A 57,671-nucleotide genomic window follows, 5' to 3' on the forward strand; every position below is an offset into this window, starting at 1 on the left:
CCGCCGCACGCGAGGGCCGCACCATCGCCCCCCTCATCACCAAACTCAACGACATCCGCCGGCGCAGTCCGGCCCTGCGGCAGCTCAGGGACCTGCACTTCCACCACGCCGACCAGGACGCGGTGATCGCCTACTCGAAGCGGAGTGGATCGAACACGGTTCTGGTGGTCGCCAACCTCGACCCCCACCACACCCAGGAGGCCACGGTCTCGTTGGACATGCCGCAACTCGGCCTGGACTGGCACGAGTCGGTGCCGGTGCGCGACGAGCTCACCGGCGAGACCTACCACTGGGGCAGGGCCAACTATGTGCGTCTCGAGCCGGGCCACCGGCCCGCGCACGTCCTCACCGTCCTGCGACCGTCCACCCCGCAGATCGGAGGGTCACCCACAAAATGATCGTCAATGAACCCGTTCCGGACACCTTCGAAGACACTCCGGCCCAGGACCGGGACCCTGAGTGGTTCAAGCGTGCCGTGTTCTACGAGGTCCTCGTCCGCTCCTTCCAGGACAGCAACGGCGACGGCGTCGGCGACCTGAAGGGCCTGACCGCCAAACTCGACTATCTCCAGTGGCTCGGCGTGGACTGCCTCTGGCTGCCGCCGTTCTTCAAGTCGCCGCTCAGGGACGGCGGCTACGACGTCTCCGACTACGCCGCGGTGCTCCCGGAGTTCGGCGACCTGGCCGACTTCGTGGAGTTCGTCGACGCCGCCCACCAGCGCGGCATGCGCGTGATCATCGACTTCGTCATGAACCACACCAGCGACCAGCACCCGTGGTTCCAGGAGTCCCGCAAGGACCCGGACGGCCCCTACGGCGACTACTACGTGTGGGCCGACGACGACAAGCAGTACCAGGACGCGAGGATCATCTTCGTCGACACGGAGGCGTCCAACTGGACCTACGACCCGGTCCGCAAGCAGTACTACTGGCACCGGTTCTTCTCCCACCAGCCGGACCTCAACTACGAGAACCCGGCCGTCCAGGAGGAGATGATCTCCGCGCTGAAGTTCTGGCTGGACCTCGGCATCGACGGCTTCCGGCTGGACGCGGTGCCGTATCTGTACCAGCAGGAGCGCACCAACTGCGAGAACCTCCCGGCCACGCACGAGTTCCTCAAGCGGGTGCGCAAGGAGATCGACACCCAGTACCCCGACAAGGTGCTGCTGGCGGAGGCGAACCAGTGGCCGGAGGACGTCGTCGACTACTTCGGCGACTACGCCGCCGGCGGCGACGAGTGCCACATGGCCTTCCACTTCCCCGTCATGCCCCGCATCTTCATGGCGGTCCGCAGGGAGAGCCGCTACCCCGTCTCCGAGATCCTGGCCAAGACCCCCGCGATCCCCGCCACCTGTCAGTGGGGCATCTTCCTGCGCAACCACGACGAGCTCACCCTCGAAATGGTCACCGACGAAGAACGCGACTACATGTGGGCCGAATACGCCAAAGACCCCCGCATGCGCGCCAACATCGGCATCCGCCGCCGCCTCGCCACCCTGCTCGACAACGACCGCAACCAGATCGAGCTCTTCACCGCCCTGCTGCTCTCCCTGCCCGGCAGCCCGATCCTCTACTACGGCGACGAGATCGGCATGGGCGACAACATCTGGCTCGGCGACCGCGACGCGGTACGCACCCCCATGCAGTGGACCCCCGACCGCAACGCCGGCTTCTCCTCCTGCGACCCCGGCCGCCTCTACCTGCCCACGATCATGGACCCCGTCTACGGCTACCAGGTCACCAACGTCGAGGCGTCGATGTCCTCGCCCTCGTCGCTGCTGCACTGGACCCGCCGCATGATCGAGATCCGCAAGCAGAACCACGCCTTCGGACTCGGCTCCTACACCGAACTGCCCTCCTCCAACCCCGCCGTCCTCGCCTTCCTGCGCGAGTACGAGGACGACCTGGTCCTGTGCGTCCACAACTTCTCCCGCTTCGCCCAGCCCACGGAGCTGGACCTGAGCGCGTTCCACGGACGGCATCCCGTGGAGCTGTTCGGCGGGGTGCGCTTTCCGGCCATCGGGGAGCTGCCGTACCTGCTGACCCTGGCGGGGCACGGGTTCTACTGGTTCCGGCTGCGCCGGGACGCCGTCGCCTAAACGGGGGCTCACGGTACCCGGGGCGGGGCGGGCGTTTCCTCCGCCCCGCCCGTGGGCACGCGTCAGTCACACCCGACCAGCGATTGGACGCGACGCCATGTCGGACGCCATGTCGCAAGCCGTCACACGCTCCGTCACCACCACCAGCCCCGGCCTGCTCGCGTCACTGGACCCCCTGCTGCGGGAGTGGCTGCCGCGGCAGCGCTGGTTCGCGGGCAAGGGCCGACCGGTGACGGGGTTCTCGCTGGTCGCCGCCACCGAGCTGCTGCCGGGGGACCGGAAGCTGGGCCTGTACCACCTGCTCGTACGCGCCCACCAGCCGCTTTCGCCCGTGCACGGCACGGTCCCGCATCCCGGTGACTGCTACCAGCTGCTGATAGGCGTGCGCGAGGCGCTGCCCCCGCGGCTGGCGCCCGCGCTGATCGGCCACGTGCACGAGGGCCCGCTCGCCGGCCGCACGGTGTACGACGCCCTGTACGACCCCCGGCCCGCCGAGGTGATCCTGGAGGCACTGCGCACCCGGGCCCGCATCGGCGGCCTCCGTTTCGAACGGCGGGACGAGATACGCCCCGACCTGGTCCCCCGCGTGGTCACCGCCGAGCAGTCCAACTCGTCGGTGGTCTACGGCGATACGTTCATCCTGAAACTGCTGCGCCGGGTCCTGCCCGGCGTCAACCCCGACCTGGAACTGCCGCTCGCCCTCGCCCGGGAGGGCTGCTCGCGGGTGCCGCCGCCGACGGCGTGGATGACGGCGGAGCTGGACGGCGAGTCGTATGTGCTCGGAGTGCTCCAGCCCTTCCTGCAGGGCGCCTCGGACGGCTGGGAGCTGGCACTGCGCGAACTGGCCAAGGGCGAGGACTTCAGCGGCGAGGCGCGGGCGCTGGGCCGCGCCACCGCCGAGGTGCACACCGCGCTGGCCCGCGCTCTGCCCACGGTCACCCTCGGCCACATGCAGCTCGAATCCCTGGTGCACGGCATGACCGAGCGCCTGGAGTCGGCCGCACAGGCGGTGCCCGCGCTCGGACCGTACGTCCCGGGACTGCGCTCCGCGTTCGACGCGCTGGCCGATCTGGCGGCCGAGGGCCGGACCTGGACCGCCCAGCGCATCCACGGCGACCTCCACCTCGGGCAGTGCCTCCGCTCCCCCTCGGGACAGTGGTGGCTGATCGACTTCGAGGGCGAGCCGGTGAAACCTCTGGCCGAGCGGCGGATGGCCCAGCCGGTGGTGCGCGACGTCGCCGGGATGCTGCGTTCCTTCGACTACGCGGCGCACTCGGCGGGCGGCCCGCCGGCACCGGAGTGGGCCGAGGCCTGCCGCGCCGCGTACTGCACCGGATACGCCGAGGTCAGCGGCAGTGACCCGCGCACCGACCCGGTCCTGCTGCGCGCCTACGAGACGGACAAGGCGATCTACGAGGTCCTCTACGAGGCAAGGCACCGCCCCGACTGGCTGCCGGTACCGATGTCCGCGGTGCACCGCCTGGCGGCCCCGGACACGACCTGACCCCTTTCCACCGTCTCCCCCAGCTCCCCCGTCCACCGCACCCGACCTGCGCCGAGGAGGATCCGCCCGTGACCCCCCGCACCCCGTCCAGCGGTTCGGACCCGAAGAACCAGCCGACGCCTGCGAAGAAGGCGGCCACGAAGAAGGCAGCCGCGAAGAAGGCCACGGCCGAGAAGGCGGTGGCGAAGAGGACGACGGCCGCCAAGAACACGACGGCGAAGAAGACACCGGCCAAGAAGGCGGTCGCGAAGAAGGAAGTCGCGAAGAAGACGGCGGCGAAGAAGACCACCGCGAAGGCGACCGCCGCGAAGACCGCGGCCGCCGGGGCCGTCGCCAGGAAGACCGCCAAGAAGGCGGCGACGGCGGCGAAGAAGGCCCCGGCCACGAAGACGGCCGCCCGGCCGGCGGTGGCCGGTTCCACGGCACCGGAACCCGTCTCGCCGGAACCCATGCCGCCGGAACTCGCGCCGCCCGACCCCATGGCCGCCAGGAGTCCGGAGGGCGCCGCCCCGGCCGCCGTCGGACCCGGGGACCGGGAGCGGCTGCTCGCGGGGACGCACCACGACCCGCATTCCGTGCTCGGCGCGCACCCGGTGCCCGGCGGGGTCGCCTTCCGGGTGTTCCGGCCGTACGCGCTGGGCGTGACCGTGGTCGCCGGGGAACGGCGGGCCGGGCTGCGGGACGACGGGCAGGGGTTCTTCTCGGGGATGCTGCCGCTGCCGGAGGTGCCCGCGTACCGGCTGGAGGTGGAGTACGCGGGGACGGTGCAGGACACCGAGGACGCCTACGGTTTCCTGCCCACGCTGGGCGAGTTCGATCTGCACCTGATCGGCGAGGGCCGGCACGAGCAGCTCTGGCAGGCGCTCGGGGCCCACCCGATGACCCACCAGGGCGTGCCCGGCACCCGGTTCGCGGTGTGGGCGCCCAACGCCCGGGGTGTGCGCGTCGCCGGTGGCTTCAACTTCTGGGACGGCACCGGGTACCCGATGCGCTCGCTCGGCGCGACGGGCGTGTGGGAGCTGTTCGTGCCCGGGATCGGCGAGGGCGAGTTGTACAAGTTCGAGATCACCCGGCCGGACGGCTCGAAGACGCTGCGCGCCGATCCGCTGGCCCGCCGTACCGAGGTGCCGCCGGCCACGTCGTCCGTCGTGCACGCCTCGCACCACGAGTGGGGCGACGCGGAGTGGATGGCCCGCCGCACCCGGCGCCCGGCCCACGAGGCGCCGTTCTCGGTGTACGAGCTGCATCTTCCCTCCTGGCGGCCCGGACTGACGTACCGGCAACTCGCAGAGCAGCTCCCGGCGTACGTCAAGGACCTCGGCTTCACCCACGTGGAGCTGATGCCGGTCGCCGAGCATCCTTTCGGCGGCTCCTGGGGCTACCAGGTCACCGGCTTCTACGCGCCCACCGCGCGCCTGGGCACCCCGGACGACTTCAAGTTCCTGGTCGACGCCCTGCACCGGGCGGGCATCGGCGTCCTGATGGACTGGGTGCCCGCGCACTTCCCGCGCGACGAGTGGGCCCTGGCCGAGTTCGACGGGCGGCCCCTGTACGAGCACGCGGACCCGCTGCGGGCCGCGCATCCGGACTGGGGCACCCTGGAGTTCGACTTCGGCCGCCGCGAGGTGCGCAACTTCCTCGTCGCCAACGCCCTGTACTGGTGCGAGGAGTTCCACATCGACGGCCTGCGCGTGGACGCGGTCGCCTCCATGCTCTACCTCGACTACTCGCGCGAGCCGGGCCAGTGGACGCCCAACGAGCACGGCGGCCGGGAGAACCTGGACGCGGTGGCCTTCCTCCAGGAGATGAACGCGACCGTGTACCGCAGGGTGCCGGGCGTGGTCACCGTCGCGGAGGAGTCCACGGCCTGGGACGGCGTGACCCGGGCGACCCACCACCGGGGCCCGAGCGGCTTCGGCGGCCTGGGTTTCGGGCTGAAGTGGAACATGGGCTGGATGCACGACTCGCTCCAGTACATGAGCCACGACGCCGTCCACCGCAAGTTCCACCACGGCGAGATGACGTTCTCGATGGTGTACGCCTACAGCGAGAACTACGTGCTGCCGATCTCGCACGACGAGGTGGTGCACGGCAAGCGTTCGCTGGTGTCGAAGATGCCCGGCGACTGGTGGCAGCAGCGGGCGAACCTGCGCTCCTACCTGGGCTTCATGTGGTCCCATCCGGGCAAGCAACTGTTGTTCATGGGCCAGGAGTTCGCACAGGGCTCGGAGTGGTCGGAGACCCGCGGCCCGGACTGGTGGCTGCTCGACCCGAACTACGGCGCCGCGGCCGACCACCGGGGGGTGCTTGACCTGGTCCGCGACCTCAACGCCGTCTACCGGGCCACTCCTGCCCTGTGGACGCGCGACGTCCACCCCGACGGCTTCCAGTGGATCACCGGGGACGCGGCGGACGACAACGTCCTCGCCTTCCTGCGCCACGACACCGACGGCACCCCGCTGCTGGCGGTGTCCCACTTCGCCCCGGTCGTCCGCCCCGACTACCGCATCGGCGTCCCCGACGACGTGCCCGCCTGGCGGGAGGTCCTCAACACCGACGCGGCCCGCTACGGCGGCAGCGACGTCGTCCACCCCGACCCGGTCAAGCCGGAGCCCCAGGGCCGCCACGGCCGACCGGCGAGCATCCGCCTGACGCTGCCACCCCTGGCGACGGTGTGGCTGCGACCGGCGTGAGCACAACCAGCCCGTCCGGCGTGCGAGGACGAGGCCGTCCAGGCCGAAGCGGGGGTCCGGGGGCGGCAGCCCCCGGAACAGCCACCCCTACTCCCCGAACGCCTCCCCCAGAGCCGGAGGCAACGCCTCCGAATACAGCACGCCCAGCCGCTGCGTGGCACGCGTCAACGCCACGTACAGGTCGCTCGTGCCGTAGCGCGCGGGTTCGACCACGAGGACGGAGTCGAACTCCAGGCCCTTGGCCTGGCGCGGGTCGAGGAGGACGACCGCCCGGGTCAGGTCGGGCTCGGCGCCCGCCGTGACCCCGTCGAGCCGGGCGGCCAGCCGCCGGTGCAGTTCGCGCGGGGCGATCACGGCGAGCCGGCCCTCCTCCGGGGTGAGTTCCACGACGGCCTTCTCCACCGCGCCGGGCAGGTCGTCGGTGGCGCGGGCCCAGGGCCGTACGCCCGTGGAGCGGACCGAGCCGGGTGGCTCGAAGCCGGGGTGCTCGGCGCGGACCACGGCCGCCGCCACGTCCATGATCTCGGCCGGGGTGCGGTAGTTGACGCCGAGGCGGGTGTGCTCCCAGCGGTCCTCGACGTACGGCCGGAGGATGTCCGCCCAGGAGCCGACGCCGGCCGCCTCCGCCGTCTGCGCGGGGTCGCCGACCAGGGTCATGGAGCGGGTCGGGCTGCGCCGCATCAGCAGCCGCCACGCCATCGGCGACAGCTCCTGCGCCTCGTCGACGATGATGTGCCCGAACGCCCAGGTGCGGTCGGCGGCCGCGCGCTCGGCGGCGCTGCGGTGGTCGTCCTCCTCCTGGCGTTCGGCGAACCGCTCGGCGTCGATGATGTCGTGCGCGGACAGCACCTCCGAGGCGTCCGGGTCGCCGTCCTCCTTGTCCTCGAACTCGTACGTGCGGGACGCGTACGACACGTCCAGCACGCCCTGGGCGTAGGCGATCCGGGTCTCGCGCTCGTGCTCGGCGCGGGCGCGGGCCAGGCGGTCGTCCTCGCCGAGCAGTTCGGCGGCCTCGTCAAGGAGGGGGACGTCCGCGACTGTCCACGCCCGGGTCACCGGGCGGCGGATCGCGGCCGCGTCCTCGTCGCCGACGTACCCCTCCGGCTCCGCCAGGAAGTCCGCCACCAGCCGCTGCGGGGTCAGCCGCGGCCACAACCGGTCGATCGCCGACCAGACCTCGCGGTTCTCGGCGAGTTCGTCGCGGATCTGGGTGATGTCGCTGGGGTCGAGGACGTTGGAGCCGTCGTAGGGGTCGGTGCCGATGCGTTCGGCGAGCAGGTCGGTGAGCGTGTTGAGGATGTGGCCCTCGAAGTGCTCGCGGGCCGCGTTGTGCGGCAGCTTCGCGGCGCGGGTGCGTTCACGGGCGACGTTCACCAGGCCGTCGTCGAGCATCAGGATCTCGCGGTCGTGCTCGATGGCGATCACCGGATCGGGCAGCGCCTGCCGGTCCTGCACGACGGCGGCGAGCACGTCGGCCATGTCGGCACGGCCCTTCACCGCGGCGGCCTCGGGGGTGTCCGACGCGGTCGCCCTCACACCGGGGAACAGCTCGCCGACGGTCGCCAGGAGCACCCCGGTCTCGCCGAGCGAGGGCAGCACCTCACCGATGTAGCCGAGGAACGCGGGGTTCGGGCCGACGATCAGCACGGCCCGCCGGGCGAGCAGTTCCCGGTGCTCGTAGAGCAGGTAGGCGGCCCGGTGCAGGGCGACCGCGGTCTTGCCGGTGCCCGGGCCGCCCTCGACCACGAGCACGCCGCGGTGCGGCGCGCGGATGATGCGGTCCTGGTCGGCCTGGATGGTCCGCACGATGTCGCCCATCCGGCCGGTGCGCGCGGAGTCGAGCGCGGCGAGCAGCACCGCGTCACCGGTCGGGTCCTCGTGGCCGGTCCGTGTGGTGTCGCCGAGGTCGAGGATCTCGTCGTGCAGGGCGGTGACCCGGCGGCCGTCGGTGGAGATGTGCCGGCGGCGGCGCAGGCCCATCGGGGTGTGGCCGGTGGCCAGGTAGAAGGGGCGGGCGACGTCGGCGCGCCAGTCGATGAGGATCGGCGTGCGCTCGGCGTCGTCGGCGCGCAGGCCGATGCGGCCGATGTGGTGGCTGTCGCCGCCGGTGAGATCGATCCGGCCGAAGCAGAGCGAGCCGTCCACGGCGTTCAGCGCGGCCAGCAGCCCCGACCGCTCGGCGACGAGGATGTCCCGCTCCAGCCGGGCCTGCATGGGCGTGTCGCCCTGCGCGAGCGCGTCCGCGACGGAGGTCTCGGTGTCACCGCGCAGCGCGTCCACGCGGGCGTACAGTCCGTCGGTGAATTCCTGCTCCTGCCGCAATTCACCGTCTGGAAATTCGGTGTTTGACAATTCAGCTCCCGCCCGGATATACTCTGCTCAGTGAACTTCTTCGCGGCCCGATAAATACCAAGTCGCGAATCACCGAATATACGCAGAGAAATCCCCCGGGCGCAATTGCCCGGGGGATTTCTCATTCTCCGGCCCGCTGTCACGGCCCGTCCGGCGGGTCCCTTCCGGCAGGTCACAGCACGTCGGACAGCTCCTCCAGCAGCCGCCGCTTGGGGCGTGCGCCCACCATGGACTTCACGGGTTCGCCGGCGCGGAAGACCATGAAGGTCGGCATCGACAGCACCTTGTACGCGTTCGTCGTGTCCGGGCTGGTGTCCACGTCGAGCTGGACCACCTTCAGCCGCTCGCCCTGCTCGGCGGCCAGTGCGCTGAGCACGGGCCCCATCTGCCGGCACGGCGGACACCAGTCGGCGGTGAACTCCACCAGCACCGGCCGGTCCGCGCCGAGCACCTCCGCCGCGAAGTCCGCGTCCGTCACCTCCGCCACTCCATCTGCCCTGATCACCGCTGCTGCCCTCCCAGCTCGCACCTCGGCTCCGGACCGCCCGGAACCCCCGCGTCGGCGGCCAGTGCCTCCCGCGCCTTCTCGGCCCTCACGAGCTGCGCGCCGACCTGCTCCCGCACAGCCCGCAGCTCGCCGATCAGCGCGTCGAGCTGGTCCAGCTTGCGCCGGTAGACGCCGAGGGAGGCCGGACATGAATCGCCCTCGGGGTGCCCGGCCCGCAGACACTCCACGAACGGCCGGGTCTCCTCCAGCTCGAATCCGAAGTCCCGCAGCGTCCTGATCTGCGTGAGCAGCCGCAGGTCGCGCTCGTCGTAGGAGCGGTGACCCTGCGCGTCCCGTCGCGCGGGCAGCAGCCCCCGCGACTCGTAGTACCGCAGCGCCCGCGTCGTGGTCCCGGCCCGCTCGGCCAGCTCGCCGATTCGCATGCGTACGAACGTACGCCCTGACGCCGACGTCAAGGCAACGGCCGAGCGCCGGACGTCGCTCAGGCCATCACGCCGGCCGACTCCTCCACTTCGAGCAGGGAGGCGCTGCGGCGTTCCTCGTCGAAGGCCCGGCGTCCGCCGCGCAGGCCGAACAGGCGCTTGGCGAAGGCGATGTAGAGGACGGCGACGATGTTGAGGACCAGTGTGGTGATCTTGACCGCGCTGATGTGCTCGGTGAGCTCGTAGATCTCCAGCGGGAGGAAGGCTGCGGTGGCGACCACCGTCAGGTATTCCGCCCAGCGCTTGGCGTACCACAGGCCGACCGCCTCGATCAGTTCGACCAGCGCGTAGGCGAGCAGGACGCAGGCCACCAGGAGCAGGGTCGAATGCCGGTAGCCGAAGGTCTTCTGGACGGTGCCGATGACGGGTGAGTGGTCGAGGTCGTAGTGGAAGTACCGGAAGACGGGACGGAAGACGTCCAGGTACTCGTCGAACAGGCGGCGTACCGCGTCCTGGCTGTTGCTGAACTTCCACACGGCCACGGCGACCAGCACGATGAACACCCCGCGCACGGCCCGCTCGAACGCGAGGAATCGCAGGATGAACAGGTCTCGCAGCACCTTGCCGCGCGGCACCAGCGGGGCGTCGCCGGCCGGTCCCGAGCCGTGCGGCTCGCCGAGCGCGAAGTCGCCGCAGCGCAGGCAGCGCCAGACGTCACCCAGCGCGGTCCGCGCGTGCAGCCGGATCCGCAGCCTCGGGTCGTCCGGTGCGTAGGTCACATGCCCCTTGCGCGCGCAGGTGCGCCGGTCCCAGTCGATCGCCATCCCGTGGTTTGCCTCTCCGTACCTGCCCTGTGCCTGCGGACGGTGCCGCGCCGATCGGCGCGGCACCGTCCGGCACGGCACGCTAGTCCATCGCAGTAAGAGACGGCTGCCAGGAGCTTTCAGTTCACAGGGCGTCGTGGCATGGGACGAACCGGTCAGCGCCGGGTCAGCGCCAGCACACTCAGAGCGAACATCAGGACACCCAGGGGGAGATGGACCGACGGGACGTGCGCGATGCCGAGCACGACCTGGACCGAGGCGAGCACGAGGAAACCCGACGCGTGCCGGATGGGCCGGGGCGAGCCGCCGCCCGGCTTCCACGCCAGTACCGCCGCGAGCACGTACAGCATCGCCGCCCCGTACATCACACGGGCTCCGACACCGTGCAGCGTCTCTCCGTAGGACGAGGTCAGCAGCAGTCCGGCGGAGACCGCCTGGAAGAAGATGGTCAGGGTCTGCACCGCGATCGTGATCTGCAGGAACGAGAAGCCGCGCCGTGCGTTCGCCGTCACCTGAGTGGCCACGCCACACCCCTTTTCCGCCCTTCGGGCAGTAGGTCTATAAGGTCTCAACAGCTCGACGACGCGGGCCTGCGAAAGGTAAGGCGAGGGGGCGGCCGGAGGCATGGGGACTGTCGGGAACAGCACGGACGGCATGGCCGGCGAGCGGCGCCACCTGATCAATGTCGCTTACCGGTTGCTCGGCTCGGCGTCCGAGGCCGAGGACGCCGTGCAGGATGCCTACGCACGCTGGTACGGGCTGCCACGAAGCCGGCGGGAGGAGATCCTGTCCCCCGGCGCCTGGCTGACGACGGTGACCGGCCGCATCTGCCTGGACCTGCTCGGCTCGGCGCGAGCCCGCCGCGAACGCTATGTCGGCGCGTGGCTGCCCGAGCCGCTGCCCGACCGCACCGAGTGGGACCACGCGGACGGCTCCGACCCCGCCGACCAGATCGTCCTGGACGAGTCGGTGGTCATGGCCTTCCTCGTCGTCCTGGAGTCGATGACGCCCGCCGAGCGGGTTGCGTTCGTCCTGCACGACGTCTTCCGGTACCCGTTCGCCGAGATCGCCGATGTTCTCGGCCGGACCCCTGCGGCCTGCAAGCAGTTGGCGGCGTCCGCCCGACGACGGGTGGGCGTCACGCGCGCTCCGGTCACGGCGACCGGCCGGGCCGACGTGGTGAGGCATGTCAAAGAGGCATGGGAGACCAAGGACATCGCAGCCCTCGTCGGTCTCCTCGACCCGGCCGCCGTGATGACCGCCGACGGCGGCGGCGTGGTCGGCACCGTCCTGCGTCCGGTCGAGGGCGGCGAGCGCATCGCCGGGTACATGGTCGCCATCGCCGACATGGCTCCGGGGCTCGAACTCCTGGAGCGGTCGGTCAACGGTGTGCCGGGCCTGGTGGCCCGGCGTGCCGGCGTCGTCATGACCGTCGCCTCGTTCGACGTCTCCGACGGGCGTGTCACCCGGATCTGGGTGGTCCGCAACCCGGAGAAGCTGCGGCCGTGGGCGCGGGAGGGATAGCGCCGCGGCGGAGCGTGCGGAGGGGCCGGGACGGGGGTGGCCGGCCCCGCCCGAGCGCCACGCGAAGACGTCGCTCGCACGGGACCGGTCCCGGCGTCAGACCCGGGCCGTCGACTTCACACCGCCGCCCGCCGGCTCCTTCGCCTCCTCGGCCGGCTGCTCGTCGCGGGCGGCGCCGCGCGGCAGCAGCAAGGCCACGGCGAGGGTGCCCACGCCCAGGATCACAGCGCCGACCAGGCTGGTGTGGGCCACCGCGTCGGAGAAGGCCGAGCCGACCGCCTCCTTCATCCGCTGGGCGCCCTCGGCGAGCCCTCCGGCCTGCGCCTTGAGCTGCGCGGCCTGCTGCGGGTCGGTCGCGTGGGCGGCCTGAGCCGCGAGCTTCTGCGCCTTCTCCCCGATGCCCTGGGCGACGGCGTATCCGGCGCCGACCGAGTCCTGCGCGGTGGACAACGCGCCCGCCGGGAGCCCGCTGCCCGCGGTGGCGTCGGAGAGGTGCTGGGCGTACGAGGTGGACAGCAGGGAGCCGAGGATCGCGATGCCGAGCGAGCCGCCCAGCTCCAGGGAGGTGTCGTTCACGGCGCCGCCGACGCCCAGCTCGGACTCCGGGAAGGCGCCCATGATGGCGTCGGTGCAGGGCGAGAGGGCGAGCCCGATCGCCAGGCCCAGGATCACCAGGGGTGCCACGAGGTCGCCGTAGCCGGACGAGCCGTCCACCCGGGTCAGCAGCGCCAGGGCCGCGGTGCCGCCGACCATGCCCGCGGTCACCGTCCACTTCATGCCGACGCGCGGGGTGAGGTACCCGGTCAGCGCCGAGCCGGCGAAGACGGCGCCGGCCAGCGGCAGCATGCGCAGCCCGGTTGCCAGGGCGTCGTAGCCGAGGACGAACTGGAGGTGCTGGGTGAGGTAGTAGAAGGCGCCGAAGACGGCCAGGAAGAACAGGGCGACGGCCAGGTTGGAGCCGGCGAAGCGGCGCTGCGTGAAGCGCCGTACGTCGAGGACCGGGCGTGGGTGGCGCAGCTCCCACAGGACGAAGGCCACCAGGCTCACGCCCGCGACCGCGGCCGCGGTGACCGCCTTGGCGTCCCAGCCGAAGTGCGGACCCTCGATGATCATGTAGACCAGCGAGCCGATCCACACCACCGACAGCAGCCCGCCGACGTAGTCGATCCGGCCGTGCCGCGCCGCCCTGGAGGGCGGTACGAGGACGAAGGTGCCGACCAGGGCGACGGCGGCGACCGGCACGTTGATCAGGAAGGTCGAGGACCAGCCGTGGTCCTGGAGCAGCGCGCCGGCGACGAGGGGACCGGCGGCGATGGCGAGGCCGGCGGTGGCCGTCCACAGGGTGATCGCCTTGGCGCGCTCGGCCCGCGGGAAGGTCGCGGCCAGCAGGGACAGGGTGGCCGGCATGATCAGCGCGGCGCCCACGCCCATCACGGCGCGGGCCGCGATGACGGCCGCCGCGCTGTCGGCGAAGTAACCGAGGACGGCGCCGCCGCCGAACACGACGAGTCCGAGGGCGAGCGCGCCGCGCCGGCTGTACTTGTCGCCGATCGCGCCGAGCAGCAGCATCAGCGCCGCGTACGGGACGGTGTAGCCGTCGATGACCCACTGGAGGTCGGCGCTGGACAGGCCGAGGTCCCGGGTCATGTCGGGCGCGGCGACCGTGAGCGCGGTGTTCGCCATCACGATGATCAGCAGGCTCAGGCAGAGCACGAGGAGCGCCCACCAGCGCCGTGCGTAGGGGCGGTCCATCCTTTCGGCCGGTTCGTTCATGACGAGTCGCATGGGCAGGAGTCGCCTTCCTTGGTCTACTTGCACAGCAGAGTGCAATTGCACAACGATGTGCAATGTACGACCCTTGCACAGTGCTGTGCAAGTCAGGAGAGGGCAGAATGTCAGCCATGACCACGGGTAGCACCAGTCGCGCCGACGTGAACCGGCGCCGGATCCTCGACGTCGCCCTCGCGGAGCTGCTGCGCGACCCCGACGCGTCCATGGACCAGATCGCGCGCGCGGCCGGTGTCGTACGGCGCACGGTGTACGGCCACTTCCCCAGCCGGGAGGCGCTGATCAGCACGCTCGTCGACGAGGCGGTGCTCGCGCTCGCCACCGCGCACGCGGCGGGCCGGGACGGCGTCGCGGACCCGGCGGAGGCCGTGGCGCGGTCGGTGCTGGCGGTCTGGGAGATCGCCGACCGCTACCGGCTGCTGGTCGCGCTCGCCCAGCGCACGGTGAGCATGGAGGGCATCCGCGAACGCCTCACCCCCGTCCGGGAGAGCGCCGCGGGACTTCTCCAACGCGGCCTGGACGAGGGCGTCTTCGCCTCTCCCCTGCCCGCGCCCGCCCTGGCGTACGTGAAGGAGCAGATCCTGTTCGCCCTGATGGAGGCGGTGAACGACGGCCTGCTCGACCCCCGGGAGGCTGGCCGCACGGCCGCGGTGACGGTCCTGACGGCGGCCGGGTTGCCCGCCTCCCTCGCCGCCGCCCTGGTGGCCAGGATCAGCGACTGACGCCCGGGAGCACGCTCGCCGGCTGTCCGCCTCGGAACACGAAGAGACCCCGCGCCCCCTTGAGGGGGTGCGGGGTCTCGGTGTCCTGCCGGAGCGCTACACCTTGGCCAGTTCGCGCTGCTCGGGGCTCCCGGCGCCGTCGTCGCCGTCGGCGTCGTCCAGCAGCGTCTTCTCGTCGAAGGGCAGCTCGCCGGCGAGGACGCGCCGGACGCGGTCCTTGTCGACCTCGCCGGTCCAGGTGCCGATCAGCAGGGTGGCGACCGCGTTGCCCGCGAAGTTGGTCAGGGCGCGGGCCTCGCTCATGAAGCGGTCGATGCCGACGATCAGGCCGACACCGTCGACCAGGGCGGGCTTGTGGGACTGGAGGGCACCGGCGAGGGTGGCCAGTCCGGCACCGGTGACACCGGCGGCGCCCTTGGACGCGATCATCATGAACAGCAGCAGCGTGATCTGCTGGCCGATGGACAGCGGCTGGTCCATCGCGTCGGCGATGAACAGCGAGGCCATGGTCAGGTAGATCATCGTGCCGTCGAGGTTGAAGGAGTAGCCGGTCGGCACGGTGATGCCGACGACCGGACGGCTCACGCCCAGGTGCTCCATCTTGGCGATGAGCCGGGGCAGCGCGGACTCCGACGACGACGTCGACAGGATCAGCAGGAACTCGCGGCCCAGGTACTTCAGCAGGTGGAAGATGTTGACGCCGGCCACCAGCCGGGTCAGCGCGCCCAGCACCACCAGCACGAACAGCAGACAGGTGACGTAGAAGCCGAGCATGATCGCGGCGAGTGCCTTCAGGGCGTCGATGCCGGTCTCGCCGACGACGGCGGCCATGGCGCCGAAGGCGCCGATCGGGGCGGCCCACATGATCATGGCGAGCACGCGGAAGACCAGCCGCTGGATGTGCTCCACCCCGCGCAGGACCGGCTCGCCCTTGCGGCCCATGGCCTGGAGCGCGAACCCGACGAGCAGGGCGACCAGCAGGGTCTGCAGCACCTGGCCCTGGGTGAACGCCGACACGAGCGTGGTCGGGATGATGCCGAGCACGAAGTCGACCGGGCCCTCGCTCCCGGCCTGCGCCTGCGCCTGGCCGACGCCCTTGACCGCCTCCGTCAGGTGCATCCCGCTGCCCGGGTGCACGATGTTGCCGATCACGAGCCCGATGGCCAGCGCGACGAACGACATGGCGAGGAAGTAGCCGAGCGCGAGGCCGCCGACCTTGCCGACCTTCGCGGCCTTGCGCACCGAGCCGACGCCGAGCACGATCGTGCAGAAGATGATCGGCGAGATCATCATCTTGATCAGGTTCACGAAGCCGGTGCCGAGCGGCTTGAGCTCCTTGGCGAAGTCGGGCGCGGCGAACCCGACGGCGACGCCGAGGACGACCGCGGCGATCACCGCTATGTACAGATAGTGGGTACGGTCCCGCTTGGCTGCGGGTGCGGCAGGTGCCGTATCGGCTGCGCTGCTCAAGGCGGCCCTCCTTGACGACGTCATCGGCATCACCGGCGTGCGGCTCACGTCCGGGCATGGGGGAATGCCGCGACTATCTCCCGTCCTGTGAGGGGGGTCACGCTTCCGTTCATTAAGTTCACGCCACATGGTTCACGCCAGAACGAAAGAGGGAGACTTGGCGGCATGCGCATACCCGTCCTCCCCAGACCCCGCAGCCTGGCGGGCCAGCTGTTCGCCATGCAGGCCGTGCTGCTGGCGCTCGTCGTGGCCGGGTACGCGCTGTTCAGCTACCTCAGCGACCGGGGCCAGGCCGAGGAGTCGGCCCGCCGGCAGACCACGGCGGTGGCCCGCTCCATCGCCGACGCCCCCTCGGTCCTGACGGCCATCCGGACCTCCGACCCCTCGTCGGAGCTCCAGCCGTACGCGCTGAGGGTCCAGCAGGACACCGGGGTCGACTTCGTCACGATCATGACCCCGGGTGGCATCCGCTGGACGCACCCGGATCCGGACCAGATCGGGCGGCCCTTCCTCGGCAACATCTCCCGCGCCCAGCGCGGCGAGTCCTTCACCGAGACCTACACCGGCACCCTCGGCCCGTCCGTCCGCGCGGTCACCCCCGTCGAGGAGAACGGCCGCGTGGTCGGCCTGGTCAGCTCCGGCATCAAGGTGGAGGCGATCAGCGAGCGGGTACGGGAACAGGTCATCGCCCTGTTCTCGGTCGCGGCCGGGATCCTCGCGCTCGGCGCGATCGCCACGTACGTCATCAACGCGCGTCTGCGCCGCCACACCCACGGCATGAACGCGGCGGAGCTCAGCCGGATGCACGACTACCACCAGGCCGCCCTGCACGCGGTGCGCGAGGGTCTGCTGATGCTGGACGCACAGCACCGGGTGGCGCTCATCAACGACGGCGGACGCGAACTGCTGGGCGTGGGACGCCAGGAGGACGTGATGGGCCGGTCGGTGGCGGACCTCGGCCTGCCGGCCCCGCTGACCGGCGCGCTGCTGGCGTCCGAACCGCGGGTGGACGAGGTGTACCTGACCGACGCGCGCGTGCTGGTGGTCAACACCTCGCCGGTGTCGGGCGGTCAGCGCCGGGGCACGGTGGTGACCCTGCGGGACGTCACCGAACTCCAGTCGCTGATGGGCGAACTGGACTCGGAGCGCGGCTTCAGCCAGGCGCTGCGCTCCCAGGCGCACGAGGCGGCCAACCGGCTGCACACGGTGGTGTCGCTGATCGAGCTGGGGCGGGCGGAGGAGGCCGTGGAGTTCGCGACGGCGGAGCTGGAACTGGCGCAGGCGCTGACCGACCAGGTGGTCACGGCGGTGAGCGAGCCGGTGCTGGCCGCGCTGCTGCTCGGCAAGGCGGCCCAGGCCAACGAGCGCGGCGTGGAGCTGGTGGTGTCCTCGGACAGCGGCCTGGACGACGGTCTGCTGCCGCGGAGCCTGCCGCCCCGGGATCTGGTGACGATCCTCGGCAACCTCGTCGACAACGCGGTGGACGCGGCGCAGGGCGGCATGCCGGCACGGGTGACGGTCACGGCGTGCGCGGAGGACGGCGAACTGGTGCTGCGGGTCGCGGACAACGGGCCGGGCGTGCACCCGGCCCACACGGACCGGGTGTTCCAGCACGGCTTCTCCACCAAGCCGACGGGCCCGGGCGGGCGGGGACTGGGCCTGGCGCTGGTGCGGCAGGCGGTACGGCGGCACGAGGGGACGCTGACGGTGACGGATGCCGAAGGCGGCGGGGCGGTGTTCGAGGCACGCCTGCCCCTGACCCACGGGACGGAGAACCTCGTGACCGGCAGGGCCGGGTCCTGGGCCGGGCGCGGCCTGCCCGGAGGCGTGGCATGACGGACGGCGGGAGCGGGACGCAGCCCATCCGCGTCCTGGTGGTGGAGGACGACCCGGTCGCGGCCGACGCGCACGTGATGTACGTGGGCCGGGTGCCGGGATTCGTCACGGTCGGCACGGCGCACACGGGCGCCGAGGCCCGGCGGGTCCTGGAGCGCACCCCGGTGGACCTGCTGCTCCTCGACCTCCATCTGCCGGACGTGCACGGCCTGAAGCTGGCCCGGTCGCTGCGGGCGGGCGGCCACCACGCGGACGTGATCGCGGTGACCTCGGCACGGGACCTCGCGGTGGTGCGCGAAGGGGTCTCGCTGGGGGTGGTCCAGTACGTCCTGAAACCGTTCACCTTCGCCACGCTCCGGGACCGGCTCGTGCGGTACGCCGAGTTCCGCGCGGCGGTCGGGGAGGTGGGCGGCCAGGACGAGGTGGACCGCGCGATAGCGACCCTGCGCGCCCCGAGCCCGGCGGCCCTCCCCAAGGGGCTCAGCGCGCCGACACTCCAGCGGGTGACGGACGCGCTGCGCGCGGCGGAGGAAGGGTTCACCGCGGCGGGGGTCGCCGGGACGGTGGGCATCTCCCGGATCACCGCCCGGCGCTATCTGGAGCACCTGGTGGACGCGGGCCGGGCCGTACGCAGCCCGCTGTACGGGCAGGTCGGCAGGCCGGAACTGGTGTACCGGTGGACACGGGAGTCCGGCGGGGAGCGGTAGGGAGCCTCACCCCCCCCCCGCCCGGACCACCGGCTCCCGGAACGCCTGGACCGCTAAAAGACGGACTCCGTCTCGTCCATGCGGTCCTTGGGGACGGTCTTCAGCTCGGTCACCGCCTGGGCCAGCGGGACCATCACGATGTCGGTGCCGCGCAGCGAGGTCATGTGGCCGAACTCACCGCGGTGGGCGGCCTCCACCGCGTGCCAGCCGAAGCGGGTGGCGAGGACGCGGTCGTAGGCGGTCGGCACGCCGCCACGCTGGACGTGGCCGAGGATGACCGGCTTGGCCTCCTTGCCGAGCCGGCTCTCCAGCTCGTACGCCAGCGCCGTGCCGATGCCCTGGAAGCGCTCGTGGCCGAACTTGTCGATCTCGCCCTTGCCGTAGTCCATGCTGCCCTCGACCGGGTGGGCGCCCTCGGCGACGCAGACCACCGCGAACTTCTTGCCGCGGGCGAACCGCTCCTCGACCATCTTCACCAGGTCGGCCGGGTCGAAGGGGCGCTCGGGCAGGCAGATGCCGTGGGCGCCGGCCGCCATGCCGGACTCCAGCGCGATCCAGCCCGCGTGCCGGCCCATGACCTCCACGACCATCACGCGCTGGTGGGACTCGGCCGTGGTCTTCAGCCGGTCCATGGCCTCGGTGGCCACGCCGACGGCCGTGTCGAAGCCGAAGGTGCGGTCGGTGGAGGAGATGTCGTTGTCGATCGTCTTCGGCACGCCCACCACCGGCAGCCCGGCGTCCGACAGCATGCGCGCCGCGGTCAGCGTGCCCTCGCCGCCGATCGGGATCAGCGCGTCGATGCCGAACCGGTGGATCATGTCCGAGGCGTTCTCGCAGGCCTCGCGGAGCCGGTCGCGCTCCAGGCGGGAGGAGCCGAGGATGGTGCCGCCGCGGGCGAGGATGCCGCCCACCGCGTTGAGGTCCAGGGTGCGGTAACGGCCGTCGAGCAGGCCCGCGTAGCCGTCCTCGAAGCCGATGACCTCGTCGCCGTACGCCGTGGCCGCCCGGTGGACGACCGACCGGATCACCGCGTTCAGTCCCGGACAGTCGCCGCCCGCCGTGAGAACTCCGATACGCATGCTGCTGTGTCTCCTGCTCGCTGTTGACACCGGTGATCCCGTCCGATTGTTTCATGTCCGGGGGACGGCCATGGCCTGACGGGCGCCATAGCTACCGGCAGGGGTACTGTCAAGGGGATTCCGCTCACCCCGGTGGGCGTTTTTTGCAGGACGCCATCCCCGGCCGACGAGTGATCCCCCGAGGAAACGGAGAGCCCGCGTGACCCGCAGCGTGTACGTGACCGGTATCGACCGCGGTGACGGCCGGCAGGTCGTCGAGCTGGGAGTCATGGAACTGCTGACACGGCAGGTGGACCGGGTGGGCGTCTTCCGTCCCCTCGTCCACGACGGCCCCGACCGCCTCTTCGAGCTGCTGCGCGCCCGCTACCGGCTCCCCCAGGACCCGGCGACCGTCTACGGCCTGGACTACCAGGAGGCGTCCGCCCTCCAGGCCGAGCAGGGCACGGACGAACTGGTGTCCGCCCTCGTCGACCGCTTCCACCTGGTCGCCCGGGACTACGACGTGGTACTCGTCCTCGGCACCGACTTCGCCGACACCCAGCTCCCGGACGAGTTGTCCCTCAACGCCCGGCTCGCCAACGAGTTCGGGGCCTCCGTCCTGCCGGTCGTGGGCGGCCGCAGACAGAACGCGGAGTCGGTGCTCGCCGAGACCCGCAACGCCTACCGCGCCTACGACGGCCTCGGCTGCGACGTGCTGGCCATGGTCACCAACCGGGTGGCCCGCGAGGACCGCGACGAGATCGCCGAGCGGCTGGCCGGCCGGCTGCCGGTGCCCTGCTGGGTGGTGCCCGACGAGCCGGCCCTGTCCGCACCGACGGTCGCGCAGATCACCCAGGTCCTGGACGGCCGGGTGCTCCTCGGCGACGACTCCGGACTGGCCCGCGACGCCCTGGACTTCGTCTTCGGCGGCGCCATGCTGCCCAACCTCCTCAAGGCGCTGACCCCCGGCTGCCTGGTGGTCACCCCCGGCGACCGCGCCGACCTGGTCATCGGCTCGCTCGCCGCGCACAGCGCCGGCACCCCGCCGATAGCCGGCATGCTGCTCACCCTGAACGAGGCGCCGCGGCAGGAGATCCTCACCCTGGCCGGCCGCCTCGCCCCGGGCACCCCGGTCGTCTCGGTGTCCGGCAACAGCTTCCTCACCGCCGAGCGGCTGTTCTCCCTGGAGGGCAAGCTCAACGCGGCCACCCCGCGCAAGGCGGAGACCGCGCTCGGCCTGTTCGAGCGGTACGTCGACACCGCCGACCTCAGCAAGCGGGTCTCCGCGCCCAGCAGCGACCGGGTCACCCCGATGATGTTCGAGCACCAGCTCCTCGAACAGGCCCGCCGCGACCGGCGCCGGGTCGTGCTGCCGGAGGGCACCGAGGAGCGCGTGCTGCACGCGGCGGAGGTGCTGCTGCGCCGGGGCGTGTGCGACCTGACGCTGCTCGGCCCGGCGGAGGTGATCCGCAAGAAGGCCGCCGACCTGGGCATCGACCTCGGGGACGCGCAGCTCATCGACCCGGCCACCTCCGACCTGCGGGACGCCTTCGCCGAGCGGTACGCGGCGCTGCGCGCCCACAAGGGCGTCACGGTGGAGCTGGCGTACGACGTCGTCTCGGACGTGAACTACTTCGGCACGCTCATGGTGCAGGAGGGCCTGGCCGACGGCATGGTGTCGGGCTCGGTGCACTCCACGGCCGCGACCATCCGGCCCGCGTTCGAGATCATCAAGACCCGCAGCGACGCCTCGATCGTCTCCTCCGTGTTCTTCATGTGCCTGGCCGACAAGGTCCTCGTCTACGGCGACTGCGCGGTCAACCCCGTCCCGGACGCCGAGCAACTGGCCGACATCGCCATCCAGTCGGCGGCCACCGCCGCCCGGTTCGGCGTGGAACCGCGGATCGCCATGCTGTCGTACTCCACCGGCGACTCCGGCTCGGGCGCCGACGTGGACAAGGTGCGCGAGGCGACCGAGCTGGTGCGGCAGCGCCGCCCGGACCTGATGATCGAGGGGCCGATCCAGTACGACGCGGCCGTGGAACCCTCGGTGGCCGCCACCAAGCTGCCCGGCTCGGAGGTGGCGGGGCAGGCCACCGTGCTGATCTTCCCGGACCTGAACACCGGCAACAACACCTACAAGGCCGTGCAGCGTTCGGCCGGCGCGGTCGCGGTCGGCCCGGTCCTCCAGGGCCTGCGCAAGCCGATCAACGACCTGTCCCGCGGCGCCCTGGTGCCGGACATCGTCACCACCGCGGCCATCACGGCGATCCAGGCCCAGTCGTCCGGCAACTGACCCTCCCCCGGCCGCGTCCGCCGGGGCGCCGCCCCGGCGCGCGCGGCCCAAGACCTCCACAACTCCGACCAGAAAGCGCCAGCGCTCGTGACCGCGACCCGCGTCCTCGTCCTCAACTCCGGCTCCTCGTCGCTGAAGTACCAGCTGCTCGACATGCGCGACGCGACCCGGCTCGCCGCCGGCCTGGTGGAGCGCATCGGCGAGCAGACCTCCCGGCTCAAGCACACCTGCCTGGCCACGGGGGCCGGCCGCGAGCAGAGCGGCCCGATCGCCGACCACGACGCCGCGCTGAAGGCGGTCGCGGAGGAACTGGCCCGGGACGGGCTCGGCCTGGACTCCCCCGAACTGGCCGCGATCGGGCACCGGGTGGTGCACGGCGGCATGTTCTTCACCGAGCCCACCGTCATCAACTCCGCCGTGCTCACCGAGATCGAGCGGCTGATCCCGGTGGCACCGCTGCACAACCCGGCCAACCTCACCGGCATCCGCACGGCCATGGCGCTGCGCCCCGACCTGCCGCAGGTCGCCGTCTTCGACACGGCGTTCCACACGACCATGCCGGAGTCCGCGGCCCGCTACGCGATCGACACGAGGACCGCCGACCGGCACCGGGTGCGGCGCTACGGCTTCCACGGCACCTCGCACGCCTACGTCTCCCGGGCGACCGCCGAGCTGCTGGGCAGGGCGCCCGAGGACGTCAACGTCATCGTGCTGCACCTGGGCAACGGCGCGTCGGCCTCGGCGGTCCGTGGCGGCCGGTGCGTGGACACCTCCATGGGGCTCACCCCGCTGGAGGGGCTGGTGATGGGAACGCGTTCCGGTGACCTCGACCCGGCCGTCATCTTCCATTTGCAGCGAGTCGGCGGAATGTCCATGGACGAGGTCGACACTCTCCTCAACAAGAGGAGTGGTTTGTTCGGTCTGTGCGGCGACAACGACATGCGGGAGATTCAGCGCCGGATGGAGGAGGGCGACGACGACGCACGACTCGCGTTCGAGATCTACATCCACCGGCTGAAGAAGTACGTGGGTGCCTATTACGCGGTACTCGGCACGGTGGACGCGGTCGCCTTCACGGCCGGGGTCGGCGAGAACGCGGCCTTTGTGCGCGAGGCCGCCCTCGCGGGCCTGGAGGGCCTGGGCCTGGCGGTGGACCGCGACCGGAACGCCGTACGCGGCGACGAGGCGCGGCTGATCTCGCCCGAGGGCGCGCGGGTCGCCGTGGCCGTGGTTCCCACGGACGAGGAAATGGAGATCGCCACCCAGACTTACGCACTGGTCGGAAAGGACGGCTGAGCACGTCCGCGAAATTCCGGCCGGCACTCGACTGAGCGCCGAGGCGCCCATTTGTATCTTCCATCAGACGGAATATTCCGGAGCGAAACAAACCGATAGGATCGCCCCATGCGCCGTTCGAAAATCGTCTGTACTCTCGGCCCAGCGGTCGACTCCCACGAGATGCTCGTCGCCATGATCGACGCGGGCATGAACGTGGCCCGGTTCAACTTCAGCCACGGAACGCACGCCGAGCACCAGGCACGGTACGACCGGGTCCGCGCCGCGGCCAAGGAGACCGGCCGGGCCATCGCCGTCCTCGCCGACCTCCAGGGCCCGAAGATCCGGCTGGAGACCTTCGCCGAGGGTCCGGTGGAGCTCGAGCGGGGTGACGAGTTCACCATCACCACCGAGGACGTCCCGGGCGACAAGCACATCTGCGGTACGACGTACAAGGGGCTGCCGGCCGACGTCTCGCGCGGCGACCAGGTCCTCATCAACGACGGCAACGTCGAGCTGAAGGTCGTGGACGTCGAGGGCCCGCGGGTGAAGACGATCGTCATCGAGGGCGGCGTCATCTCCGACCACAAGGGCATCAACCTGCCCGGCGCCGCGGTGAACGTGCCCGCGCTGTCCGAGAAGGACGTCGAGGACCTGCGCTTCGCGCTCCGCATGGGCTGCGACATGGTCGCCCTGTCCTTCGTCCGCGACGCCAAGGACGTCTCCGACGTCCACCGGGTCATGGACGAGGAGGGCCGCCGCGTCCCCGTCATCGCCAAGGTGGAGAAGCCGCAGGCGGTGGAGAACATGCAGGACGTCGTGATGGCGTTCGACGGTGTGATGGTCGCCCGCGGCGACCTGGCCGTCGAGTACCCGCTCGAGAAGGTCCCCATGGTGCAGAAGCGCCTGATCGAGCTGTGCCGGCGCAACGCCAAGCCGGTGATCGTGGCGACCCAGATGATGGAGTCGATGATCACCAACTCCCGTCCGACCCGCGCCGAGGCCTCCGACGTGGCCAACGCGATCCTGGACGGGGCCGACGCGGTCATGCTGTCGGCCGAGTCGAGCGTGGGCGCCTACCCGGTCGAGACCGTCAAGACGATGTCGAAGATCGTCAAGGCGGCCGAGGAGGAGCTGCTCGGCAAGGGCCTGCAGCCGCTGGTGCCGGGCAAGAAGCCGCGCACGCAGGGCGGTTCGGTGGCCCGCGCCGCCTGCGAGATCGCCGACTTCCTGGGCGCCAAGGGCCTGGTGGGCTTCACCCAGTCCGGCGACACCGCGCGCCGGCTGTCCCGCTACCGCGCCTGCCAGCCGATCCTGGCCTTCACCACCGACGAGTCCACCCGCAACCAGCTCGCGCTCAGCTGGGGCGTGGAGCCGCACGTGGTGCCGTTCGTCAACAGCACCGACGAGATGGTCGACCTGGTCGACCAGGAGCTGGTGAAGCTCAACCGCTTCGCCCCCGGCGACACGGTCATCATCACCGCCGGCTCGCCCCCCGGCGTCCCCGGCACCACCAACATGGTCCGCGTCCACCACCTGGGCGGCGGCACCCGCGACTGACCGCGCGCACGGCCGCCCGGCCGACCGGCACACGACTGAGGGCGCCCCCTGCGAACAGGGGGCGCCCTCAGCGGTGTTGCGGCTCCCGGACGGGCCCGCGGCCGGTCAGTCGGTGGTGTACAGGTGCATACCGGGGACGTGCAGGTCGCCGCCGAACTGGGCCGCCTGGACCACTTTGACCTTGGTGAAGTAGATCAGCGGGATGTTCAGCGGCGGAGGGCTCTTCGGGCTGAATGTGACCGGGATCAGACCGAACAGGTTGCCGGAGATGCTCTCGGTGTACATCACCGTGTCGCCGTTGCGGATCGTGGACGTGGACCCCTTGGCGGCCTGCACGTGGTAGGTCTTGCCGATCCCGGTGTCCTTCACCGTCTGGTGCAGGTCGCCGATGTCGGTGCCATCCGAAATGACGTACTTCAGCACCTTCTTGACGTGTCCGCTCGCCGTGCGCACCTCCACGACGCCCTGGTAGTCGGCGCCCTTCAGCAGCAGCGAACTGGCGTCCAGGTACCAGGGGTCGTCGGCCAGGAGCACGTCGTTGTCCACGCCGCCCTCGGCGTCGGTGGCGGCCGGGCACTTCTCCGGGTCCGTCGTGGAACTCGCCGACGGGCTCGGCGTGGCCGTCGCCGCGTCGGCCGCCTCTCCGGCCGCCTCCTTGACGTCCTCGACGGTCTTCCCGGCCTCCCCGGCCGTCCCGGACACCGTGCCGGCCGTGTCCTTCACGGTGTCCTTCACGGTGCCCTTGACCGTGTCCTTGACCGTGTCCTTGACCTTGTCGGCGACCTTCCCGGCGGTGTCCTCGACCGGGTCGGAGGCGCCGTCGCCGGCGTCCTTGGTCCCGCTCGCCGAAGGCGTGGCGGAGGCGGACGGCGCGGCCCCGGAGTCCGCGGTGCCCCCGGAGTTCCCGGAGCCTGGCTTGGCGCCGGCGAGGAGGCCTCCGAGCGCGTCCCCGACGGTCCCCAGCAGGCCGCCGCCCCCGGACGCCGAACCGTCCGGCTTGCTCTGCGAGGCGGTGGGGGCCGGCTCGGGCGCGGTCTTGCCGCCGGAGGCCGTGTCCGGCGAGGAGGACGCGTGCGAGGAGCCCTCGTCCTTCTGACCGTTCTGGTCCCCCTGGTCGTTCTGGTCCCCCTGGCCGTCCTCGCCCGCCTGGTCCGTGGCGGACGTGGCCGAGGGGGCCGGCTTCGCGGTGGCGCCCTCGCCGCCCTCGCCGTCCTCAGCGGCGTCACCGGCGCTCGCGGAGGCGGACGGCGTCGGCGAGGCCGAGGCCTCGTCCTGCGAGCCGTCCAGCGCCGCGACACAGTCCTTGTACTCGTCGGCCGTCAGGCTCTTGGCGGACGGCGCCGACGCGTTGTTGTCGGCGACGGCGTGCGTGGACGTGAAGCCCATGCCCATGAGGACCGCCGTCGGCATCGCCGCCATGGCTATCGCCTTGCCGGCCGGCATGTGGAACCTGGTGAACAGCGGCTTCTTGGGTGCCGCGTGGCGCGGCCCGGTTCTCCCACGGGACTCCTCCACTCCCGTCCCGTGAGTCACCTCGTCAGCCGGCACTTCGCCTCCCGTTCGCCCCGTTGGCCGGGCTCGTTCCTGACAGGTCGTTCTCCCCCAGTGCCTCGAAGCCCTGGGAGGGGCCCTCCTTGCTCATCGGGTCCACCACAGGGCTCATCGGGTCCACCACAGACCCGGGCGGTACCGCGCCGTCCTCCGCCGGGCCGGGCGCGGCCTCGGGGGCTCCGCCCCGTACCGGGCCGTCCCGTTCGACGTCCTCCGGCGCGGGCGGCACACCCTCCGCCCACGACACGGCCATCGCGCCGCCGATGAGCGCGAGCAGGAAGCCGAGGACGAAGCCGCCGAAGTTGGACACGGGGATGGACACCAGCGCCAGCAGGATCGCCGCGACACCCGCGAAGACCCTGATGTGCTTCTGGAACCAGAGGCTGATGCCCAGGACGACGAGCAGCACGCCGATGATCAGGGAACCGGCTCCCGCGGTGGTCGCCATCGCCAGCGTCAGATGACCCAACTGGAGGTGGGCATACGGGAAGTACATGATCGGAAGGCCGCCGAGCAGGACGAACAGGCCTGCCCAGAACGGACGTGTGCCCCGCCAGGCGCGGAACTGCAGCCTCCGGCGGGTGAACTGGCCGGCTGCGGCAGGAGTCTCGGCGCTCATGGAAAACAGCTCCCTGGTGCGGCGTTGCTGTGATGAGGGTGGTGCTGGTCGGTGTGGGGGGTGTGTGAAGAGCGGGTGGAAGGTGGAACGGGCGGGGGCGCCGTCGGCTCCCCCGCCCGTCACCGAGTGCCTAGTAGCACTCCTTGGCCTTCGTCGACAACGACATCTTCAGGCCGCTCAGCTCGAAGGTTCCGGCGGTGGTCGCCCACGCCGTCTGCTTCACGTCGATCAGCGTGGCCGTCTCGGCCTGCTGGGCGAACCCGAAGGGGTTGGACAGCTCGTTGCCGCCCTTCATGCCCGGACCCTTGCCGGCGTCCTGGGCCGCAACACCGATGTCGATGTTGTTGAACGTGGCGTCGGCCTGCAGGTCGGCGACGTCGATGTAGATGTTGTGGGCCTTGACCGGGGTCTTGCCGCCGCCGGCCTTGAGGATGAGGCTCACCGAACCGAAGACCGGAACGTTCGGGGTGACCACGGACTGGCAAAGATTCGTGATCTTGGCGTCCCTGAACGCCGAGACCGCGACGGGGTGCACCGTCTCCTTGCCCTCGAGGGTGTACCCCTTGTCGATCGCCCCGTACTGAGAGAACCCCTCACCTTCCAGCCTGTCGGCCGACACCTTGAACGACTGACCCGACACGCTGAACGACGCGGCGAGGGCACCCTGAGCCAGGGCCACGCCTATCGCCGCCGTCGCGGCCACGCTGGGCACCATGACCACAGCGAACCGCTTCCATCTGGTCCCGCCACGCACCTGGGACTCCATAATTCCTCCTTCTCGGACGTACATCTCCTGGCCCGGCTCACCACCGGCCGGCGGCTCGGCCGGGCAGGGATGGGAGAAGTGCTACGTCCTCGGGAAGGAGAGCGCCCGCGCTCGGTGGCGCCAACCGCGCCCGAATCACCGGCGATCACCCCCGAGCGACAACCACTGGTCGCGCCTGACACGCATCACGCACAACCTTGCTGGACAGGCTTCACCAGCCGGCGAAGACCCCCCTGCCCAAAGGGACGGCGCCACTGCCGCCGGCCCTGCTCGGTGGTGACCCAGGCACCCCAGGACCCGGCCGGCTGCCGGGGGTACGGGGATGGACCGAGCGTCGCCGATCGTGGTGCATTCTCGCCGCCCGCACAAGGGGGTTCGTTACTCGCTGGTAACGGCGATATGGCCGGGGTACGACTCACCGGCCCCGAACGGCGACACTCGGTGCTAACAAAGGGGAGAACAAAACGGCGGATGCCCGGACGGAAACGGGCGGAACCACACCGTCGATTTACTGCCAGTAACAGCGGCCGCGTTGACCAAGTTTTGGTAAAGCGCGGCCGCCCTGACGACTCCTCGGCCAATCTTTCACTCGGGCATCACAGGCCGGTGTTTAACGACCGGTCGGCCCGGGAGGGTTGACCCGGATCAGAAAAGCGCCCGCGCCAACGCCCGGCGCGCCCCCGTGACTCGCGGATCCTCGGGCCCGACGACCTCGAAGAGTTCCAGCAGCCTCAGCCGCGCCGCGTCCCGGTCCTCACCGGCGGTGCGCCGCACGGTGTCGATGAGCCGGCCGAAGGCGTCCTCCACATGACCGCCCACCAGATCCAGGTCGGCGGCGACGAACTGCGCCTGCACGTCGGCGGGCTTCTCGGCCGCGTCCTTGCGCACCCGCTGCGGGTCGAGACCCTGCACCCGCTGGAGCAACTCGGCCTGCACCAGGCCGAGTTTGGCCTCGGGGTTGGCCGGGTCGTCGGCCAGTACGTTCTTGTACGCCTGGACCGCGCCGCCCAGGTCGCCGGCGTCCAGCGCCTGCGAGGCCGCGTTCAGCAGCGCGTCGTACGGGCCGACCGGGACCTGAGGGGCCGTCTGCGCGCCCGCCTCGGCGTCCGGGTCGACGGTCAGACCGGTCAGCCCGAACCGCTGCTCGGCGACCTGCACCAGCTGGTCCAGCGTCTGCCGGATCTGCTCCTCGCCCGCCGCTCCCTGGAAAAGGGGCAGGGCCTGACCCGCGACCACCGCGAAGACCGCGGGGATCCCCTGGATGCCGAACTGCTGCATCAGCAACTGGTTGGCGTCGACGTCGATCTTGGCGAGGAGGAAGCGCCCGTTGTACTCGACGGCCAGTCGCTCCAGGACCGGGCTCAGCTGCTTGCAGGGCTGACACCACTCGGCCCAGAAGTCGATGACGACGGGCACCTCTGCCGACCGCTGGAGGACATCGCTCTCGAAAGTGGCCTCGTCGACGTCGATCACGAGATCGGCCGGGGAGACCGCCCCCGCGCCGCCCTCCCTGGCCGCCTTGGCGCGCGCCTGCTCCGCCTTCGCCTTGGCCTCCTGGGCCGCCTTCACCGCGGCGAGGTCGACGACTCCGCTCATGGACATGTTCCGTGGCTGCATGCGCCTATCCTCCCCCGTTCTGCCCGCCTGAGTGAAAACCGCCGGGAAAGCCGTACCGCGCCGGGCGCCCGGTCCCCACCCGGCACCCTGTGGTCATCGCTCGGACGCGGGCTCGCACCCGCGTTTCGCTACGACCCGTAGCGTAATGGCCGCGGGCGCCAGCGCGAAAGCGCGGCCCGGTGATCTCTCTCACGACCGGACAGGAACCACTCGTTTTCGGTCCGGTTATGGTCGGGGGATGCAGAGCCGCACCCCCGCCGCCCGCGCCGGCCGGCCGCGCAGCGCCGCCGCCGACGCGGCGATCCTCGCCGCCACCCGGGCGGCACTGGTGGAGCTGGGCTGGTCCAGGCTCACCCTGGGGGACGTGGCCACCCGGGCCGGGGTCGCGAAGACGACGCTGTACCGCCGCTGGGCGGGCAAGAACGAACTCGTGGTCGACGCCGTCGCCGAACTCTTCGACGAACTCCACCTCCCCGACCGCGGCAGCCTCGCCGCCGACATCGAAGGCGTGGTCCTCCAGTTCGCCGGGATCCTGGCCCGGCCCGAGGCCAGGAGCGGCCTGATGGCCGTGGTCGCCGAGTCGACGCGCGACGAGGCACTCCGCGAACGCATCCGCACCTCGATCGTGGACCGCCAGAAACGCCTGGTCCTGGAGGGCCGCGCCCGCGCCCAGGACCGGGGCGAACTCCCCCCGGAGCCGGACCCGGAGGAGGCCGCCCGCGCGGCCGGCCTGATCTTCGACATCGTCGCGGGCGCCGTGGTGCACCGCACCCTGGTCAGCGCCGAACCGGCGGACGAGGAATGGGTGCGCGGTTTCACCCGGGTCCTTCTGACCGGGCTGGCGGCGAGCGGTTGACGGGGGCGCCGGGACGGAAGCGACCGTCCCGGCGCCGGGCCCTCAGAACCCCGCGGGCTCCGTGTACACGCCCCACTCGTCGCGCAGCACCCCGCAGATCTCGCCCAGCGTGGCCTCGGCGCGCACGGCGTCGAGCATCGGCTCGATCATGTTGGCACCGGACCGCGCGGCCGCCAGCATCGCGTCCAGCGCGGAGCGGACGACGCTCTCGTCCCGCCCGGCCCTGCGCTCCCCGAGCACGCGCACCTGTTCCCGCTCCACCTCGTGGCTGACCCGCAGGATCTCCAGGTCGCCGGTGACCGAGCCGGTGTGGACGTTGACGCCGACGACCCTCTTGTCGCCCTTCTCCAGCGACCGCTGGTACCGGAACGCCGACTCCGCGATCTCTCCGGTGAACCACCCGTCCTCGATGCCCCGCAGGATGCCGGACGTGATCGGCCCGATCGGGTGCTGCCCGTCGGGGTGCGCCCGCAGCCCCCGCTCCTTGATCTGCTCGAAGATCTTCTCGGCGTCGGCCTCGATCCGGTCCGTCAGCTGCTCGATGTACCACGAACCGCCCAGCGGATCGGCGACGTTGGCGACCCCGGTCTCCTCCATCAGCACCTGCTGGGTGCGCAGCGCGATCTCCGCGGCCTGCTCGCTCGGCAGCGCGAGCGTCTCGTCGAGCGCGTTGGTGTGCAGCGAGTTGGTGCCGCCGAGCACCGCCGCGAGCGCCTCGACGGCCGTACGCACGACGTTGTTGTACGGCTGCTGGGCGGTCAGCGAGACCCCGGCGGTCTGCGTGTGGAAGCGCAGCCACTGCGCCTTGTCGGTCCTGGCGCCGTAGACGTCCCGCATCCACCGGGCCCAGATGCGGCGCGCGGCGCGGAACTTGGCGATCTCCTCGAAGAAGTCGAGGTGCGCGTCGAAGAAGAAGGACAGGCCGGGCGCGAAGACGTCGACGTCGAGACCGCGGCTCAGACCCAGCTCGACGTACCCGAAGCCGTCGGCGAGCGTGTACGCCAGCTCCTGCGCGGCCGTCGCCCCGGCCTCGCGGATGTGGTAGCCGGAGACCGACAGCGGCTTGTACGCGGGGATCCTGGCCGCGCAGTGCTCCATCAGGTCGCCGATGAGGCGCAGATGCGGCTCGGGCTGGAAGAGCCACTCCTTCTGCGCGATGTACTCCTTGAAGATGTCCGTCTGCAGCGTGCCGTTGAGAACGGAGGCGTCCACGCCCTGCCGTTCCGCGGCGACCAGGTACATGCAGAAGACGGGGACGGCCGGCCCGCTGATCGTCATCGACGTGGTGACGTCACCGAGCGGGATGTCCTTGAACAGCACCTCCATGTCGGCCGCCGAGTCGATGGCCACGCCGCAGTGGCCGACCTCGCCCAGCGCACGGGGGTCGTCGGAGTCGCGGCCCATGAGCGTCGGCATGTCGAAGGCGACCGAGAGCCCGCCTCCGCCGTTGCCGAGGATCATCTTGTAGCGCTCGTTGGTCTGCTCGGCGTTGCCGAACCCGGCGAACTGCCGGATCGTCCACGTACGCCCCCGGTAGCCGGTCGGGTACAGGCCGCGGGTGAAGGGGTACTCCCCCGGCCAGCCGATCCGCTCGAATCCCTCGTACGTGTCTCCCGGTCGGGGGCCGTACACCGGCTCCACGGGGTCGCCCGAGAGCGTGGTGAAGTCCGCCTCGCGCTTGCGTGCGGCGTCGTACCGGGCCTGCCAGCGGTGGCGGCCCTCCTCAATGGCGTCAGCGTCCATACCCTCGAATTTACTAGGACGTCCAAGTAAATGTCGACGGCTGACCGCCGTACGTGTTCCGTACGGCGGTGGCGCGTGCCTACGCCTCGGCGACCGCGGGGGCCTCGTCCTGCGCGGCGAGCCGGGACTCCAGCTCGCGGCTGACCCTGCGCTCGACGAAGAAGGCGGCGGTCGGGATGGTGCCCGCGAGGAGCACCCACAGCTGCTTGGCGACCGGCCACTTGGCCTTGGAACCCAGGTCGAACGCGAACACGAGGTACACGACGTACAGCCAGCCGTGCGCGATGCCGACGACGCTCGTGAAGCCCGCCGCGCCGTCCATCTTGAACAGGTACTTGGCGATCACGCCGAGAGTCAGCAGGACCAGCAGCACACCGGTGACGTAGGCCATGACCCGGTAGCGGGTCAGCACGCTCTTTTTCATGGGGACGAGCGTAACCACCCGTTCCGGGAGATCTTGCCCCGGGTGGCCGTGACGCGGCGACCCGTGGCCCGGCCCCTCAGTCCTGGGGCCGGCCGTGCACGTCAGTCCTCGTCGAAGTCGTGCGCGGCGATCCGCAGCGGGCGCAGCATCGCGAAGATCTCGCCGCACTCCTCGGCGTCGTAGGCCCCGAGGCCGAACTCCATCGCCATCAGGTCGCGGGTGGCCGAGTCGACGACCTCGCGGCCCTTGTCGGTGATGACGGCGAGCGTGCCGCGCCCGTCGTTGGGGTTGGGGCGCCGGGCGACCAGGCCGGACTTGACCAGCCGGTCCACGGTGTTCGTCACGGACGTGGGGTGCACCATCAGACGCTCGCCGATCTTGGACATCGGCAGTTCGCCGGCCTTGGAGAAGGTGAGCAGCACCAGGGCCTCGTAGCGCGCGAAGGTCAGCCCGTACGGCTTGACCACCGCGTCGACCTCGGCGAGCAGGATCTGGTGGGCGCGCATGATCGAGGTGATCGCGGCCATGGACGGCACGCTTCCCCAGCGCTGCTTCCAGAGCTCGTCGGCACGGGCGATGGGGTCGAAAGGAAGACTGAGGGGCTTCGGCACGTCACCAGACCCTACCCGGCGGTCATATGCGGATCAGCCCCGTCTCAGCCTTCGGTCCGGCGGGCGGCCACCGCCAGCCCCACGCAGCACACCGTCCCCAGGACTCCGGCCCCCGCGACGGTCGCCGTCACTCCGGCGAACTCCGCCGCGACCCCGGCCAGCGCCATGCCCACGCCCTGGATCGTCATGAGTCCGGCGGTCAGCAGGGTCATGGCCCGGCCACGCAGTTCCCCGGGCACCGCCCGCACGAACCACTGGTCGAGGCCGAGCGTGTACGCCGACCCGGCGCCCGAGAGCACCAGCAGGACCAGGGAGACGGCGAGGCCGGGGCGCAGGGCGTAGCCGAGGTAGGGCAGCAGGGTCAGGCAGACCAGCGGCAGGGCGATCCGCTCCCGGACGGCCGGCCGCAGCCGGGAGCCGGCGTACAGCTCGCTCGCGATCGTGCCGACGGGCAGCCCGCACATCAGCAGCCCGAGCCCGACGGAGCCGGCGCCGAGCGCGTCGGCGTACGGGGCCGCCAGGGCCTCCGGCACGACCGCGAACATCGGCGGCACCCAGAACAGCAGGAGCAGTACGCGGACCCGGCGGTCGGCGAGCACCAGCCGGGCACCGCGCAGCGAGTCGCCCACCAGGGCGCCGGGCTGCCCGGTCCGGGCGGGGCGGTGCCGGGTGCCGAGGCGGAGCAGGGCGGCGGAGGCGAGGAAGGTGACGACGGTGATCAGCAGGGCGTGCCGGGGGCTGACCACGGTGAGCAGCAGGCCGCCGAGGCCGAAGCCGGCGAGCAGCGCGCTCTGCGAGACGATTCGCAGCAGGGAGCGGCCGAGGACGAACAGCTCGCCGTCGCCGAGGATGTCCGTGAGGCTGGCCATCCGCGTTCCCTGGAACACCGGTGACACCACGGCGACGGCGCAGCGCAGCGCGAGCAGGACGCCGATGTGGGCTCCGGGCACCACCATCGGCGCCACGCAGGCCGCGCACACCAGGTCGCAGACGACGAGCACGCGGCGGGCCGGGAAGCGGTCGGCGATCCCGCTGAGGAGGGTGCCGCCGATGACGTAGGGCATGAGGCCGAGCGCGAAGGTGAGGGCGCTCATCAGGGGCGAGCCGGTGAGGTCGTAGACGAGGACCGACAGGGCGATCTCGCTGACCATCACGCCGAGCAGGGAGAGGGCGTGGGCGGCGAAGACCGCCCGGAACTCGGGTACGGCGAAGACCCGGGCGTAGCCGGCCGGCGGTTCGGCCATGGGCACCGGGGCGGGCGTGGGTGCGAGTGCGGGCCGGTCCGGGGCCTGCGGGGTCGGGGTGGGCTCGGGAGCTTGCTGCTGCATGGGCGGCAGCGTGCCGGTGGGAGGGGCGGTCGGCGTAGAGTTTCGGCCACTGCCGAATCTTCGCCGTCTGCCGTGTCTTGCCGTGTCTTTCTGGGGGTGCCGTGCCGTTCCGTCTGCACTTCGGCGGTGACGACCTCCTGCGGTGCCGGTTCGCGGTGTCGCCGCTGTGGGAGACGCAGGAGGCGGTGCGGACGCTGCGGCGGCCGGACCGGCACGGGTACCACCCGTACTGGCTGCGCCGCATCCGGGAGGCCGCGCGGGGCCTGGACCTCGCCCCGCTGTGGCTGCTCATGCCCCGGCGCGGGCACAGCCCCGACTTCCTCGGACCGCCGCCGATCGGGCCCGCGGCCGTGTTCGAGGACGAGATCGCCCAGGTGCGGGCGGCGGACCCCGGGGCGGCGAGGGACGACCTGGCGCGGGCGCTCGCCGATACGCCGGGTGCGCTGGAGTCGTCGCGGGGGCGGGCGATGCTCGCCGATCCGGGGCGCGCGGTGCGGGAGCTGGCCGATCTGATGGAAGCCGCGTGGCGTGCGCTGATCGAGCCGGAGTGGCCGCGGCTGCGGGCGCTGCTCGAGGCGGATGTGGCCTTCCACTCGCGGCGGCTGGCCGAGGTGGGCCTGGGGGCGCTGCTGCCGGAGCTGGACCGGCGGCTGTCCTGGGACGGGCGGACGCTGACGATCGACTGGCCGGGCGAGCACGGGCGCGACCTCGACGGGCGGGGGCTGGTGCTGATGCCGAGCGTGTTCTCCTGGCCGGACGTGATCAGCGGCTTCGACCCGCCCTGGCAGCCCACGCTGGTGTATCCGGCGCGGGGGCTCGCGGGCCTGTGGGCGCGGCCGGGCACGGAGGGCGGCGAGCCCCTGGTGCGGCTCCTTGGGCGGGGGCGGGCCGGGGTCCTGGCCGCGCTGAGCGATCCGGCGACGACGACGGCTCTGGCCCACCGGCTGGGTCTTGCCCCGTCGTCGGTGTCGGCGCATCTGACGGTGCTGCGGGACGCGGGCCTGCTCACGTCCCGCCGGTACGGGCACCAGGTGCTGTACGAACGCACACCGCTGGGGATGGCACTGGTCTCGGGCGGATGAGGGCCGCGCGGCGCGGGACGGGTGACTCCCGGACGCGCCGCCGGGTTGCCTACCGCGCCGGCCGGGCGTCCTCGGCGAGGTGCCTCTCGACCCGTTCCACCTTGGCGGTGAGGCCGTCCGTCACGCCGGGTCGGATATCCGCCTTGAGGACCAGGGAGACACGCGGCGCGCGTGCCTCCACCGCGGCGACGGCGCGCTTGACGACGTCCATGACCTGGTCCCACTCCCCCTCCACGGAGGTGAACATCGCGTCGGTGCGGTTGGGCAGGCCGGACTCGCGGACGACCCGGACGGCGTCGGCGACGTACTCCCCCACGTCCTCGCCGACGCCCAGCGGAGTCACGGAAAAGGCGACGATCATGCCTTCACGATCCCTTCGCGGCGGGCACGGGAGGCGATCACCGCGTCCTCGGCCTCGCGCTTGAGCCTGCGCTCGGCGAAGAAGCCGCCGGTGGGCAGGACCGAGAGGACGAAGTAGAGGGCTGCGGTGCCCAGCGGCCACTTGGCGCGGTTCCAGGCGTCGGCCCAGAAGATCACGTACAGGATGAACAGGATGCCGTGGACCGCGCCCATCACGGGCACCGCGTTGAATTCCGTGGTCCGCTTCAGGACCGAGCAGACCAGCAGCAGGAGGAAGGAGACCGCCTCGGGGGCGGAGACCAGGCGGAGGCGGCGGAGGGCGGTGGCGGTCTTGATGTCCACGGGTCACCTTCGATGGGAGACGGACCGGCGGGTCGCTGGGGTGTCGCGGGCCGGCTTGTGAATGCGAGCACAAACGTTCGTCCATTGTGGCAAACCCGGGGGGCGGGTCCGGGCAGGGGGTGGGCGCCGTCGTCCCGTAAGGGGGTGAATCAGGGTCGTTGTCCTCCCGCGAACCCCTGTCGGGCTCCGCCGTCCGCCGCTACCTTCGCTCCGTGGCGATGTTCCGACTTCAAGACAGCAGGGTGCTGGCCGTCGACATGACCGGGGACGCCGTGAAGGCGAAGAACGGCTCGATGGTCGCGTACGACGGGCAGATGGCCTTCAAGAGGCTGACCGGGGGCGGCGAGGGGCTGCGCGGCATGGTGACCCGGCGGCTCACCGGCGAGCAGATGACGGTGATGGAGGTGCGGGGGCAGGGAACGTGCTGGTTCGCGGACCGGGCGGCCGAGATCAATCTGGTCACGCTCCAGGGGGACAAGCTGTACGTCGAGTCGAGCAACCTGCTCGCGACGGACGCGGGGCTGCGCACCGGGACGACGTTCACCGGGCTGCGCGGCGCCTCGCAGGGCAACGGACTGTTCACGACCACGGTCGAGGGGCACGGGCAGGCGGCGATCATGTCGGACGGACCGGCGGTGGTGCTCCGGGTCAGCCCGCAGTACCCGCTGATCGTCGACCCCGGCGCCTATGTCGCGCACCAGGGGAACGTCCGGCAGTCCTTCCAGTCCGGGGTGACCTTCCGCACGTTCCTCGGGGAGGGCGGCGGGGAGGCCTTCCAGATCCGGTTCGAGGGTGACGGGCTGGTGTACGTCCAGCCGAGCGAGCGGAACACGATCGCGGGGGACCTGTGAGATGACCTTCCGGGAGATCAACTCGAAGATGGTCGAGGCGCCGGTCGTGCCCGGCCGGCGCCTGTTCAGTCAGCGCGGCGCGATGCTCGCCTACCGGGGCGACGTGGCGTTCACGCCCAACATCCAGGGCGGTCAGGGCGGTCTGATGTCGATGATCGGGCGCCGGGTCGCGGGCGAGGCGACCCCGCTGATGACCGTGGAGGGCAACGGAACGGTGCTCTTCGGGCACGGCGGCCACCATGTGCACGTGATCGAGATGACGGGCGACACGCTGTACGTGGAGGCGGACCGCCTGCTCGCCTTCGAGGGCACGCTCCAGCAGGGCACGATGTTCATGGGCTCGCAGGGCGGGGTCATGGGCCTGGTGCGGGGCCAGGCGACGGGCCAGGGACTGTTCACGACGACCCTCCAGGGACACGGCTCGGTGGCGGTGATGGCGCACGGCGGCGTCTTCGAGGTGCCGGTCACCCCGCAGCGCCCCGTCCACGTCGACCCGCAGGCCTACGTCGCCCACCACGGCGACATCCGCAACAAGCTGTCCACCGCGCTGGGCTGGCGCGAGATGGTGGGACGCGGCTCCGGCGAGGGCTTCCAGCTGGAGCTGAGCGGCAACGGCACGGTGTACGTCCAGGCCTCGGAGGAGAAGCTGTGAGCGCGTACGGAACGCCCGGCTCGGGGCCGGTGGTCCACGACCCGTCGACCCTGCCGGCCGACGACAACGTGAACCCGTACACCTTCTGCGTGGAGCTCAAGGGGAGCCAGTGGTTCCTGCAGAAGGGGAAGATGATCGCCTACTACGGGTCGATCGGGTTCAACGGCATCGGGCACGGCGCGCTGGACCTGCTGACCCGTACGTCGTTCCATTCGCCTCTGCACGCGAGCGACTGGGTGGTGGCCGAGGGCTCGGGCCGGATGCTGCTCGCCGACCGGGCCTTCGATGTCAACTCCTTCGACCTGGACGACGGCAATCTGACCATTCGCTCCGGCAATCTGCTCGCTTTCCAGCCAAGTCTCGCGCTGAAGCAGTCGATCGTGCCCGGCTTCCTGACCCTCATCGGGACCGGGAAGTTCGTGGCCGCGTCCAACGGGCCGGTGGTGTTCATGGAACCCCCGATCCGGGTGGACCCGCAGGCGCTGGTCGGCTGGGCCGACTGCCCGTCCCCGTGCCATCACTACGACCACGGGTACCTGACCGGCGTACTGGGCGGGCTGCGTTCGATGACGGGCCTCGGGCCGGTCTCCGGGGAGGAGCACCAGTTCGAGTTCGTGGGGGCGGGTACGGTGCTGCTCCAGTCGAGCGAGAGCCTCATGGCCGAACTGGCGGCGGGGGTGCTTCCGGACGAGGCGGGGGTACCCGGAGGGGGAAGGGTGTCCGGAACCCGCGGACAGCAGGCCGGCCAACCGCGCTTTCCCGGACAGCTGGGAGATCTCCAGCGTCGCTTCGGTGTGTGAGCGGTAGTCTGCGGAGTGTGACGTCGAACGCGTGCACGCCGCCACACCACGCTCACTAGTTCGCCTTTCAACTTCTTAGGTAGACTTCATTCATGGAGACCGAGACGGCCACGAGCTGGCTGACGAATGCGGAGCAGTGCGCCTGGCGCACCCACCTGGAGGTCAACAGGCTGTTGACGTACCAGCTCGAAAAGGACCTGCAGCCGTTCGGCCTGACGATGAACGACTACGAGATCCTGGTGAATCTCTCCGAGTCGGAGGACGTGCGGATGCGCATGAGCGACCTCGCGTCCGCCACGCTCCAGTCCAAGAGCCGCCTCTCCCACCAGATCACCCGCATGGAGAACGCGAACCTGGTCCGCCGCGAGAACTGCGAGTCCGACCGCCGGGGCCTCTACGCGGTCCTCACCGACCACGGCATGGAGACCATGCAGAAGGTCGCCCCCCACCATGTGGCGTCCGTCCGCAGGCACTTCATCGACCTGCTCGACCACGAGACCCTGACGGAACTGGACAAGGCCCTGAAGCCGATCGCCGAGCATCTGCGGGGGCAGCGGGGACGTCCCTGATCCTGGCCGGGACGTCCGCGCGGCTCCGGGGTCCCGGAGCCGCGCGGACGGAACGCGCCTAACGGCGCCGCCCCGGTGCGGCGACCAGCGCCGCCGCCACGGAGACCCCTCCCGCCAGCAGGAAGCACACCCCGAGCGGCAGGGCGCCGATCAGCAGTCCCGTCACCAGCGCTCCGCCCGAACCACCGGCGTTCACCGCCGCGTTCACCCACGCCCCGGCCCGCGTCCGGGAGCCTTCCGCCGCCGTCTCGTCGGCCAGCAGGTACGCCGTGGTCAGCGCCGGGGCGATGAACGCGCCCGCGCAGGCCATGACCGCCGTCAGGGCCCACAGGCCGGGCGCGAGGCCCGCCGCGGCGATCACGGGGCCAAGGCCCACCGCGAACCAGGTCAGACGCACACGGGCGGGTGTACGCCAGTCGATCGCCCCGTTGACGAGGCCGCCCACCGCGCTGCCCGCCGAGAGGCCGCCCAGGACCCACGGCACCACGGCCGTGTCGTACGACCTCTCGGCGGCGAACGCCATCACCAGCAGGTCCACTCCGCTGAGCGCCAGGCCGACGCCCGCGGCCACGGCGACCGGCGGCAGAAGGCCGCCGAGTCCGGCGGGGCGGCCGCGGGACTTCTCCCGCCGTGGCGCCGGACGGGCGCCGGTCATCACCGGCGAGGTGACGAAGGCACAGGTGCCGGCGACGATCAGCAGCGCGCTGAGCAGGATGCCGGACGCCGGGGGCGCGAAGCCCACCAGCACGCCGACGAGGACCGGGCCGGAGACGAACAGCAACTCCTCGGCGACGCCGTCCAGGCTGTAGGCACGCAGCAGGAGGCCCCGGTCGGCGACGAGTTCGGACCACAGGGCCCGCATGGTGGGGCCCAGCGGGGGCGCGCAGGCGCCCGCGAGGGCGGCAACCGCGGCGACGGCCGCGGCCGGTGCGCCGGGCCCCCAGGTCAGGAGCGCCAGGGCGCACAGCAGAGCGCCGTAGAGCACCGCCATGGGGAGCAGGGCGCGGCGCCGTCCGTACCGGTCGACGAGGGACGCCCGCAGGGGCATCAGGAAGACCGACGTCGCTCCGAACAGGGACATCACGGCGCCGGACACGGCATACGACCCGGTGGCCCGGGTGACGGACAGCATCACCGAGAGCGACACCATCCCGTAGGACAGGCGTGCCGTCAGGGCGGCGGCGAAGGTGCGGCGCGCGTGCGGGACGCGCAGGACGGCGGCGTACGAGGGCCGCGCGGGCAGGGCGGGGCGCGACGAAGTGGGCGCGGACATGAGTGGTTCCTCACGTGAGGGCAGGGAGACGGGACACCGGAGCGCCGCGTCCGCCGACGGTCGGTCGTCGGTCCGGGACGCGGCGCGGGTGCGCGGTCTATGCCATGAGGAGGAACATGCGGATCAAGTTAGCGATACCCGCCGGGATTGGCCACGGAGTTTCCGGACGAGGCCGGGATCAGCCCTCGGTCAGACCCGTCACCAGTTCGTCCGCCGCCTGGTAGGGGTCCAGTTCGCCGGCGACGATCCTTTCCGCGAGGGTGCTCAGGCGGCGGTCGCCGTGAAGGTCGCCGATCCGTTCGCGCAGGGCCGTGACCGCGATGGTCTCCACCTCGCGGGAGGCGCGGGCGCGGCGGCGCTCGGCCAGGACGCCCCGCTCCTCCATCCAGGCCCGGTGCTTCTCCAGCGCCTCGACGACCTCGTCGATGCCCTCGGAGCGCGCGGCGACCGTCTTGACGATGGGCGGGCGCCAGTCGCCGGGACCGCGGGCCTCGCCGAGGCCCAGCATGTGGTTCAGCTCGCGGGCGGTGGCGTCCGCGCCGTCCCGGTCGGCCTTGTTGACGACGTAGACGTCGCCGATCTCCAGGATGCCGGCCTTCGCCGCCTGGATGCCGTCGCCCATCCCCGGGGCCAGCAGGACGACGGACGTGTCGGCCTGGGAGGCGATCTCCACCTCCGACTGGCCGACGCCGACCGTCTCGACCAGGATCACGTCGCAGCCCGCCGCGTCCAGGACGCGGATCGCCTGCGGGGCGGCCCACGCGAGCCCGCCCAGATGGCCCCGGGTGGCCATGGAGCGGATGTAGACGCCCGGGTCGGAGGCGTGCTCCGACATCCGCACCCGGTCGCCGAGCAGCGCGCCGCCGGAGAACGGCGAGGACGGGTCGACGGCCAGGACGCCCACCCGCCTGCCCTGCTTGCGGTACGCCGTCACCAGCGCGGACGTGGACGTCGACTTGCCCACGCCCGGGGAGCCCGTCAGGCCGACGACGTACGCGTTGCCGGTCAGGGGCGCCAGCGTCCGCATCACCTCCCGCAACTGCGGGGACGCCCCCTCCACCAAGGAGATCAGCCGGGCCACGGCCCTCGGCCGGCCTTCCCTGGCCTGGGCCACCAGAGAGGAGACGTCCTGCATCACAGCTCCGTTCACGTGATCCTCGTACGCGGTCGGCGTGCGAGAGGTCCTACGAATGAGGTCGGTCGGGCGTCGCCCGGCTCAGGCCTTCGGCACCCGGACGATCAGCGCGTCGCCCTGACCGCCGCCGCCGCACAGCGCGGCCGCGCCGACACCGCCGCCGCGCCGCTTCAGCTCCAGCGCCAGGTGCAGCACGAGACGGGCGCCGGACATCCCGATCGGGTGACCCAGGGCGATGGCGCCGCCGTTCACGTTCACCTTTTCCGTGGACACACCGAGGTCCTTCATTGACTGCACGGCCACGGCGGCGAACGCCTCGTTGATCTCGACGAGGTCCAGGTCGGAGACCTCCAGGCCCTCCTTCTTGAGGGCGTGCAGGATGGCGTTGGAGGGCTGGGACTGCAGGGAGTTGTCCGGACCCGCGACATTGCCGTGGGCGCCGATCTCGGCGATCCACTCCAGGCCCAGTTCCTCGGCCTTGGCCCTGCTCATCACCACCACGGCCGCGGCCCCGTCGGAGATCTGCGAGGAGGAGCCGGCGGTGATCGTGCCGTCCTTGGCGAAGGCCGGGCGCAGCTTGGCCAGGCCCTCGGCCGTGGTGTCGCCGCGGATGCCCTCGTCCTTGCTGAACAGGACCGGGTCGCCCTTGCGCTGCGGGATCTCCACCGGGGTGATCTCGGCCTCGAAGACGCCGTTCTTCTGCGCGGCGGCGGCCCGCTGGTGGGACAGGGCGGCGATCTCGTCCTGCTCGGCGCGCCCGATGCCCAGGCGGGTGTTGTGCTTCTCCGTCGACGCGCCCATGGCGATGCCCTCGAAGGAGTCGGTCAGGCCGTCGTGGGCCATCGAGTCCAGCATCTCCACCGAGCCGTACTTGTAGCCCTCGCGGGACTTCGGCAGGAGGTGCGGGGCGTTGGTCATGGACTCCTGGCCGCCGGCCACGACCACGTCGAACTCACCCGCACGGATCAACTGGTCGGCGAGCGCGATGGCGTCCAGGCCCGACAGGCAGACCTTGTTGACCGTGAGCGCGGGGACGCTCATCGGGATGCCCGCCTTGACCGCGGCCTGGCGGGCCGGGATCTGCCCCGCCCCGGCCTGGAGCACCTGGCCCATGATCACATACTGCACCTGGTCGCCGCCGATCCCCGCGCGGTCGAGGGCGGCCTTGATCGCGAAGCCGCCGAGGTCGGCTCCCGAGAAGGACTTCAGCGAGCCCAGCAGCCGCCCCATGGGCGTCCGCGCGCCCGCGACGATCACCGAGCCGGTCGTACCGGAAGTTCCAGAAGACATGAGCTGCGATCCCCTTACCGGCCTGCACGGCCGAGGAGTGAACGAGGGTTTACTTCGAATGTACTGAGCGGTGCTCCGCCGCGTCATCGGGCCGTCGGTGTGATCGCGCGCACGTTGCGTAACCATCCCGGTGGCGCTGCACTGATTCCATGCTGACGCGAATCGACCACATCGGAATCGCCTGCCACGACCTCGACGCCACAGTCGAGTTCTACCGCTCCACGTACGGCTTCGAGGTGTTCCACACCGAGGTCAACGAGGAACAGGGCGTGCGCGAGGCCATGCTCAAGATCAACGAGACCTCCGACGGCGGGGCCTCCTACCTGCAACTCCTCGAACCGATCCGCGAGGACTCCACCGTCGCGAAGTGGCTCGCGAAGAACGGCGAGGGCGTTCATCACATCGCCTTCGGCACGGCGGACGTCGACGCGGACGCGGCCGCCGTGCGCGACAAGGGCGTACGCGTTCTGTACGACGAGCCGCGACGCGGTTCGATGGGGTCGAGGATCACTTTCCTGCACCCGAAGGATTGCCACGGAGTCCTGACAGAACTGGTCACTTCGGCGGCCGTTGAGTCGGTTGAGCACTGACTCCCGTACATAAGGGCCGGTAGGGTTGGGGGCGGTCGTCCTCCCAGCGGGGACGACCCGGTCCTGCCGTCAGGAATGACAGGACCGCCGGGGTCCGTGTTTCGGGGGACGAGCGGCGGGGCACCAGCCCGTGCTCCGCTGTTGATCTGACACCATTTCCCGGGGGCCCCGTTCGGCGGATGGACGGAGCTCGTTTGGACAGGGTTGCGACCAGGGGACGGATGGGACCGCGCAGTGCGGGGCTACGAACGCCAGGAGCGAGAGCCGGCGGCTGACGTCGACCACCTCTCTCGGTTCGAGGCCGAGATGGATCGGCTGAAGACCGAGCGGGAAAAGGCGATCCAGCACGCCGAGGACCTCGGCTACCAGGTCGAGGTGCTGCGCGCCAAGCTTCACGAGGCGCGCCGCACCATCATGACCCGGCCCGCCTACGACGGCGCCGACCTCGGCTACCAGGCCGAGCAGTTGCTGCGCAACGCTCAGATGCAGGCCGACCAGATCCGCGCCGACGCCGAGCGCGAGTTGAGCCAGGCCAGAACGCAGACGCAGCGCATCCTCCAGGAGCACGCGGAGCAGGCCGCGCGTCTTCAGGCCGAGCTGCACACCGAGGCGGTCAACCGGCGCCAGCAGCTCGACCAGGAGCTCGCCGAGCGCCGGCAGACCGTCGAGTCGCACGTCAACGAGAACGTGGCGTGGGCGGAGCAACTGCGCGCCCGTACCGAGCAGCAGGCCAGGCGTCTGCTGGACGAGTCCCGCGCCGAGGCCGAGCAGGCCATGGCCGCGGCCCGCGCGGAGGCCGAACGGGTGGCCGCCGAGGCCCGGCAGCGGCTGCAGGGCGAGGCCGAGGCGGCCCGTGCGGAGGCCGAACAGCTCCTGCGCCGCGCCCGCACCGACGCCGAGCGGCTGCTGAACGCCGCCTCCAGCCAGGCCCAGGAGGCCACCGACCACGCCGAGCAGCTCCGCTCGGCCACCGCCAGCGAGTCGGACGCCGCCCGCCGGCAGGCCGCCGAGCTGAGCCGGTCCGCCGAGCAGCGCATGGCCGACGCCGAGGAGGCGTTGCGCAAGGCGCAGACCGAGGCCGGCAAGCTGGTCACCGAGGCCGAGGACGCCGCGGCCAAGACGCTCGCCGGTGCCGAGGCGGCCAAGGAGCAGCGCACGCGCACCGCCAAGGAGCAGGTCGCCCGGCTGGTGCAGGAGGCCACCAAGGAGGCCGAGGCCACCAAGTCCGAGGCCGAGCAGCTGGTCGCGGACGCCCGCGCCGAGGCGGAGAAGGTCGTCGCGGAGGCCTCCGAGAAGGCCCGCACGATCACCGCCGAGGAGAGCGCCACCCAGCTGTCCAAGGCGGCCAAGACCGCCGAGGACGTGCTGAACAAGGCGGCGGAGGACGCCAGGAGGACCACCAAGGCGGCGTCCGAGGAGGCCGAGCGGGTCCGCAAGGAGGCCGAGGCCGAGGCGGACCGGCTGCGCGCCGAGGCGCACGACCTCGCCGAGCAGCTCAAGGGCGCCGCCAAGGACGACACCAAGGAGTACCGCGCCAAGACGGTCGAACTCCAGGAGGAGGCCCGCCGGCTGCGCGGCGAGGCCGAGCAGCTGCGGGCCGACGCGGTCGCCGAGGGCGAGAGGATCCGCGCCGAGGCCCGCCGCGAGGCCGTGGCGCAGATCGAGGAGGCGGCCAAGTCCGCCGAGGAGCTGCTGGCCAAGGCGAAGGCCGACGCCGACGAGCTGCGCGGCACCGCGCAGAGCGACAGCGAGAAGGTCCGCACCGAGGCCATCGAGCGGGCCACCACCCTGCGCCGGCAGGCCGAGGAGACCCTGGAGCGCACCCGCAAGGAGGCCGAGCGGCACCGCGCCGAGGCCGAGGAGCAGGCCGAGTCGCTCAAGGCGGACGCCGAGCGGGCCGCGCTCGAGCTGCGCGAGGAGACCGAGGAAGCGGTCGCCGCCCGGAAGGCGGAGGCCGCCGAGGAGCTCACCCGGCTGCACACCGAGGCCGAGGAGCGGCTCGCGAAGGCCGAGAAGGCGCTCGGCGAGGCCCGCGAGGAGGCCTCCCGCATCCGCCGTGAGGCGGCGGAGGAGGCCGAGCGGCTGCGCACCGAGGCCGCCGAGCGCATCCGGACGCTGCAACAGCAGGCGGAGACGGAGGCCGAGCGGCTGCGCGACGCGGCCGCCGCCGACGCGGCCGCCTCCCGCGCCGAGGGAGAGGCCGTCGCCGTACGGCTGCGCTCGGAGGCCGCCGCGGAGGCCGAGCGGCTCAAGGCGGAGGCGCAGGACACCGCGGACCGGGTGCGCACGGAGGCGCAGGCCGCCGCGGAACGGCTCGGCGCGGAGGCGTCCGAGACGCTGGCCGCCGCCCAGGAGGAGGCCGCCCGGCGCCGCCGCGAGGCCGAGGAGCTGCTCGGTGCCGCGCGCGCCGAGGCCGACCAGGAGCGGGAGCGGGCCCGCGAGCAGAGCGAGGAGCTGCTGGCCTCGGCGCGCAAGCGGGTGGAGGAGGCGCAGGCCGAGGCCACCCGTCTGGTGGAGGAGGCCGACCGGCGCGCCACCGAGATGGTGTCGGCCGCCGAGCAGCACGCGCAGCAGGTGCGGGACTCCGTCGCCGGGCTGCACGACCAGGCTCAGGAGGAGATCGCCGGGCTGCGTTCGGCCGCCGAGCACGCGGCGGAGCGCACCCGCAGGGAGGCCGAGGAGGAGGCGGACCGGGTCCGCACCGACGCCTACGCCGAGCGGGAGCGGGCGAGCGAGGACGCGGGCCGGCTGCGCAGCGAGGCGCGGGAGGAGACCGAGGCCGCCAAGGTGCTCGCCGAGCGGACCGTGTCCGAGGCGATCACGGAGGCGGAGCGGATCCGCACGGACGTCTCCGAGCACGCCCAGCGGGTGCGCACCGAGGCCTCCGACACCATCGCGCAGGCCGAGCAGGACGCCTCGCGCACCCGCGCGGAGGCCCGTGAGGACGCCAACCGCATCCGGACGGATGCGGCCACCCAGGCGGACACCCTCATCTCCGAGGCACGCTCGGAGGCGGAGCGGCTCCAGACGGAGACGATCGCGGAGGCGGACCAGGTCCGTGCCGAGTCCGTCGCCAAGGCGGAGAAGCTGATCTCGGACGCCACCGGGGACGCGGAGCGGCTGCGCGCCGGCGCCGCCGAGACGGTCGGCGCCGCGCAGGCGCACGCCGAGCGGGTCCGCACGGAGGCCGAGCGGGTCAGGTCGGACGCGCGGGCGGAGGCCGAGCGGACCCTGGACGACGCCCGCCGGGACGCCAACAAGCGGCGCTCGGAGGCCGCCGAGCAGGTCGACACCCTCATCAACGAGACGGCCGCCGAGGCCGACAAGCTGCTCACCGAGGCGCAGGCGAGCGCGGTCAAGACGAAGGCGGACGCCGAGTCCCAGGCCGACACGATGGTGGGCGCGGCCCGCAATGAGGCCGACCGGATCCTGTCCGGGGCGAGGGTCGAGGGCAACTCCACGGTGGAGAAGGCCCGTACGGACGCGGACGGACTGCTCGTCGGCGCCCGCCGGGACGCCACGCAGATCCGCGAGCGCGCGGAGGAGCTGCGCGAGCGCCTGACGACCGAGATCGAGGAGCTGCACGAGCGGGCCCGCCGCGAGGCGGCCGAGACGATGAAGTCGGCGGGCGACCGCTGCGACGCGCTCGTCAAGGCGGCCGAGGAGCAGCTCGCCAGGGCGCAGTCCAAGGCGAAGGAGATCGTCTCGGAGGCCAACTCCGAGGCGGGCAAGGTGCGGATCGCCGCGGTGAAGAAGGCCGAGGGGCTGCTGAAGGAGGCCGAGCAGAAGAAGGCCACGCTCGTGAAGGAGGCCGAGGAACTCAAGGCCGAGGCGGTCCACGAGGCCCGGCGCACGGTCGAGGAGGGCAAGCGGGAGCTGGAGATCCTGGTGCGCCGGCGCGAGGACATCAACACCGAGATCTCCCGGGTGCAGGACGTGCTGGAGGCACTGGAGTCGTTCGAGGCGCCGTCCGGGAAGGACGGTGCGGTGAAGGCTGGAGCGACGGTGGGGGCACCCCGGTCGGGTGGCAAATCGTCAGACGGATAGCCTGGAGGGGGATTCCGGCCTTCTGGGTGGTTTGACCCGTTCTCTTGGCAAGCCTTGGGACGGTCAGCCACCCAAAAGAGGTGTCATTCTCCAGATCAAACACGTATCCGCTCGATGACACACCGCTTCGGCCCCTAGGATTCCACCTATCACCTCACCGGTCTCATTCGGACAGGAACCCCATGAGCGACACTTCCCCCTACGGCTTCGAGCTTGTGCGGCGTGGGTACGACCGCGCTCAGGTGGACGAACGAATCTCCAAGCTCGTCTCCGACCGTGACAGTGCTCTCGCCCGCATCACCGCCCTGGAGAAGCGCATCGAGGAGCTCCACCTCGAGACGCAGAACGCCCAGGCCCAAGTCGGCGACGCCGAACCGTCGTACGCGGGCCTCGGCGCGCGGGTCGAGAAGATCCTCCGCCTCGCCGAGGAGGAGGCCAAGGATCTGCGTGAGGAGGCCCGGCGCGCGTCCGAACAGCACCGCGAACTCGCCGAGTCGGCGGCCCAGCAGGTTCGCAACGACGCCGAGTCCTTCGCCGCGGACCGCAAGTCCAAGGCCGAGGACGAGGGCGTCCGGATCGTCGAGAAGGCCAAGGGCGAGGCCTCCCAGCTGCGCTCCGACGCGCAGAAGGACGCGCAGTCCAAGCGTGAGGAGGCGGACGCCCTCTTCGAGGAGACCCGCGCCAAGGCCGCACAGGCCGCCGCCGACTTCGAGACGAACCTCGCCAAGCGGCGCGAGCAGTCCGAGCGGGACCTGGCCTCCCGTCAGGCCAAGGCCGAGAAGCGGCTGGCGGAGATCGAGCACCGTGCCGAGCAGCTCCGCCTGGAGGCGGAGAAGCTGCGCACCGACGCCGAGCGCCGCGCCCGCCAGACGGTGGAGACGGCCCAGCGCCAGGCCGAGGACATCGTGGCCGACGCCAACGCCAAGGCCGACCGCATCCGTTCGGAATCCGAGCGCGAGCTCGCGGCGCTCACCAACCGCCGCGACTCCATCAACGCGCAGCTGACGAACGTGCGCGAGATGCTGGCGACCCTCACCGGTGCCGCGGTGGCCGCCGCGGCCGCGCCGACCGAGGACGAGCCGATCTCCCGCGGCGTTCCGGCCCAGCAGTCCCGCTGAACGGCGTTCGCCGGGCCCGACCGCGGCTGACATCCGCCGCTGAACGCGAAGCTCTCTGCCCCAGGGGTGGCGGAGAGCTTCGCGGCGTTCTAGCGTGTCTGCCATGATCGAACTGGAGGGGTTGAGCAAGCGGTACGGGGACAAGCTGGCAGTCGACGGCCTCACCTTCACCGTCCGGCCGGGTACCGTCACCGGGTTCCTCGGGCCCAACGGCGCCGGGAAGTCCACGACGATGAGGATGATCCTCGGCCTCGACCGGCCCACCGCCGGGTACGTCCGCATCGACGGCAGGCACTACCAGGAGCTCAAGGATCCGCTGACGTACATCGGCGCCCTGCTGGACGCCAAGGCCATGCACGGCGGGCGCAGCGCCTACAACCACCTGCTGTGCCTCGCCCAGAGCAACGGCATCCCCACCCACCGGGTGAACGAGGTCCTGGACACCGTCGGACTGACCCCGGTGGCGCGGAAGAAGGCGAAGGGCTTCTCGCTCGGCATGAGCCAGCGGCTCGGCATCGCCGGCGCGCTGCTCGGCGACCCGCGGATCCTGATGTTCGACGAGCCGGTCAACGGCCTCGACCCCGAGGGCATCCACTGGATCCGCGGTCTGATGAAGTCCCTCGCCGCCCAGGGCCGTACGGTGTTCGTCTCCTCGCACCTGATGAGCGAGATGGCGCTGACCGCGGACCACCTCGTCGTCATCGGACAGGGCCGACTGCTCGCCGACACCACCATGGCCGACTTCATCGAGCGCAACTCCCGTTCCCACGTGCGGGTCCGCAGCCCGCAGCCCGAGCGTCTGCTCGACGTGCTGCACGAGGCCGGGATCACCGCCGTGCCGGGCGAGGCCGGGCTGCTCCAGGTCGAGGGCGGCAAGGCGGAGCGCATCGGGGAGCTGGCCGCACAGCACCAGGTCGTGCTGCACGAGCTGAGCAGTCAGCAGTCGTCGCTCGAGGAGGCGTTCATGCGGCTGACGGCCGGTGCGGTGGAGTACCACGCGCACACCTCAGAGGCCGCGCCGGAAGGGGCGCCCGCCCAGCCGTCGGGCGCCGACAGTGAGAAGGAGGGCTGAGCGATGGCGGCGACTCAGGTCATCAGGTCCGAGTGGACCAAGATCCGGTCGGTGGCGTCCACGGTGTGGACGCTGTCCCTGACGGCGGTCGTCACGATCGCCCTCGGCATGCTGCTCTCGGCCCTGTCGAAGCACGAGTTCGGCAACATGGACGCGCGGGACCGGGTCTCCTTCGACCCGACGTACGTCAGCTTCGCAGGCATGGGCCTCGGCCAGCTCGCGATGATCGTGTTCGCGGTACTGGTGGTGTCCAACGAGTACAGCACCGGCATGATCCGCACGTCGCTGGCCGCCGTCCCGCAGCGCGGGGCCTTCCTGGCGAGCAAGGTGGCGGTGGCCGCCGGGCTGGCCCTCGTGGTCGGCATGGTCACCAGCTTCGCCTCGTTCTTCCTCGGACAGGCGATGCTCGGCTCGATCGGCACCTCCCTCGGCGAGCCGGGTGTGCTGCGCGCGGTCGTCGGCGGCGGCCTCTACATGACGCTCATCGCGCTGTTCTCCATGGGCGTCACCGTGATGCTGCGCTCGCCGATGCTGTCGCTGGGCATCCTGATGCCGTTCTTCTTCCTGATCTCGAACATCCTGGGCAATGTCTCGGCGACGAAGAAGGTCGGCCGGTTCCTGCCCGACCAGGCCGGCAGTCGCATCATGCAGGTGGTCCCCCGGGTCGGCGACGACACCCCCTACGGTCCCTGGGGCGGCCTCGGGATCATGCTGCTGTGGGTGATCGCGGCGCTCGCGGGAGGGTACGCACTACTGCGGAAGCGGGACGCCTGAGCACGCAGGTTTTTTACTTCCCTTTGGGCGGAACCGTCAGCGCCCGGATATCCTCCTAACCCTTACGGGGGGCATGTGCCCCGCTGAGCTGAACCGTTCGATGGGTGCGGAGCATGATCGAGGCAGTCGGCCTGACCAAGCGCTATGGCGACAAGACCGCCGTGGACAATCTCTCCTTCCATGTGCGGCCGGGTGCCGTCACCGGCTTCCTCGGTCCGAACGGCTCGGGCAAGTCGACGACGATGCGGATGATCCTGGGGCTGGACAACCCCACCTCGGGAATGGTGACGATCGGCGGCCATCCGTACCGCACGCTGCCGAACGCGCCCCGCCAGGTCGGCGCCCTGCTGGACGCGAAGGCGGTGCACGGCGGCCGGTCCGCGCGCAACCACCTGCTGTCCCTGGCGCAGCTTTCCGGCATCCCGGCCCGCCGTGTCGACGAGGTGCTCGGGGTCGTCGGCCTCCAGGACGTGGCGAGGAGACGCTCCAAGGGCTTCTCCCTCGGTATGGGCCAGCGGCTTGGCATCGCCGCCGCGCTGCTCGGCGACCCGCAGGTGCTGCTGTTCGACGAGCCGGTGAACGGTCTCGACCCCGAGGGCATCCTCTGGGTGCGCAATCTGATGAAGTCGCTGGCGGCGGAGGGACGGACTGTGTTCGTCTCCAGTCACCTGATGAGCGAGATGGCGCTGACCGCCGACCACCTCATCGTCATCGGGCGCGGGCAGCTGCTCGCCGACATGAGCGTGACGGACTTCATCTCCGCGAACTCCGCGGACTTCGCGCGGGTCCGCACACCCGACACCGAGCCGCAGCAGCGGGAGAAGCTGACGTCTGCGCTGACCGAGGCGGGCGGGCACGTGCTGCCCGAGCAGGACGGCGCGCTGCGCGTGACCGGGCTGCCGCTGGCGCGCATCAGCGACCTCGCGCACGGGGCGGACGTACGCCTGTGGGAGCTGTCGCCGCACCAGGCCTCGCTGGAGGAGGCGTACATGCGGATGACCCAGGGGGTCGTCGACTACCGCTCCACCATCGACCAGAAGGCCGGACTGATGCAGCCCCTGCCGCCCGGCGCCGAGCCGGCGATGCCGGTGCCCGGTCAGGGCCAGCCCGGCTGGTACGCGCCGCCACCGCCCCAGCCGGGCGGACACCCGTACGCGGGCTCGCAGCCGAACCCGTACGCGGCTCCGGGCTCGGGCCACCCGGGCCCCTACGGCGCCCCGGGCGCGGGCACCGCGAACCCGTACGCGCAGAGCGCCCCGCAGGCCCCGCAGGTACCCGCCCAGCCCGCCGCCGCGCCGCAGGCCCCCGCATCCGCCGACGACTCCGCCAAGCCCGAGGACGACCGATGAGCACGCCGCAGACTCCTGTGCCGCAGGCCGCGCCGCCCGCCTGGGAGGCGGCGGCCGGTTCCACCCACCCCGGCTACACCTCGCCGATACCCGTCGTGCGCACGCACCTCGGGCACGCCATCGCCTCGGAGTGGACGAAGATCAAGTCGGTGCGCTCCACGATGTGGACGCTCGGGGTGTTCATCCTGCTGGTGGTCGGGATCGGACTACTGATCGGCCTGTTCATCTCCAATGCGGCCGGTGAGCTGAACGGCGACGAGAACATGCTGTCGATGGGCTTCTTCGGGCTGCTGCTCGGCAGCATCTGCATCATCACGCTCGGCGTGCTGACCACGGCCTCGGAGTACGGCACCGGCATGATCCGGACCACGATGACGGCGTGCCCAACCCGTGGGCGGGTGCTCACGGCCAAGGCGGTGGTGTTCTTCCTGGTCGCGTTCACGGTGACGCTGGTCTCCACCGGCGTGGTCGGCCTCGCGCAGACGGCCCTGCTGCAGGGCATCGGCGCCCGGCAGCCCACCGGTGCGGAGTGGTTCAAGGCCACCGTCGGCGTCAGCCTCTTCATGGCCCTGCTCGGGCTGATCTCGCTCGTCATCGGCTCGGTGCTGCGGCACTCGGCGGGCGCCATCACGATCATGATCGGTGTCGTGCTCGCCCCGCTGGTGATCGCGCTGTTCATGATCACGCACTCGCTGGAGAAGGTGCGCGAGTTCCTGTTCGAGTACTCGATCCCGAACCAGCTGAGCGTCTTCTACTCCAACTCCCTCACCAGTTCCGGCCCGACCGGATGGGACCCGCTGTGGATCCTGCTGGGCGCGACGGCCGTCGCGTTCGCCGGCGCCTGGGCCCTGCTGCGCACGCGGGACGTGTGAGCGACGGGAACCGCGGCTAGAACCGCGGCGCGTTACGGGACCGCTGCACCCTTGTGGTGCGGCGGTCCTTGGCGTTCCAGCACGCCTTGTGCCAGTGCCGGCGGTCGTCCACGCCCGCGTGCTGGGGCCAGGCCACCACGTGCGGGACGCCGGAGGGGATCAGCTGGTCGCAGCCGGGACAGCGGTACGTCTTGCCCTCGGCGGCGGAGCCCGCGACATGGCGCACGCTGAAGTCCTCGCCCTGCCAGCTCTCGGTGGACTGCCAACCGCCGTAGCGGCCCCCGCCGTCGTCCTCGGCGCTCCGGCCGGACGAGGCGGCGCCTCTTCCACCCTTGGATCGGTTGCGGCGGGGGGACACGGGACACCTCACGAAACTGTGCGGAAGACAGGGACCTTCTCCAGCGTACGCGGCGCCACCGCGGGCATGTGGGGAGAACCAACCACCACAAGTCCCCTTCCCGGACGACCCATTCCGCAGACAATCCGCAAATCTCTTCGCCAGGCCGTGTCCTCGGCACGTGTCCCCCGGTTATGCCGGGTGGGGGAGCTCCGTGTCGGAGCCGAGGAAGCAGGAAAGAGCAATGCGCGTTGGAAGTTTCGTGCTGGCGGCCCAGTTCCCCGGGCAGGGCCAAGGCGAGGCGCTGCACCGGGCGGTCCGCTCCGCGGAGGTCGCCGAGGAGGCCGGTCTCGACGCGGTCTGGCTGGGCGAGCACCACTTCGTCCCGTACGGGACGTGCCCGTCCGCGATCACTCTGGCCGCGCTGCTGCTCGGCCGCACCCGCCGGCTGCGGGTGGGTACAGCGGTCAGCGTGCTGCCCACGGTCCACCCGGTGGCGCTCGGCGAGCAGGCGGCGCTGCTGCACATGACGAGCGGCGGGCGGTTCTCGCTCGGCGTCGGGCGCGGCGGCCCGTGGGTGGACCTGGAAGTGTTCGGCATGGGACTGGAGGCGTACGAGAAGGGGTTCCCCGAGTCGCTCGACCTGCTGACGCGCTGGCTGCGCGAGCCGTCGGTGTCGGCCTCGGGCGAGCGGTTCGCCTTCCGCGAGGTCCCCGTCGTACCGCGCCCGTCGGAGGCGCTGACCCAGGTCCCGGGTCCCGAGGTCGTCGTCGCCTGCACCTCCGCGGCGAGCGTGCGGCTGGCCGCCGAGCGCGGGCTGCCGATGCTGCTGGGGATGCACATCGGGGACGAGGAGAAGGCCGAGATGGTCGCCCACTGGCAGCGGTGCGCGCGGGCGGCCGGCCGGACGGGCGAGGAGATCCGGGGCGCCGCCCATGTATCGGCGGGCGTCTGTCAGATCGCGGACCGGCGCACGGACGCGGTGGAGACCCTGCTGAAGGCGATGCCGGGCTGGCTGAAACAGGGTCTCGACGCCCATGTCACCGTGGACGGACGGGCCCGCGGGATGCGCGATCCGCTGGAGTACACCGAACTGCTCTGCGGGCTGCACCCGGTCGGCACCCCGCGGCTGTGCGCCGACCGGCTCGCGGCCACCACCGAGCGGACCGGCATCTCCCGCTTCGCCCTGTTCACCGAGGGCTCGGGTGATCTGGCGGCGACGGAGGAGAACCTGCGACGGCTCGGCGCCGAGGTACTGCCCGAGCTGCGGTGACCGGGGGCACGACGTGGGAGGCTTGCCGCCCCTGAAGTCCGAGCACTCCCGTGGACGGAGCGGCAAGCATCGACTCACGGCATCAGCAGTCCCGCAGCTCCGGGGACTGGTTGAGGAGCTGGCTGCGCACCGAGGTGAAACGGGCCAGCGTCTCGTCGGCCGAGGCGTCCAGCGGGAACACCGCCACCCGGTGGCAGTTCTGGAAGGCGAGCCGCACGCCGAAGTGCCGCTGAAGCGCGCCGCGCATGGCGTCACTCGCCAGCACACGCAGCAGTTGACCGCGTGCGTACTCGTCCGGCGGGGGCGTCTGGTTGTCGGCGAACTGGCCGCCGTCCACCTTCAGCTGGGCCACCAGGGAGCTGATCATCTCCCACGCGTAGGGCAGGGAGGTCCGGACGCAGTCGACGAAGTCAGCTTCGTCGACCTCGCCTCGCTCGGCCTGTTCGAGTAGGGCCGGTGAGACGTCGAGCGACATGGGTACTCCTCTCGCACCCCCGAACAACAGGGGTTGCCGGACAGATAAGGGGGCACGCGACTCCCAATACGGTGAGTACACGGATCGCGACCTCCCGTTCACTACGGTAGGCACAAGAACGGACGCCCACCAGGCGAATGCATATACAGACCGGGCTAGTTGGGCACACAATCGGCCACAAGTGAACACGGGTGATCCAGGGAAAAATGGGGCGACCCACAGGGAGTCCCGATCCCCGCCCCGCTGGAGGTCCCCGGGCGAATCGCGCGCAGGGCCGTCCGTCCAGTAGCGTTGCCGACCATGCGTCTCGTCATTGCCCGGTGCTCCGTGGACTACGCCGGCCGGCTCACCGCCCATCTGCCGTCAGCGCCCCGTCTGATCCTGGTCAAGGCGGACGGCAGCGTCTCGATCCACGCGGACGACCGCGCCTACAAGCCCCTGAACTGGATGTCCCCGCCCTGCACGCTCAAGGAGGGCACCGGTGACGAGGAAGGCGTCTGGACCGTCGTCAACAAGGCGGGCGAGAAGCTCATCATCACGATGGAGGAGGTCCTGCACGACTCCTCGCACGAACTCGGCGTGGATCCGGGGCTGATCAAGGACGGCGTGGAAGCACACCTCCAGGAGCTGCTCGCCGACCGCATCGAGACGCTCGGCGACGGCTACACGCTGATCCGCCGCGAATACATGACGGCCATCGGCCCGGTCGACATCCTGTGCCGGGACGCCGAGGGACGGACGGTCGCGGTCGAGATCAAGCGGCGCGGCGAGATCGACGGCGTGGAGCAGCTCACCCGCTATCTCGAACTGCTGAACCGCGATCCCCACCTGGCCCCGGTTCGCGGCGTCTTCGCGGCCCAGGAGATCAAGCCGCAGGCCCGCGTCCTCGCCACCGACCGCGGCATCGGCTGCCAGGTACTGGACTACGACGCCCTGCGCGGCATCGAGGACGACAAGCTGCGGCTGTTCTGACAACCGGCCGCGGCCGGTCCGAGGACGGCCGCGGCGCTCTCGTACGACACCGGGGGCCGGGTCCGTATGACACGGACCCGGCCCCCGGTTCTGCGTACGTCAGGCGACCGTCGCGGTGCCGGACGCCGTCGGAGGCGTGCCGCTCTCGGAGGTGTCGGCCGGCGGGGCGGCCGAGAGGCCGGACGCCGGCGACGAGGTGCCGCCCGACGGCTCTCCGGACGTGCCTTCGGGGGGGCTGGTGGTGGCCCCTCCCGAGGAGTCGCCGCTGGGCTCTCCCGAGCTTCCGCCCGTGGGATCGCCGCTTCCTCCGGCGGAGGAGCCGCCGCCACTCGTGGGGCCGCCTCCGCCGCCGCTGGAAGGGCCTCCGCTGTTTCCGCCCGGCGTGCCGCCGCCCGTGCCCCCGGTCTTCCCGCCGTTCGACCCACCCGTCTTCCCGCCGGTGCCGCCGCCCGGGGACCCGGTGGAGTCCGACGGCTTGGGGGTCTTGGACGAGGAGCCCGAGGAGGTGCCGTCGCCGGACGGCGCGAGGCTCTCCGAGGGCTCGGCGCCGCCCGGCGCCGGGTCCTCGGACGTGCCGGAGGCGGTGCCGTGGCCCGGATCCGTCGGCCGGCTGGTCGCCGTGCCGGTGTCGTCTCCTCCGCTGCGGTCCTGCTCCGGGGTGTCGGCGCCGAGGCTGCCGTCGTCCAGGTCCTGGCCGGCGGACGGATTGACGTTGTCGGAGGGGGCGTCGGGACCGTTCTGTGAGGTGGCGCCGAGCGTCACCACGGTGCCGAGGACGGCCGCGAGCAGCGCGCCCGCGCCGGCGGCCACGAGGTTGCGCCGGGCCAGGCCCTTGAGGCCGACGCGGTGCTTGGCCGGGGCGTACGGGCCGGACGGCGAACCGGGGACCGACGCCTTGTAGGTGACCAGCGTGGAGGTGTCCGGGCCGGGCGGCTGGAGCGCCGGGAAGGGCGCGGGCACCCCGCCCGCCGGGGACGCCGACTCCTCGGTGCGGGCGTCGGGCACCTCCTCGCCCGCCGTCGCGCCGAGGCCCACCGCCGTGCCGGAGCGGTCGGCGACCAGGGCGAGGGCGCGGCGCCCGGCGACCGTGCCGCGCTTGTCGGCGAGCGCGCCACGCAGCCCGATGGAGGCCTCCAGCTCGGCACGCGCCCGGTCGAGCTGACCGCCGCAGAGCGCGATGATGCCCAGCTCGTGGTGGAAGTAGGCCTGTTCGGCGACCTCTCCGGCGAGCCGGGAGGCCTCGGTGCCGTAACGCAGCGCCCGTGCCCAGGCGTTCCAGTCGAGGCCCGCCGCGAACGCGGGGGCGGCGGCGCGGGCGAGACGCAGGGCCGTGCTCTCCCCGCCCCCGGCGGACGGCGCGGTGACCGGCACCAGGACGGCCAGCGCGGCGAGCAGGGCGTCCGCCTCGGCGCACACCCGCTCCGGCGCGACCGAGGGATGGCCGGCCCACCAGATGTAGTGGCGGGCCGCGGTGACGGCCTGCTCCTCGGCGTCCTCGCCGTACCCGGCGGCCTCCAACTGGGTCAGCACACCGGCGGCGAGCCGGTGGCGGGGGCCGGCCGGGGTGACCAGGCCGCAGCTCGCCAGCTCGCCGAGCGCGGCGTCGGCGTGGGTGTCGCCGACCAGCGCGGGCAGGTGCGACTGGTGGGGCACCTCGCCGCCGAGCGCGACGGCGAACCGCAGCGTGGCCCGCGCGGAGGCGCTCAGCCGGGAGGCGAGCAGCGGGGCGGGCGCGGCGGCCTCGCCGAGCGAGGGCAGGGGCAGTTCCTCGCCGTCGCCGTCGTCCAGGACGGCGTCCGCGGGCGGCGCGTCCGCGAAGACGCCGAACTCCTCGACGGCGCTGGTACCGGCCCGCAGCTGGTCGTGCTGGCTCAGCAGGGCACCGGCCTGCACGAAGCGCAGCGGCAGGCCCTCGGACTCGAACCAGAGGTCCCCGGCCCAGTTGGCCTCCTCCTCGGTGAGCACACGGCCGACGGCGCGCTCGATGAGTTCGACTCCGCCGGCCCGGTCCAGGCTGCTGAGGGCGACCTCCTCGATCTCCGACTCCGCGGACGGCGCCGGCACGTCCGGGGTCGCGCAGAGCAGGAAGGCGCATTCGGGGGTGGCGTCGATCAGTTCGTCGAGCGCGCCGCCGCCGAGCTCGATGTCGTCCACCATGACGACCGCGCCGATCTCACCGACGTACGCGAGCAGTTCGTCCGGGTCCGGCCGGTAGCGCGGGGCGCTGTGCACGGCGTGGAAGAGGTCGTGCAGCAGGTCGCCCGCGGTGCGGCGGTAGCCGCTGAG

General features: G+C 71.7%; 50 protein-coding genes (1 of these 50 running past the window's edge). 26 read left to right on the top strand and 24 right to left on the bottom strand.

All coding sequences use genetic code 11. From position 1 onward, the window contains the following. The 4 genes from CG719_RS08870 to glgB form a co-directional block, all read left to right on the top strand. The coding region (locus CG719_RS08870) for an alpha-glucosidase C-terminal domain-containing protein (protein WP_159024836.1) at positions 1-398 on the top strand (398 nt) is incomplete at its 5' end. Beyond that, positions 395-2,098, top strand: a complete 1,704-nt coding sequence (treS, locus tag CG719_RS08875; protein ID WP_100567984.1) for a maltose alpha-D-glucosyltransferase — start codon at positions 395-397, stop codon at positions 2,096-2,098. The genes CG719_RS08870 and treS, both read left to right, overlap by 4 nt. A 109-nt stretch (positions 2,099-2,207) precedes the next feature. Then, entirely contained in the window at positions 2,208-3,602 is a 1,395-nt protein-coding gene (locus CG719_RS08880) for a maltokinase N-terminal cap-like domain-containing protein (RefSeq protein WP_100568264.1), read from the top strand. A gap of 68 nt (positions 3,603-3,670) precedes the next feature. After that, positions 3,671-6,295, top strand: a complete 2,625-nt coding sequence (gene glgB, locus CG719_RS08885; protein ID WP_100567985.1) for a 1,4-alpha-glucan branching enzyme — start codon at positions 3,671-3,673, stop codon at positions 6,293-6,295. Positions 6,296-6,382: 87 nt separating this feature from the next. Here the strand turns inward: glgB and CG719_RS08890 are convergent, their stop codons facing one another. The 5 genes from CG719_RS08890 to CG719_RS08910 form a co-directional block, all read right to left on the bottom strand. Further along, a complete protein-coding gene (locus CG719_RS08890; protein WP_100567986.1) occupies positions 6,383-8,617 on the bottom strand; it encodes a HelD family protein in 2,235 nt (744 codons plus the stop codon). Positions 8,618-8,819: 202 nt separating this feature from the next. Then, positions 8,820-9,134, bottom strand: coding sequence for a thioredoxin family protein (locus tag CG719_RS08895; protein WP_100567987.1), 315 nt, complete (start codon positions 9,132-9,134; stop codon positions 8,820-8,822). 14 nt (positions 9,135-9,148) lie between these two features. Then, positions 9,149-9,577: a MerR family transcriptional regulator gene (locus CG719_RS08900; RefSeq protein ID WP_100567988.1), complete on the bottom strand. Its 429-nt coding sequence runs from the start codon at positions 9,575-9,577 to the stop codon at positions 9,149-9,151. A gap of 59 nt (positions 9,578-9,636) precedes the next feature. After that, the gene (locus CG719_RS08905) at positions 9,637-10,401 is read right to left on the bottom strand and encodes a DUF2127 domain-containing protein (RefSeq protein ID WP_100567989.1); all 765 of its coding nucleotides are present in this window, start codon (positions 10,399-10,401) and stop codon (positions 9,637-9,639) included. Between the two features lie 155 nt (positions 10,402-10,556). Continuing rightward, the gene (locus CG719_RS08910; protein ID WP_100567990.1) at positions 10,557-10,925 is read right to left on the bottom strand and encodes a hypothetical protein; all 369 of its coding nucleotides are present in this window, start codon (positions 10,923-10,925) and stop codon (positions 10,557-10,559) included. A 100-nt stretch (positions 10,926-11,025) separates the two neighbouring features. Here CG719_RS08910 and sigJ point away from each other — a divergent pair, with 100 nt between their 5' ends. Then, positions 11,026-11,925, top strand: coding sequence for an RNA polymerase sigma factor SigJ (gene sigJ / locus CG719_RS08915; protein WP_100567991.1), 900 nt, complete (start codon positions 11,026-11,028; stop codon positions 11,923-11,925). A 96-nt stretch (positions 11,926-12,021) separates the two neighbouring features. On the opposite strand, the gene CG719_RS08920 is transcribed toward sigJ, so the two are convergent. Beyond that, on the bottom strand, positions 12,022-13,710 hold the full coding sequence (locus CG719_RS08920) for an MFS transporter (RefSeq protein ID WP_100567992.1): 1,689 nt from the start codon (positions 13,708-13,710) through the stop codon (positions 12,022-12,024). A 107-nt stretch (positions 13,711-13,817) separates the two neighbouring features. Between CG719_RS08920 and CG719_RS08925 the strand changes: the two genes are divergently transcribed. Next, entirely contained in the window at positions 13,818-14,435 is a 618-nt protein-coding gene (locus CG719_RS08925) for a TetR/AcrR family transcriptional regulator (protein ID WP_100567993.1), read from the top strand. Positions 14,436-14,531: 96 nt separating this feature from the next. Here the strand turns inward: CG719_RS08925 and CG719_RS08930 are convergent, their stop codons facing one another. Continuing rightward, entirely contained in the window at positions 14,532-15,905 is a 1,374-nt protein-coding gene (locus tag CG719_RS08930; protein WP_100567994.1) for a cation:dicarboxylate symporter family transporter, read from the bottom strand. 165 nt (positions 15,906-16,070) lie between these two features. Here CG719_RS08930 and CG719_RS08935 point away from each other — a divergent pair, with 165 nt between their 5' ends. Then, positions 16,071-17,741: a sensor histidine kinase gene (locus CG719_RS08935; protein WP_100567995.1), complete on the top strand. Its 1,671-nt coding sequence runs from the start codon at positions 16,071-16,073 to the stop codon at positions 17,739-17,741. Beyond that, complete coding sequence (locus CG719_RS08940) at positions 17,738-18,448, top strand: response regulator (protein WP_100567996.1); 711 nt, start codon at positions 17,738-17,740, stop codon at positions 18,446-18,448. The genes CG719_RS08935 and CG719_RS08940 overlap by 4 nt, the downstream gene beginning before the upstream one ends. A gap of 53 nt (positions 18,449-18,501) precedes the next feature. Here CG719_RS08940 and CG719_RS08945 read toward each other — a convergent pair whose 3' ends face one another. Continuing rightward, positions 18,502-19,527, bottom strand: coding sequence for an ATP-dependent 6-phosphofructokinase (locus tag CG719_RS08945; protein WP_100567997.1), 1,026 nt, complete (start codon positions 19,525-19,527; stop codon positions 18,502-18,504). Positions 19,528-19,726: 199 nt separating this feature from the next. Here CG719_RS08945 and pta point away from each other — a divergent pair, with 199 nt between their 5' ends. From pta to pyk, 3 genes are all read left to right on the top strand, one after another. Continuing rightward, complete coding sequence (pta, locus tag CG719_RS08950; RefSeq protein ID WP_100567998.1) at positions 19,727-21,802, top strand: phosphate acetyltransferase; 2,076 nt, start codon at positions 19,727-19,729, stop codon at positions 21,800-21,802. Positions 21,803-21,889: 87 nt separating this feature from the next. Further along, on the top strand, positions 21,890-23,098 hold the full coding sequence (locus tag CG719_RS08955; protein WP_100567999.1) for an acetate kinase: 1,209 nt from the start codon (positions 21,890-21,892) through the stop codon (positions 23,096-23,098). A 108-nt stretch (positions 23,099-23,206) separates the two neighbouring features. Further along, positions 23,207-24,637, top strand: coding sequence for a pyruvate kinase (gene pyk / locus CG719_RS08960; RefSeq protein ID WP_100568000.1), 1,431 nt, complete (start codon positions 23,207-23,209; stop codon positions 24,635-24,637). Between the two features lie 105 nt (positions 24,638-24,742). Here the strand turns inward: pyk and CG719_RS08965 are convergent, their stop codons facing one another. From CG719_RS08965 to CG719_RS08985, 4 genes are all read right to left on the bottom strand, one after another. After that, positions 24,743-26,185, bottom strand: a complete 1,443-nt coding sequence (locus CG719_RS08965) for a hypothetical protein (protein WP_100568001.1) — start codon at positions 26,183-26,185, stop codon at positions 24,743-24,745. Beyond that, positions 26,175-26,807: a DUF6114 domain-containing protein gene (locus CG719_RS08970; protein ID WP_100568002.1), complete on the bottom strand. Its 633-nt coding sequence runs from the start codon at positions 26,805-26,807 to the stop codon at positions 26,175-26,177. Before CG719_RS08970 ends, CG719_RS08965 begins: the two co-directional genes overlap by 11 nt. A 130-nt stretch (positions 26,808-26,937) precedes the next feature. Beyond that, the gene (locus CG719_RS08975) at positions 26,938-27,573 is read right to left on the bottom strand and encodes a DUF6230 family protein (protein WP_100568003.1); all 636 of its coding nucleotides are present in this window, start codon (positions 27,571-27,573) and stop codon (positions 26,938-26,940) included. Between the two features lie 645 nt (positions 27,574-28,218). Next, positions 28,219-29,190 carry a tetratricopeptide repeat protein gene (locus tag CG719_RS08985; RefSeq protein ID WP_100568004.1) on the bottom strand — a complete coding sequence of 324 codons (972 nt, stop codon included), beginning with the start codon at positions 29,188-29,190 and terminating at the stop codon, positions 28,219-28,221. A gap of 238 nt (positions 29,191-29,428) precedes the next feature. Between CG719_RS08985 and CG719_RS08990 the strand changes: the two genes are divergently transcribed. Then, positions 29,429-30,046 (top strand): TetR/AcrR family transcriptional regulator, encoded by a 618-nt coding sequence (locus tag CG719_RS08990; protein WP_100568005.1) that lies wholly within the window; start codon positions 29,429-29,431, stop codon positions 30,044-30,046. 42 nt (positions 30,047-30,088) lie between these two features. Here CG719_RS08990 and CG719_RS08995 read toward each other — a convergent pair whose 3' ends face one another. From CG719_RS08995 to CG719_RS09010, 4 genes are all read right to left on the bottom strand, one after another. Next, positions 30,089-31,789 carry an acyl-CoA mutase large subunit family protein gene (locus CG719_RS08995; protein WP_100568006.1) on the bottom strand — a complete coding sequence of 567 codons (1,701 nt, stop codon included), beginning with the start codon at positions 31,787-31,789 and terminating at the stop codon, positions 30,089-30,091. Positions 31,790-31,868: 79 nt separating this feature from the next. Next, positions 31,869-32,213 carry a DUF3817 domain-containing protein gene (locus CG719_RS09000; RefSeq protein WP_100568007.1) on the bottom strand — a complete coding sequence of 115 codons (345 nt, stop codon included), beginning with the start codon at positions 32,211-32,213 and terminating at the stop codon, positions 31,869-31,871. A gap of 101 nt (positions 32,214-32,314) precedes the next feature. Beyond that, on the bottom strand, positions 32,315-32,824 hold the full coding sequence (locus tag CG719_RS09005; RefSeq protein WP_100568008.1) for a MarR family winged helix-turn-helix transcriptional regulator: 510 nt from the start codon (positions 32,822-32,824) through the stop codon (positions 32,315-32,317). A 44-nt stretch (positions 32,825-32,868) separates the two neighbouring features. Then, positions 32,869-34,152 carry an MFS transporter gene (locus CG719_RS09010; RefSeq protein WP_100568009.1) on the bottom strand — a complete coding sequence of 428 codons (1,284 nt, stop codon included), beginning with the start codon at positions 34,150-34,152 and terminating at the stop codon, positions 32,869-32,871. A 101-nt stretch (positions 34,153-34,253) separates the two neighbouring features. On the opposite strand from CG719_RS09010, the gene CG719_RS09015 reads away from it, so the two are divergent. After that, entirely contained in the window at positions 34,254-35,234 is a 981-nt protein-coding gene (locus CG719_RS09015; RefSeq protein WP_100568010.1) for an ArsR/SmtB family transcription factor, read from the top strand. 49 nt (positions 35,235-35,283) lie between these two features. Here CG719_RS09015 and CG719_RS09020 read toward each other — a convergent pair whose 3' ends face one another. Together CG719_RS09020 and CG719_RS09025 are read right to left on the bottom strand one after the other, a co-directional pair. Next, the gene (locus CG719_RS09020) at positions 35,284-35,595 is read right to left on the bottom strand and encodes an MTH1187 family thiamine-binding protein (RefSeq protein WP_100568011.1); all 312 of its coding nucleotides are present in this window, start codon (positions 35,593-35,595) and stop codon (positions 35,284-35,286) included. Continuing rightward, positions 35,592-35,936, bottom strand: coding sequence for a DUF3817 domain-containing protein (locus tag CG719_RS09025; RefSeq protein ID WP_100568012.1), 345 nt, complete (start codon positions 35,934-35,936; stop codon positions 35,592-35,594). Before CG719_RS09025 ends, CG719_RS09020 begins: the two co-directional genes overlap by 4 nt. A gap of 218 nt (positions 35,937-36,154) precedes the next feature. On the opposite strand from CG719_RS09025, the gene CG719_RS09030 reads away from it, so the two are divergent. From CG719_RS09030 to CG719_RS09045, 4 genes are all read left to right on the top strand, one after another. Beyond that, on the top strand, positions 36,155-36,787 hold the full coding sequence (locus CG719_RS09030; protein ID WP_100568265.1) for an AIM24 family protein: 633 nt from the start codon (positions 36,155-36,157) through the stop codon (positions 36,785-36,787). A gap of 1 nt (position 36,788) precedes the next feature. Next, complete coding sequence (locus CG719_RS09035; protein WP_100568013.1) at positions 36,789-37,439, top strand: AIM24 family protein; 651 nt, start codon at positions 36,789-36,791, stop codon at positions 37,437-37,439. Continuing rightward, on the top strand, positions 37,436-38,239 hold the full coding sequence (locus CG719_RS09040; protein ID WP_100568014.1) for an AIM24 family protein: 804 nt from the start codon (positions 37,436-37,438) through the stop codon (positions 38,237-38,239). Before CG719_RS09035 ends, CG719_RS09040 begins: the two co-directional genes overlap by 4 nt. 92 nt (positions 38,240-38,331) lie before the next feature. Then, the gene (locus tag CG719_RS09045; RefSeq protein WP_100568015.1) at positions 38,332-38,808 is read left to right on the top strand and encodes a MarR family winged helix-turn-helix transcriptional regulator; all 477 of its coding nucleotides are present in this window, start codon (positions 38,332-38,334) and stop codon (positions 38,806-38,808) included. Positions 38,809-38,866: 58 nt separating this feature from the next. Here CG719_RS09045 and CG719_RS09050 read toward each other — a convergent pair whose 3' ends face one another. From CG719_RS09050 to CG719_RS09060, 3 genes are all read right to left on the bottom strand, one after another. Continuing rightward, entirely contained in the window at positions 38,867-40,081 is a 1,215-nt protein-coding gene (locus CG719_RS09050; RefSeq protein ID WP_100568016.1) for an MFS transporter, read from the bottom strand. Between the two features lie 178 nt (positions 40,082-40,259). Continuing rightward, a complete protein-coding gene (meaB, locus tag CG719_RS09055; protein ID WP_100568017.1) occupies positions 40,260-41,216 on the bottom strand; it encodes a methylmalonyl Co-A mutase-associated GTPase MeaB in 957 nt (318 codons plus the stop codon). Positions 41,217-41,297: 81 nt separating this feature from the next. Beyond that, the gene (locus CG719_RS09060; protein ID WP_100568018.1) at positions 41,298-42,506 is read right to left on the bottom strand and encodes an acetyl-CoA C-acetyltransferase; all 1,209 of its coding nucleotides are present in this window, start codon (positions 42,504-42,506) and stop codon (positions 41,298-41,300) included. Between the two features lie 149 nt (positions 42,507-42,655). On the opposite strand from CG719_RS09060, the gene mce reads away from it, so the two are divergent. The 7 genes from mce (at position 42,656) to CG719_RS09095 (ending at position 52,328) form a co-directional block, all read left to right on the top strand. Beyond that, positions 42,656-43,096, top strand: a complete 441-nt coding sequence (gene mce, locus CG719_RS09065) for a methylmalonyl-CoA epimerase (RefSeq protein ID WP_100568019.1) — start codon at positions 42,656-42,658, stop codon at positions 43,094-43,096. Between the two features lie 234 nt (positions 43,097-43,330). Further along, on the top strand, positions 43,331-47,143 hold the full coding sequence (gene scy / locus CG719_RS09070; protein ID WP_100568020.1) for a polarized growth protein Scy: 3,813 nt from the start codon (positions 43,331-43,333) through the stop codon (positions 47,141-47,143). A gap of 182 nt (positions 47,144-47,325) precedes the next feature. Beyond that, positions 47,326-48,261: a cellulose-binding protein gene (locus CG719_RS09075; protein ID WP_100568021.1), complete on the top strand. Its 936-nt coding sequence runs from the start codon at positions 47,326-47,328 to the stop codon at positions 48,259-48,261. 103 nt (positions 48,262-48,364) lie between these two features. Further along, complete coding sequence (locus CG719_RS09080; protein ID WP_199836569.1) at positions 48,365-49,333, top strand: ABC transporter ATP-binding protein; 969 nt, start codon at positions 48,365-48,367, stop codon at positions 49,331-49,333. Between the two features lie 3 nt (positions 49,334-49,336). After that, positions 49,337-50,107 carry an ABC transporter permease gene (locus CG719_RS09085; protein WP_100568023.1) on the top strand — a complete coding sequence of 257 codons (771 nt, stop codon included), beginning with the start codon at positions 49,337-49,339 and terminating at the stop codon, positions 50,105-50,107. Between the two features lie 113 nt (positions 50,108-50,220). Then, positions 50,221-51,456 carry an ABC transporter ATP-binding protein gene (locus CG719_RS09090; RefSeq protein ID WP_100568024.1) on the top strand — a complete coding sequence of 412 codons (1,236 nt, stop codon included), beginning with the start codon at positions 50,221-50,223 and terminating at the stop codon, positions 51,454-51,456. Further along, positions 51,453-52,328, top strand: a complete 876-nt coding sequence (locus CG719_RS09095) for an ABC transporter permease subunit (protein WP_100568025.1) — start codon at positions 51,453-51,455, stop codon at positions 52,326-52,328. The genes CG719_RS09090 and CG719_RS09095 overlap by 4 nt, the downstream gene beginning before the upstream one ends. Before the next feature lie 16 nt (positions 52,329-52,344). Here the strand turns inward: CG719_RS09095 and CG719_RS09100 are convergent, their stop codons facing one another. Further along, positions 52,345-52,686 (bottom strand): ATP/GTP-binding protein, encoded by a 342-nt coding sequence (locus tag CG719_RS09100; protein WP_100568026.1) that lies wholly within the window; start codon positions 52,684-52,686, stop codon positions 52,345-52,347. A gap of 223 nt (positions 52,687-52,909) precedes the next feature. Between CG719_RS09100 and CG719_RS09105 the strand changes: the two genes are divergently transcribed. Beyond that, positions 52,910-53,938, top strand: a complete 1,029-nt coding sequence (locus CG719_RS09105) for an LLM class flavin-dependent oxidoreductase (protein ID WP_100568027.1) — start codon at positions 52,910-52,912, stop codon at positions 53,936-53,938. Positions 53,939-54,020: 82 nt separating this feature from the next. Here CG719_RS09105 and CG719_RS09110 read toward each other — a convergent pair whose 3' ends face one another. Then, on the bottom strand, positions 54,021-54,413 hold the full coding sequence (locus CG719_RS09110; protein ID WP_100568028.1) for an SCO5389 family protein: 393 nt from the start codon (positions 54,411-54,413) through the stop codon (positions 54,021-54,023). A 300-nt stretch (positions 54,414-54,713) separates the two neighbouring features. Between CG719_RS09110 and nucS the strand changes: the two genes are divergently transcribed. Then, positions 54,714-55,385, top strand: a complete 672-nt coding sequence (gene nucS, locus CG719_RS09115) for an endonuclease NucS (RefSeq protein WP_100568266.1) — start codon at positions 54,714-54,716, stop codon at positions 55,383-55,385. Positions 55,386-55,484: 99 nt separating this feature from the next. Here nucS and CG719_RS09120 read toward each other — a convergent pair whose 3' ends face one another. Further along, a protein-coding gene (locus CG719_RS09120) for an ATP-binding protein (RefSeq protein ID WP_100568029.1) crosses the window boundary here: on the bottom strand, positions 55,485-57,671 show its 3' portion. The gene runs 468 nt beyond the window's last position; only the last 2,187 of its 2,655 coding nucleotides appear in the window; its start codon lies off the right edge, out of view — the gene reads right to left on this strand; the stop codon is at positions 55,485-55,487.

Source organism: Streptomyces sp. CB01373 (assembly GCF_002803075.1).
Lineage (GTDB): Bacteria > Actinomycetota > Actinomycetes > Streptomycetales > Streptomycetaceae > Streptomyces.

What these genes read in the sequence shown, in the direction of transcription:
- CG719_RS09075 (WP_100568021.1), top strand. Translation starts at nt 47,326, where the DNA reads ATGAGCGACACTTCCCCCTACGGCTTCGAGCTTGTGCGGCGTGGGTAC.
- pyk (WP_100568000.1), top strand. Translation starts at nt 23,207, where the DNA reads ATGCGCCGTTCGAAAATCGTCTGTACTCTCGGCCCAGCGGTCGACTCC.
- CG719_RS08940 (WP_100567996.1), top strand. Translation starts at nt 17,738, where the DNA reads ATGACGGACGGCGGGAGCGGGACGCAGCCCATCCGCGTCCTGGTGGTG.
- CG719_RS09095 (WP_100568025.1), top strand. Translation starts at nt 51,453, where the DNA reads ATGAGCACGCCGCAGACTCCTGTGCCGCAGGCCGCGCCGCCCGCCTGG.
- CG719_RS08985 (WP_100568004.1), bottom strand. Translation starts at nt 29,190, where the DNA reads ATGCAGCCACGGAACATGTCCATGAGCGGAGTCGTCGACCTCGCCGCG.
- CG719_RS09020 (WP_100568011.1), bottom strand. Translation starts at nt 35,595, where the DNA reads ATGATCGTCGCCTTTTCCGTGACTCCGCTGGGCGTCGGCGAGGACGTG.
- CG719_RS08990 (WP_100568005.1), top strand. Translation starts at nt 29,429, where the DNA reads ATGCAGAGCCGCACCCCCGCCGCCCGCGCCGGCCGGCCGCGCAGCGCC.
- CG719_RS08925 (WP_100567993.1), top strand. Translation starts at nt 13,818, where the DNA reads ATGTCAGCCATGACCACGGGTAGCACCAGTCGCGCCGACGTGAACCGG.
- CG719_RS09060 (WP_100568018.1), bottom strand. Translation starts at nt 42,506, where the DNA reads ATGTCTTCTGGAACTTCCGGTACGACCGGCTCGGTGATCGTCGCGGGC.
- CG719_RS09080 (WP_199836569.1), top strand. Translation starts at nt 48,365, where the DNA reads ATGATCGAACTGGAGGGGTTGAGCAAGCGGTACGGGGACAAGCTGGCA.
- treS (WP_100567984.1), top strand. Translation starts at nt 395, where the DNA reads ATGATCGTCAATGAACCCGTTCCGGACACCTTCGAAGACACTCCGGCC.
- CG719_RS09035 (WP_100568013.1), top strand. Translation starts at nt 36,789, where the DNA reads ATGACCTTCCGGGAGATCAACTCGAAGATGGTCGAGGCGCCGGTCGTG.
- sigJ (WP_100567991.1), top strand. Translation starts at nt 11,026, where the DNA reads ATGGGGACTGTCGGGAACAGCACGGACGGCATGGCCGGCGAGCGGCGC.
- CG719_RS09010 (WP_100568009.1), bottom strand. Translation starts at nt 34,152, where the DNA reads ATGCAGCAGCAAGCTCCCGAGCCCACCCCGACCCCGCAGGCCCCGGAC.
- mce (WP_100568019.1), top strand. Translation starts at nt 42,656, where the DNA reads ATGCTGACGCGAATCGACCACATCGGAATCGCCTGCCACGACCTCGAC.
- CG719_RS09110 (WP_100568028.1), bottom strand. Translation starts at nt 54,413, where the DNA reads ATGTCGCTCGACGTCTCACCGGCCCTACTCGAACAGGCCGAGCGAGGC.
- meaB (WP_100568017.1), bottom strand. Translation starts at nt 41,216, where the DNA reads ATGCAGGACGTCTCCTCTCTGGTGGCCCAGGCCAGGGAAGGCCGGCCG.
- CG719_RS08935 (WP_100567995.1), top strand. Translation starts at nt 16,071, where the DNA reads ATGCGCATACCCGTCCTCCCCAGACCCCGCAGCCTGGCGGGCCAGCTG.
- CG719_RS09050 (WP_100568016.1), bottom strand. Translation starts at nt 40,081, where the DNA reads ATGTCCGCGCCCACTTCGTCGCGCCCCGCCCTGCCCGCGCGGCCCTCG.
- CG719_RS09000 (WP_100568007.1), bottom strand. Translation starts at nt 32,213, where the DNA reads ATGAAAAAGAGCGTGCTGACCCGCTACCGGGTCATGGCCTACGTCACC.
- nucS (WP_100568266.1), top strand. Translation starts at nt 54,714, where the DNA reads ATGCGTCTCGTCATTGCCCGGTGCTCCGTGGACTACGCCGGCCGGCTC.
- CG719_RS08905 (WP_100567989.1), bottom strand. Translation starts at nt 10,401, where the DNA reads ATGGCGATCGACTGGGACCGGCGCACCTGCGCGCGCAAGGGGCATGTG.
- CG719_RS09090 (WP_100568024.1), top strand. Translation starts at nt 50,221, where the DNA reads ATGATCGAGGCAGTCGGCCTGACCAAGCGCTATGGCGACAAGACCGCC.
- CG719_RS08920 (WP_100567992.1), bottom strand. Translation starts at nt 13,710, where the DNA reads ATGCGACTCGTCATGAACGAACCGGCCGAAAGGATGGACCGCCCCTAC.
- CG719_RS08945 (WP_100567997.1), bottom strand. Translation starts at nt 19,527, where the DNA reads ATGCGTATCGGAGTTCTCACGGCGGGCGGCGACTGTCCGGGACTGAAC.
- CG719_RS09045 (WP_100568015.1), top strand. Translation starts at nt 38,332, where the DNA reads ATGGAGACCGAGACGGCCACGAGCTGGCTGACGAATGCGGAGCAGTGC.
- CG719_RS09105 (WP_100568027.1), top strand. Translation starts at nt 52,910, where the DNA reads ATGCGCGTTGGAAGTTTCGTGCTGGCGGCCCAGTTCCCCGGGCAGGGC.
- CG719_RS08880 (WP_100568264.1), top strand. Translation starts at nt 2,208, where the DNA reads ATGTCGCAAGCCGTCACACGCTCCGTCACCACCACCAGCCCCGGCCTG.
- CG719_RS08995 (WP_100568006.1), bottom strand. Translation starts at nt 31,789, where the DNA reads ATGGACGCTGACGCCATTGAGGAGGGCCGCCACCGCTGGCAGGCCCGG.
- CG719_RS09085 (WP_100568023.1), top strand. Translation starts at nt 49,337, where the DNA reads ATGGCGGCGACTCAGGTCATCAGGTCCGAGTGGACCAAGATCCGGTCG.
- CG719_RS08900 (WP_100567988.1), bottom strand. Translation starts at nt 9,577, where the DNA reads ATGCGAATCGGCGAGCTGGCCGAGCGGGCCGGGACCACGACGCGGGCG.
- CG719_RS08975 (WP_100568003.1), bottom strand. Translation starts at nt 27,573, where the DNA reads ATGGAGTCCCAGGTGCGTGGCGGGACCAGATGGAAGCGGTTCGCTGTG.
- CG719_RS08970 (WP_100568002.1), bottom strand. Translation starts at nt 26,807, where the DNA reads ATGAGCGCCGAGACTCCTGCCGCAGCCGGCCAGTTCACCCGCCGGAGG.
- CG719_RS09030 (WP_100568265.1), top strand. Translation starts at nt 36,155, where the DNA reads ATGTTCCGACTTCAAGACAGCAGGGTGCTGGCCGTCGACATGACCGGG.